Genomic DNA, 44,318 nt, shown 5'->3' with positions numbered 1-44,318 from the left:
GTCTGACTCCACACTTGATAAAAGAAAAGGGAAGCAATTTTATACTTCTACGACGAGGATCGCTAGCGAGAAGATCCCTTTTGCAGTGAATAAGATCTAAGTTATACACACAGATCGCACATTTAACTCGCCGATCAACACAGTTGACCCCCTACTTACTCACAGAATTATGCAAAAGTGGAATAAATGGGCAAAGATCCTATCTTCTAAATAACGCCGTGTACCACTGTGAATCTCGGTTGATCTCTTCTATATAGATCACGCTAAAAAAGTTATGCCCGAGTTATACCTTTATTACCTCGCGAACATCACAGCTAACACACAGAATAAAGTGGATAAGATCGATAAAGGATCCTTGCGATTAACAGATGACCACGTATAATTGCGCGCCCGGAGTGTTGTAAAACCATTCGTGGTTTTACGATTGACTATAACTCAGTCAATGTTTACAATCCGCCCTCTTTGTTGAGAGGCGTCGGACTTTGTCCCACGTCGGGTTAACAAACCTAAAAACTGATCAGTAATTTAAGGTAGAAACCATGAAACGCACTTTTCAACCTTCAGTTCTAAAGCGTAAGCGCACTCACGGTTTCCGTGCGCGCATGGCAACTAAGAACGGTCGTAAGGTAATCGCCGCTCGCCGTGCGAAAGGCCGTAGCAAGCTTTCAAAATAATCTTTATTGATTTGTGAATAAGCTAGCTTTTTCTCGGGAGTTACGTCTGTTAACTCCCGAACATTTCAACTCTGTCTTCCAGCAACCTCATCGCGCTGGCTCGCCACACTTAACTATACTTGCCCGCAAAAACACTCTTGACCGTCCACGTTTAGGTCAGGCTGTGCCAAAAAAACAAATCAAACTTGCCGTTGACCGTAATCGCTTTAAGCGTCTCGTTCGCGAAAGTTTTCGTCTGCGTCAGCACTCGCTGCCAGCGAAGGATTTTGTTGTGATCGCAAAGAAAAGTGCTAACGAGCTCAGTAACGAAGAATTGAGAATGCTGCTCGATAAGTTATGGCAACGTTTATCTCAACCACCGCGAAAAAAATAGTCGTAGGGCTGTTTCGCGGGTACCAACTCCTCATTAGCCCACTGCTAGGGCCTCGCTGTCGGTTCACGCCGACATGCTCACAATATGCCATAGAAGCGGTCAACCATCACGGTGTTGCAAAAGGGTGTTGGTTAGCGAGCAAACGTTTATTAAAATGCCATCCTCTTAATCATGGTGGGTACGATCCTGTGCCCCCGCGTCATCCTAACAATCGAGACAATTAGCAATGGATTCTCAACGTAATATCCTGTTGATTGCCCTTATGTTTGTTTCATTCATGTTGTATCTCAACTGGAACGAAACTAACAACCCTCAACCACAGGGTCAGGGCGTAACACAGCAAGCACAACACAGTGGTGATGTACCTGCCGGCTCAGATGCGTCTCAGCCTCTGACGCAGGATTCCGTCTCTAACAAGCTTATCACCCTCCATAGTGACGTGCTGACGCTGACCGTTGACACACAAGGCGGTGACATTGTCCGTGCCGAGTTGAACAAGTATGACGCGGAATTTGATTCGAAAGACAAGTTCCTACTACTGAAAAATCAGCCTAATCATGTTTTCGTTGCTCAAAGTGGCCTAATTGGTCCTGACGGTATCGACACCCTTAAAGGTCGCGCTGAATTCACCACAAACGGCACTGATTTCTCTATGGCCAACGGCCAAGATGAATTGCGTGTACCGATGACAGTGGTGAAAGATGGCATTACTTACACCAAAACATTCATCCTGAAACGCGGCAACTACGCAGTTGATGTTGATTACACTATCGACAACAAAAGCGATAAAGCAGCCACGGTTCAAATGTATGCTCAGCTGAAACAAAATCTGATGGATGACGGTGGTAGTTTGACCATGCCGACATACACAGGTGGCGCATATTCAGCCGATGACACCAAATACAAAAAATACAGCTTCGATGATATGCAGGATAAGAACCTTAACCTGACTATCTCTAAAGACGGCTGGGCCGCCATGATGCAACACTACTTTGTTGCCGCTTGGATACCTCATGCTGACGGTGATGCAAACTTGTATACCCGTACCAGCGATGGTCAAGGCTTTATCGGTGTTCGCTATCCAACCACCACCATTGCACCAGGTACAACAACCACCATGGATGCAACATTGTGGGTAGGTCCTAAACTTCAGGACCAAATGGAAGCCACCGCGCCGAATCTTAATCTTACCGTTGACTATGGTTGGTTATGGTTCATTGCGAGCCCGCTGCATTGGTTACTCGCAACCATCTACGGCTTTGTTGGTAACTGGGGTGTTGCGATCATCATCCTGACGTTTATCGTCCGCGGTGCCATGTACCCGCTGACCAAAGCGCAGTACACCTCAATGGCAAAAATGCGTATGCTGCAGCCAAAATTGGCTGAGATGCGTGAGCGCATTGGTGATGACCGCCAACGCATGAGCCAAGAGATGATGGAGCTGTATAAGAAGGAAAAAGTTAACCCGTTGGGTGGCTGTCTTCCTCTTATCCTGCAAATGCCAATCTTCATCGCGCTTTATTGGGCGTTAATGGAATCTGTAGAACTGCGTCATGCACCGTTCATGCTGTGGATTCAAGATTTGTCGGCGCCAGATCCATACTATGTGCTGCCACTTCTAATGGGTGCATCTATGTTCCTGATTCAGAAGATGAGCCCTAGTACAGTAACGGATCCAATGCAGCAGAAGATAATGACGTTCATGCCTGTCATGTTCACCGTTTTCTTCCTGTGGTTCCCTGCAGGTCTTGTTCTGTACTGGTTGGTGTCGAACGTCGTGACACTTATCCAGCAAACGTTGATCTATCGTGCGCTCGAGAAGAAAGGCCTTCACAGCCGTAAGTAGTGGTAACGAATGATGACAAGGCGGCCATTGGCCGCCTTTCTTCGTTTATGTCCATAGGCCTTTTTTTATCTCGATTGGATCTCCACATTTCATCAATGCACTATCAGCGAGATTGATGCTGAAACCTGCATATTGGAGAAGTTTGGGGTTACACTAGCAACATTTTTCATCAGCAGGTTTAGCTACCATGAGTTACACAGACACTATCGTCGCACAAGCTACCCCGCCAGGACGCGGCGGTGTGGGTATCGTTCGCGTTTCAGGACCAAAAGCGAAACAGGTCGCCATGGCCGTGACAGGTCGAGATCTTCCTGTTCGTCGCGCTGAATATCTGCCGTTCAAAGATGAAGAAGGCACCGCTCTTGATCAAGGCATTGCACTGTACTTCCAATCACCAAATTCATTTACAGGCGAAGATGTTCTAGAACTGCAAGGCCATGGAGGCCCTGTGATTATGGACATGCTGATCAAACGAATCGTAACCATTGACGGTGTGCGTACCGCACGCCCTGGTGAGTTCTCTGAACGCGCTTTTTTAAATGACAAGCTCGACCTTGCTCAAGCAGAAGCCATTGCTGATTTGATTGATGCCAGCTCTGAGCAAGCCGCAAAAAGCGCTCTACAAAGTCTACAGGGTGCATTTTCTAACAAAGTTAATCAGCTGGTGGAAGCGCTGATCCACTTGCGTATCTATGTAGAAGCGGCCATCGACTTCCCCGACGAAGAGATCGACTTTCTATCAGACGGCAAAGTCGCTAACGATCTCAATGGCATTATCAACACGCTAAGTGATGTGCGCAAAGAAGCCAACCAAGGCGCTATCATTCGTGAAGGGATGAAAGTCGTGATTGCAGGGCGACCAAATGCAGGTAAGTCCAGTCTTCTTAATGCCTTATCCGGGAAAGAAAGTGCGATTGTCACTGACATCGCTGGCACCACCCGTGACGTTTTGCGTGAGCATATCCACATCGATGGCATGCCATTGCATATTATCGATACAGCAGGCTTACGTGACGCGTCAGATGAAGTAGAGCGTATCGGTATTCAGCGCGCTTGGGATGAAATAGCACAAGCTGATCGCGTGCTATTTATGGTTGATGGCACCACCACAGATGCCACATCACCAGAAGAAATTTGGCCAGAATTTATTGACCGCTTACCGGCCAATATCGGCATGACAGTTATCCGCAACAAAGCGGACATGACTGGCGAAACACTGGGTATTTGTCACGCCAGTCAGCCTACCCTTATCCGCTTGAGTGCCAAAACAGGCACTGGTGTAGATTCGCTTCGCGATCACCTCAAAGCTTGCATGGGCTTCTCAGGAGCCACCGAAGGAGGCTTTATGGCACGCCGTCGTCATTTGGAAGCGCTCGATGCAGCCGCACGCCACCTTGATATAGGAAAAGAGCAGCTTGAAGGCTATATGGCAGGTGAAATTCTGGCTGAAGAGCTGCGCATTGCACAGCAACACCTTTGCGAAATCACGGGTGAATTCAGCTCAGATGATCTTCTTGGACGGATATTCAGTTCATTCTGTATTGGTAAATAAAGACACTTAAAGCTGCCAATCGGCAGCTTTTTCTCCCCTCACGATTCATCCCTCCTTTGCTACACTTATTGTCAACTACCCGTTATTCAAGCCATTAAATGATCAATAGCCTGAGCCCTATACTCAATTTTGGGATAGAACGTTGCGACAAATTGCAGGTTCACCATTTACGGATGGTGAACCTATTGGCAGGCTTATGTGCAGGCGGGACCTTACTTTTTTCAGCATTATTCTGGTTTGCTTTCGACAATGCATCAGCCGCATTACTCAACGGTCTCTATGCTTTCCTCTATTTTATTGCCTTTGTTTTAACGCGAGAAGGAATGCTATGGCTGGCTAAATACTGGGTGTTTTTCGTCTTCTTCATCCAGCAATTTACACTGCCTTTGTTTGTACTATCAGATAACTTTGAAACTGAACTTCTACTGCTGGTGGTGCCAACGGCGGTAGTATTGGTGTTTGATCCCAGTGAGCGTCTTCCTCGATATGGATTATCATTGATCGCTATCATTTTGTTGTTTTTAGCAAAAACAATTCCATCATCAGATCCAATCCTTTCACTAACCGATGCTGATGCTCGTGCAGCGTATCTCTGTGTCATTCTTGTTTTAGTCATGGCTTCCGTGGCGCTCACCGATTTTTATCTTGTTGATTTGCATACCATTGATGAATCATCACGGAAGCTTGTCCATGAAGACCTTTTGACTGAAACTGCAAATAGCCAAAGCCTCTACACACAAGCTGACGAGCTATTTTTCCGCGCACAACGTAAGAAAAAACCGTTATCAATCATTGCGATAAATCTCGACGGTTTCCGACAAATAAATGAAATGCATGGTAGAAGCACTGGCGACCAAGTGCTCATCCATGTCGCTAACCTATTGAAAGAAAACCTTTCCCCAATAACACCATTGGGCAGAATGCATGCTGATAACTTTGTTGTGCTGCTGAGTGAAACACCAGCAAACGATGCCATGCGTATCGCCGAACAGTTAAAAGCAGCCATCAGTCGTAGCGTCGTTTTGTTGGATAACACAGCCGTTAAACGCACAGCGAGTTTAGGCGTGACTACATCTAATGAAGGCTGTCTTGCGGGCTATCAGTTGATCGATACGGCGTTGGTTGCGATGACAAACGCCAAGAAACGTGGAAAAAATAAAATCCAATCTCTCTCCCCAAAAGGTATCAATCCCCTGTTTCGCGACGAATTTTGTCAACCCAGTTAACTTGACTTGCCCATAGCCTGACTTCAATACTAGCTACCCGTATTTACACTGGTTTAGAGAAGAGTCTATGAGTGAAATAACCCTGATCACCGGAAGCACACTGGGTGGTACCGAATACGTTGGCGACCATTTGGCCGCTCTACTGGAGCAAGAGGGATATACGGTTAAGGTCATTAATGAAGCAGAATTAGTAGATGTAACAAGCAGTAAATGTCTGTTACTGATCACCTCAACACATGGTGCGGGTGACTACCCTGATAATTTATTGCCACTAATGGAAGCCTTAAACACAGATAAACCGGATTTATCAGGCTTAGAATATGCCGTCATTGCGATAGGAGATTCGAGTTATGACACCTTTTGCGGTGCAGGAATCAATGCCGACAAACAGCTGAAAACACTTGGTGCAAAGCGTGTAATTGACCGACTTGATATCGATATATGCACGCATCCATTGCCAGAAGAACCAGCCGAATTGTGGTTATCACAGTACAAAAACCAACTCTGTGAATAAAATTGCCCACTAAGAGGGTAAATTTTATTCTATTTTGTGACCTGTAAATTGTGGATAACTATGGATCTAAACGGTGATCAACCTATAGTTATCCCAATAACAACTTTGGCACTTTTACCCCCCTGTTGATAAGTACCCATTTTGATCCCAGGAAGTACATAACTTGATCCAAGCTCACACACAGAAAACGATCCTCCTTAAATGAATGATCATATTGATCATTTACCAGTTATCCACAGAGATCGTCTCCCTTAATAATGATCAATACAAAGATCTATATAAAGATCTTTATATATATTTAAGAGCTTCCCGCTCGATCAAAGATCACACTTTTGGTTCTCACCCTTCTGGAAAAGCGGTAGAATGATCCTCTTTTTCGCAATACCCAAATCAACCATTTCCTTTTTGAGGTCACACCATGTTTTACCAGGATAACTTTGATGTCATCGTTGTTGGTGGTGGTCATGCAGGTACGGAAGCTGCACTCGCCGCTGCACGTATGGGTCAACAAACCCTTCTGCTAACGCACAACATCGATACATTGGGGCAAATGTCATGCAACCCGGCTATTGGCGGGATCGGAAAAGGACATCTGGTGAAAGAAGTCGATGCGCTCGGTGGCCTAATGGCCCGTGCAATCGACAAGGGTGGGATCCAATTCAGAACGCTGAACGCTTCAAAAGGTCCTGCAGTGCGCGCTACTCGTGCACAAGCTGACCGCGCGCTCTACAAAGCGGCCGTTCGAGAAACATTGGAAAACCAACCGAACTTAATGCTTTTCCAACAGGCCGTTATTGATCTCATTGTTGAACAAGATCAAGTCACCGGCGTTGTGACTGAAATGGGGCTTAAGTTTCGAGCAAAATCCGTTGTTTTGACGGTGGGTACTTTCCTTGGTGGAAAAATCCATATTGGGTTGGAAAACTACTCCGGTGGCCGAGCAGGCGATCCGCCATCTATCGCATTAGCTGATCGACTGCGTGAATTGCCTTTTCGCGTTGATCGCTTAAAAACCGGTACACCACCTCGCATTGACGCTCGTACTGTCGATTTCAGCGTGATGGATACTCAGCATGGTGACAATCCGCGCCCAGTGTTTTCTTTCATGGGTAAAGCGGCAGATCATCCTCGTCAAGTGCCATGTTTCATCACGTATACCAATGAAAATACACATGAACTGATCCGCAATAACTTAGATCGCAGCCCAATGTATTCCGGGGTGATTGAAGGTATTGGCCCACGTTATTGCCCGTCCATTGAAGACAAAGTGATGCGCTTTGCCGACAAAGACAAACACCAAATTTTCGTTGAGCCAGAAGGGTTAACAACCCATGAGTTATACCCAAATGGGATCTCCACCAGCCTGCCATTTGATGTGCAGATGGGGATCATCCATACGATCAAGGGTTTTGAAAATGCTCGAGTGATCCGTCCGGGCTACGCGATCGAGTATGATTTCTTCGATCCACGCGATCTGAAACAAACCTTTGAAACTAAATTTATAAAAGGTTTGTTCTTTGCTGGCCAGATTAACGGTACTACTGGTTATGAAGAAGCGGCGGCACAAGGCTTGCTTGCAGGCGCAAATGCTGCGTTATTTGCACAAGACAAAGAGGGCTGGTGTCCTCGTCGTGATCAAGCTTACATGGGCGTATTGATTGACGATTTGTCGACCATGGGCACGAAAGAACCGTATCGCATGTTCACATCCCGTGCGGAATATCGCTTATTGCTTCGTGAAGATAATGCTGATCTGCGTTTGACCGAAACGGGCCGTCAACTTGGTCTCGTAGACGACGAGCGATGGGCGCGTTTCAATCAAAAACTTGAAAACATGGAGCTGGAAGCACAGCGTCTTCGCAGTACTTGGATTCGCCCAACCTCTGAGGATGCTCAGGCTCTCAACATGATCCTCAAGGCTCCATTGTCTCGTGAGGCCAATGGTGAAGAGTTATTACGTCGTCCGGAAATGACATACGATCAACTGGTTTCAATCCCAGTATTTAGTCCTGCGAACGAGGATCAACAAGCACGTGAGCAAGTTGAAACTCAGATCAAATACGAAGGCTATATCAACCGTCAAAAAGACGAGATTGAAAAGTCAGTTCGCCATGAAAACACGTCTCTCCCTATTGCATTGGACTACAAACACATCAAAGGGTTGTCTAACGAAGTCGTCGCCAAATTGCAGGATGCACGTCCTGAAACTGTCGGCAAGGCATCACGTATTTCAGGGATCACGCCAGCAGCCATTTCGATTCTGCTGGTACACCTGAAAAAGCAAGGCATGCTTAAAAAGGGAGCCTGATTTTCTGTGAAACAAACACTAGCAAAATTAATTGAACAAGCAGGGATGGATATCCCTGCTTATCAACAAGACCAGCTCATTGGTTACGTTGAAATGCTCCACAAATGGAATAAAGCCTACAATTTGACGTCTGTGCGTGATCCTCAAGAGATGATCATTAAGCATATTATGGACAGTATTGTGGTTAGCCAACATCTGGAAGGATCAACCTTTATCGATGTGGGCACGGGTCCTGGCTTGCCGGGGGTTCCATTGGCGATAATTAATCCTGATAAATCGTTTACTTTGCTTGATAGCCTAGGAAAGCGTATTCGTTTTATTCGTCAGGTGATCCACGAGTTAAAAATTGACAATGTGACGCCGATTCAAAGCCGCGTTGAAGACTTCCAGCCAGAGCTGGGTTTTGATGGCGTATTGAGTCGTGCATTTGCCTCTATGAGTGACATGGTTAACTGGTGCCATCACTTGCCATCAGAGCATGGACACTTCCTTGCGCTGAAAGGACAAGTTGATCAGGTCGAGATTGATGAGCTTCCGGCTGATTGTTCTGTGACCGGTATCAAACCTTTGAGTGTTCCCGGATTGGAAGGACAACGTCATCTAGTAATCTTGGCTAGATAGGATCACTCGGCGAGGTCTACTTGTGGGAAAAGTCATAGCAATAGCAAACCAAAAAGGGGGCGTTGGTAAAACAACGACCTGTATTAATTTGGCTGCGTCGTTAGCCGCGACACAGCGTAAGGTGCTAGTTATAGACCTTGATCCACAAGGCAATGCAACCATGGCTAGTGGTGTGGACAAATACGACGTGCATGCCACCGCCTATGAGTTGCTGGTTGAAGAAACGCCGTTTAACGATGTCGTCGTAACAGAAACAACCGGTGGTTATCACTTGATTGCTGCCAATGGTGACGTGACGGCGGCTGAAATCAAACTCATGGAAGTGTTTGCTCGTGAAGTCAGGTTGCGAAATGCCCTTGCAGACGTTCGTGAAAACTATGATTTCATCTTCATTGATTGTCCCCCTTCTCTTAACCTTCTTACAATCAACGCCATGACGGCGGCAAACTCTGTGTTGGTTCCCATGCAGTGTGAATATTTCGCATTGGAAGGTCTGACTGCGCTGATGGACACCATTAGTAAGCTTGCCAGCGTAGTAAACGCCGACTTGCATGTAGAAGGATTGCTAAGAACCATGTACGATCCGCGGAATCGTCTGGCCACTGAAGTGTCTGATCAAATTAAGAAACACTTTGGTGACAAGGTTTATCGCACCGTGATTCCACGCAATGTTCGTCTTGCAGAATCACCAAGCCATGGTAAACCCGCCATGTACTACGACAAGTATTCCAGTGGCGCCAAATCGTATTTGGCTTTAGCTGGTGAAATACTGCGCCGTGAAGAGCAGGCCAGACTAGCTGCAGATATTGCTAATGCGTCTTAAGGATATTTAATGAACGCGACCAAACGTGGATTGGGCAAAGGGTTAGATGCGCTTCTTGCAACCAGTGCAAAAGCACAGGCACGCGTAGACCTGAATGCTGATACCCGTGAAGCTATTAGTAACAGCGAGTTACAGCATCTACCGCTGACTGCGTTGCGTCCGGGGGTTTATCAACCTCGTCAGGATATGGCGTCAGAAGCGCTAGAAGAGCTGGCTGAATCTATTAAAGCACAAGGTGTTATCCAACCACTGGTCGTGCGTCAAGTTGGCAACCAGCAGTATGAAATCATTGCTGGTGAGCGTCGTTTTCGCGCTTCTAAATTAGCGGGCCTCACCCATGTGCCTTGCTTGGTGCGTGAGTTAAACGATAGAGCCGCCAGTGCCATTGCTCTGATTGAGAATATTCAACGTGAAGATCTCAATGCGATGGAAGAAGCGGAAGCGCTTAACCGACTTATCCAAGATTTTTCCCTCACCCACCAACAGCTTGCCGAGGCACTCGGTAAATCCCGTACTACCATCAGTAATTTACTGCGATTGAATGGCCTGGAAGTTGGCGTGAAAAAATTGTTGTCGGGTAGACAACTTGAAATGGGCCATGCACGCGCATTGCTGGCTTTGGAAGGTGAATCGCAAATTGAAGCTGCACTTGCCTCCGTTAATAAAAAACTCACAGTAAGACAAACCGAAGCGCTGGTGAAAAAGTTACTATCGCCCGTGGTTGAAAAGATAACTGAGCCTGTGTCAGATCAAATTTTGGCTGTACAAGATAGGCTCATGAATAAGCTTGGTACCAAAGTTTCTTTGTCTCAGGGCAAAGGAGGCAGTGGTAAGCTTGTCATCAACTTTGACCAGAACGAAAAACTTATGCAAATTCTTGCAATTCTCGATGAGAAATTGTGACGCAACGCGTTGGGTTTTTGTTACAAATTTTTGCTTACTGTGATCAGGTTACCCTGTTGTAAAATTTAGCCTCTCTTTTTGATGTGATGAGATTGCATTCGAAAGGGTGACCCGTATAATTTTCGCAGTTTTCCCAGCACGACTAAGTGCTAAGAGGAAAGGAATCGAGGAACGAATACATGGTATCGACGCTCACGCGACCAGGTCGCAAGCTTGCGACAAGGTTGCTGCTGTTACAGTTGTGCGTCGTGTTAGCAACGGCAATCTTGATGGTGACCACCATCAATGTCGACTGGGGAATTTCCGCACTCATTGGCGGTGGCATCTTTGTGATAGCCAACGCAGCCTTTGCATTGTGTGCATTCCTGTTTAGTGGGGCGAGAGCCGCAAAACTTATCGTTGCATCTTTTTTCGGCGGTGAAGTGCTCAAAATCCTGTTAACGGTCGTTTTATTTTCCGTTGTTTACCTGTATGCCGAGGTGGAACTTGTTCCCCTCAAACTGGCCTATTTGCTGGTACTTGGAATTAATATCCTTGCACCAGTTTTATTCATTAACAACAACAAATAGGATGAGTTATGGCTGCGTCAGGTGAAGCGCTTACACCATCCAGTTATATCTCTCACCATCTAACCAATCTGTCTACGGACAAATTAGGTTTAGCGGGTGAAGGTAGTTTCTGGTCGGTGCACATTGATAGCCTGTTTTTCTCTGTCCTGATCGGCGTCGGCTTCCTATGGCTGTTCCGTTCTGTGGCAAAGAAAGCAACAACCGGAGTACCAGGCAAGCTTCAGTGTTTTGTGGAAATGTTGGTTGAGTTCGTTGATGAAAACGTTCGTGAAACCTTCCATGGAAAGAATCCACTGATTGCACCTCTGGCTCTGACCATTTTCGTCTGGATTTTCTTGATGAATACGATGGATTTAATTCCAATCGATTTTCTTCCTTATCCAGCGGAGCACTGGCTTGGTATTCCTTATCTAAAAGTGGTACCAACGGCAGATGTAAACATCACCTTAGCAATGGCGCTAGGCGTTTTCTTCTTGATGATTTATTACAGCATTAAGATCAAAGGCTTGGGCGGTTTTGCGAAAGAACTGGCATTTCACCCGTTCAATCACTGGAGTATGATTCCTTTCAACCTGCTTCTCGAAGTGGTATCGCTATTGGCGAAACCGATTTCATTGGGTATGCGTTTGTTCGGTAACATGTTCGCCGGTGAGGTGGTATTTATCCTTATTGCGGCACTTCTGCCGTGGTGGGCGCAATGGTTGGGTTCATTACCGTGGGCAATATTCCACATTTTGGTTATTACCATCCAAGCGTTCGTCTTTATGATGTTGACTATCGTGTACCTGTCTCAGGCGCATGAAGATTCAGATCATTAATAGTTTTAGTAAGCAACTTTGTTAGACCTTCCGGCATATAAGCCGACAACAAGAAACTGGAGATAGTGATGGAAACTTTATTGAGCTTTTCTGCAATTGCCGTTGGCATCATTGTAGGTCTTGCTTCCCTGGGTACCGCGATTGGTTTCGCACTGCTTGGCGGTAAATTCCTTGAAGGTGCAGCGCGTCAACCAGAAATGGCTCCAATGCTGCAAGTTAAGATGTTCATCATTGCAGGTCTGCTAGATGCTGTACCAATGATCGGTATCGTTATTGCGTTGCTGTTCACTTTCGCAAACCCATTTGTAGGTCAACTGGCTGGCTAATTTAGCTGAACGGATCCTGTATAGCTAACTAGTGAGGAGTCGCTGTTGTGAATATAAACGCAACTCTGTTTGGTCAGGCAATCGCGTTTTCGATGTTTGTTTGGTTCTGCATGAAATATGTATGGCCACCAATCATGCAAGCGATTGAAGAGCGTCAGAAGAAAATTGCTGACGGTTTAGCGGCCGCTGAACGTGCCGCAAAAGACCTGAACTTGGCCCAGGCTAATGCTTCCGATCAATTGAAAGAAGCAAAGCGCTCTGCAAGTGAGATCATCGAACAGGCAAACAAGCGTAAAGCACAAATAATCGACCAAGCCCGTGAGGAAGCGAATTCTGAGCGCGAAAATATCCTTCACCAAGGACAGGCTGAACTCGAAGCTGAACGCAACCGTGCCCGTGATGAACTTCGCAAGCAAGTTGCAACTCTGGCCGTGATCGGTGCTGAGAAAATTCTGGAGCGCTCTATTGATGAGTCTGCTCATAAAGATATTCTCGATAAAATCACTGCAGAACTTTAAGAAGGAGGGGCCGCAATGTCTGAACTGACAACTATCGCACGCCCCTACGCTAAAGCAGCCTTCGATCTGGCGGTAGAAAAAAGCGAATTTGACCAATGGTCTGAAATGCTGACATTTGCTGCCGAAGTTGCCCGCAATGAAACCATCGTTGATTACATCGGTGGTATGCATTCAGCTGAAAAGTTGACTGAGATTTTTATCTCTGTGTGTGGCGAACAGCTCAATGAACTTGGCCAAAACCTGATTAAGGTAATGGCTGAAAACGGACGCCTCACAGCGTTGCCGGAAGTATGTATCCAGTTCTTGGCACTGCGCCAAGACTACGAAAAGCAGATTGACGTTGATGTCTTCTCTGCTATCGCGCTTGATCAAGCGCAATTGGATGCTATTACCAGCAAACTTGAAGCCCGTCTTGAGCGCAAAGTGAAGCTGAACTGTAGTGTAGACGAGACCCTGGTTGCCGGGGTTGTGATTCGAGCTGGAGACTTGGTCATCGATAACTCAGTAAGCGGTCGTATCCGCAGACTGAGCGATGCATTGCAGTCTTGATTTGGGGAATTGGAGCATGCAACTTAATTCCACGGAAATAAGCGATCTGATCAAACAACGTATTGAAAAATTCAACGTTGTTAGTGAAGCGCGCAACGAAGGTACCATCGTGTCAGTCAGTGACGGTATCATTCGCATCCATGGCCTTGCTGATGCTATGCAAGGGGAAATGATTGAACTACCTGGCAACCGCTTTGCACTCGCGCTCAACCTTGAGCGTGATTCTGTAGGTGCGGTTGTCATGGGTCCTTATGCCGACCTTCAGGAAGGCATGAAAGTGACCGGCACTGGCCGCATTCTTGAAGTGCCAGTGGGTCCTGAGCTGTTGGGTCGTGTCGTGAATACACTTGGCGAACCAATCGACGGCAAAGGTCCAATCGACGCGAAATTGACTTCTCCTGTAGAAGTGATTGCACCGGGTGTAATCGCTCGTCAATCGGTCGATCAACCAGTACAAACTGGTTATAAAGCAGTCGATGCTATGATTCCAATCGGCCGTGGTCAGCGTGAGCTGGTTATCGGTGACCGTCAGACTGGTAAAACAGCACTGGCAATCGATGCGATCATCAACCAGAAAAACTCTGGCATCTTCTCTATCTATGTAGCTATCGGCCAGAAAGCGTCAACCATCGCTAACGTGGTTCGCAAACTGGAAGAGCACGATGCACTGAAAAACACCATCGTTGTTGTGGCATCAGCGTCTGAAGCTGCTGCACTGCAATACCTGGCACCTTATGCAGGTTGTGCGATGGGTGAATACTTCCGTGATCGCGGTGAAGATGCACTGATCGTATATGATGATCTGTCTAAGCAAGCTGTTGCTTACCGCCAGATTTCGTTGCTGCTGCGTCGTCCACCAGGTCGTGAAGCTTACCCAGGTGATGTTTTCTATCTCCACTCGCGTTTGCTAGAGCGTGCAGCACGTGTAAGTGCTGACTACGTTGAAAAATTCACCAACGGTGAAGTGACAGGTAAAACAGGCTCTTTGACTGCGCTACCTATCATTGAAACCCAAGCGGGTGACGTATCTGCATTCGTACCTACCAACGTTATATCGATCACTGATGGTCAGATCTTCCTGCAGTCTGAACTGTTCAACTCCGGTATTCGTCCGGCGGTTGATCCAGGTATTTCAGTATCGCGTGTAGGTGGTGCTGCTCAGACGAAGATCATTAAGAAACTGTCTGGTGGTATCCGTACGGCATTGGCACAGTACCGTGAATTGGCGGCATTCGCACAATTCTCGTCTGACCTTGATGAAGCAACGAAGAAACAGCTAGATCATGGTCAGAAAGTGACTGAGTTGATGAAGCAGAAGCAATACGCACCAATGTCTGTTTTTGAACAAGGCATGGTGATTTTTGCAGCTGAAAAAGGCTATTTGACAGACGTTGCTCTGGATAAACTGGCTGATTTCGAAGCTGCTCTGCTTGCATATGCTAAGGCACAGTATGCCGAGCTGGTAGCCCTGATCGAAGAGAAGGGTGACTACAACAGCGATATTGAAGCTCAATTGACCAAATTGGTTGAAGACTTCAAGGCAACTCAAACCTGGTAATGCGTAGAAGGCCGCCTTTGCGGCCTTCTAACAACGGAGAGTAACGATGGCCGGCGCAAAAGAAATTCGTAACAAGATCGGAAGTGTTAAAAGCACACAGAAGATCACCAAAGCGATGGAAATGGTTGCCGCTTCTAAAATGCGTCGTTCGCAAGACGCCATGGAAGCCTCCCGTCCATACGCGACTACTATGCGCAAAGTGATCGGTCATGTCGCCCTTGGTAAATTAGAGTATCGTCATCCATATCTGGAAGAGCGAGAAGCCAAGCGCGTCGGTTACATCATCGTATCTTCAGATCGTGGTCTGTGTGGTGGCTTGAACATTAACCTGTTCAAACGTGCTATCAATGGGATGCAGGAGTGGACGCAAAAAGGCGCAGAAGTTGATACTGCCCTGATTGGCTCTAAAGCCTCGGCATTCTTTAACAACTACGGTACACCAGTATCAGCACAAGCTTCAGGTTTGGGCGATAACCCGTCACTTGAAGACTTGATTGGTACTGTCGGTGTCATGCTGAAAAAATATGATGAAGGCCAGCTGGATCGCTTGTATCTAGTTTACAACACGTTTGTAAATACGATGACGCAGGCACCAGTGATCGATCAATTGCTGCCTTTGCCTAAGTCAGAAGACGAAGAAATGAAACGCAGCCACTCTTGGGATTATATTTATGAGCCCGAGCCAAAACCTCTGCTGGATACCTTGTTAGTTCGCTATGTCGAATCTCAAGTTTATCAAGGCGTGGTTGAAAACCTTGCGTGTGAACAAGCTGCGCGAATGGTTGCGATGAAGGCTGCAACAGATAATGCAGGTGACATCATTGATGATCTGCAACTGGTGTATAACAAAGCCCGTCAGACTGCAATTACACAAGAGCTATCGGAGATTGTCTCCGGTGCAGCGGCGGTGTAAGGCAAGGGTCAACGAAATATTTTTAGAGGAATAACGATGGCTACAGGTAAGATCGTTCAGATCATCGGTGCGGTAGTCGACGTAGAGTTTCCACAGGAGTCTGTACCTAAGGTATATGACGCCCTGGACGTGAAACGTGAAGGCGAGCGTCTGGTGCTGGAAGTTCAGCAGCAGCTGGGTGGTGGTATCGTCCGTACCATCGCGATGGGTTCGTCAGATGGTCTGCGTCGTGGACTGGAAGTAGAGAACACAGGCAAGCCAATTGAAGTACCAGTAGGTACAGCAACCTTAGGTCGTATCATGAACGTCCTGGGTGATTCAATCGATGAGCGTGGCGAGATTGGTGAAGAAGAGCGTTACTCTATTCACCGTGAAGCGCCAAGCTACGAAGACCAATCAAACGCGACTGAACTGCTGGAAACTGGCGTTAAAGTTATCGATTTGATGTGTCCGTTCGCTAAGGGCGGTAAAATCGGTCTGTTCGGTGGTGCGGGTGTAGGTAAGACCGTTAACATGATGGAACTTATCAATAACATCGCACTTCAGCATTCTGGTTTGTCAGTATTTGCAGGTGTTGGTGAGCGTACCCGTGAAGGTAACGACTTCTACTTTGAAATGCAGGAAGCAGGTGTTGTAAACATCGAAAATCCGGCTGAATCAAAAGTAGCCATGGTTTACGGTCAAATGAACGAGCCACCAGGTAACCGTCTACGCGTTGCTTTGACTGGCCTGACAATGGCTGAGAAGTTCCGTGACGAAGGTCGTGACGTACTGCTGTTCATTGATAACATCTATCGCTACACCTTGGCCGGTACTGAAGTATCAGCACTGCTAGGTCGTATGCCTTCTGCGGTAGGTTATCAACCTACACTGGCAGAAGAAATGGGTGTGCTTCAAGAGCGTATCACGTCTACCAAGAGTGGTTCTATCACATCTGTTCAGGCCGTTTACGTCCCTGCGGATGACTTGACTGACCCATCTCCTGCAACCACGTTTGCTCACTTGGATGCAACCGTTGTTCTTTCACGTAACATTGCATCTATGGGTATGTACCCTGCGATCGATCCTCTGGATTCAACATCTCGTATGTTGGACCCATTAGTGGTTGGTCAAGAGCACTATGATGTTGCGCGTGGCGTTCAGTCAATTCTTCAGCGTTACAAAGAACTAAAAGACATCATTGCTATCTTGGGTATGGATGAGCTATCTGAAGACGATAAGCTTGCTGTATCTCGTGCACGTAAGATTGAGCGCTTCCTTACTCAGCCTTACCACGTAGCAGAAGTCTTTACTGGTCAACCAGGTGTTTACGTTTCGCTAAAAGACACCATCAATGGCTTCAAAGGCATGATGAGTGGCGAGTATGACGATATCCCAGAACAGGCATTCCTGTACTGTGGTGCTATCGAAGAAGTCCTCGAAAAAGCGAAGAACCTGTAACGGTTGTTAGGAGGCGATATGGCAGCGATGACCTTCCATCTGGATGTAGTAAGCGCAGAAAAACAATTGTTTTCTGGTCGAGCCGAAGCTATTCAGGTAACTGGTAGCGAAGGTGAGCTGGGTATTTTCCCAAGCCACACCCCGCTGCTGACCGCCATTACGCCAGGCATGATCCGTATTACTAAACAGCACGGCCACGAAGAGGTTATTTATCTTTCTGGCGGCATGTTGGAAGTACAGCCAAGCACAGTCACTGTGTTGGCGGACACCGCAATTCGTGGTGCCGATCTGGATCAGGCGAAGGCAGAAGAAGCGAAGCGTCGTGCTGAGGATCGTATCCTCAATAAGCACGGAGACATGGACTTTGCTCAGGCGGCCAGTGATCTGGCCAAAGCGATTGCCCAGCTACGAGTTATCGAGCTGACCAAAAAGGCACGCTAAATAGCCAGGTAACACAGCAAGCTGAAAAGGCGACCGAATGGTCGCCTTTTTTCTATATTAATGGCGAGAATAAGCCTGATTTTTGCTACAAAGTGACGGGAAATTAAGATTTTATCGTTATCGAGCATGCCGTTTTACACCACGAGTCGTTACAATACGTGCCATTATTGTGATGTGACATTTTTATTCCAAGGATAAGTTTCCCATGAATTTCAGTGCTGTGATTCTTGCGGCGGGCAAGGGAACCCGCATGTATTCCAATTTGCCTAAAGTATTGCATACGCTTGCAGGTAAGCCGATGGTGAAGCACGTCATTGATACGTGTTGCTCATTAGGCGCTCAAGATCTGCACCTTGTTTACGGGCATGGTGGTGATGCGATGAAAGCATCATTGTCTCAAGAGCCAGTTAACTGGGTACTTCAGGCTGAGCAGCTTGGCACGGGTCATGCGGTTAATCAGGCGGCATCGGAATTTAGGGATGATGAGCAGATACTTATTCTTTATGGAGACGTGCCATTAATCTCAGAGCAAACCATCGAAAACTTGCTAGAGGCACAACCCGACGGCGGTATTGCTCTTCTCACGGTGGTGCTTGATAACCCTTCAGGCTATGGACGTATTGTGCGTCGCAATGGCCCAGTGGTCGCGATTGTTGAAGACAAAGATGCGTCGCAAGAACAAAAGCTGATCAAAGAGATTAATACTGGCGTAATGGTCGCCACTGGCCGTGATCTGCGTCGCTGGCTGTCCCAGTTGAAAAATGAAAATGCTCAGGGTGAATACTACCTGACTGACGTTATCGCTATTGCTCATAACGAAGGGCGTGCTGTTGAAGCCGTGCACCCTGAAAGTGTCATTGAGGTGGAGGGCGTTAACAACCGTATTCAATTGGCGCGTCTTGAGCGTGCGTTTCAAGCTGCTCAGGCAGAGAAACTGTTGGAAAGTGGTGTGATGCTTCGTGATCCTTCGCGTTTTGACTTACGTGGTCAATTACAGTGCGGCATTGACGTTGAAATTGACGTGAACGTTGTGATTGAAGGCTTTGTTACCTTGGGTGATAACGTGGTTATCGGTGCTGGCTGTGTACTGAAAGATTGTGAAATTGACGATAACACAGTAGTACGCCCAATGAGTGTCATCGAAGGCGCCTCTGTTGGGGAAGATTGTACTGTTGGTCCTTTTGCTCGTTTGCGTCCCGGGGCTGAGCTAGTGGGTGATTCCCATGTCGGTAATTTTGTTGAAGTGAAGAACGCACGCTTAGGCAAAGGCTCTAAAGCCAACCACCTGACTTATCTCGGTGATGCTGAAATTGGCGATCGTGTGAATATCGGTGCAGGTACGATCACCTGTAATTACGATGGTGCGAATAAGCACAAAACCATTATTGAAGATGATGTGTTTGTCGGTTCAGACAGTCAGTTGGTCGCGCCAGTTACCATCAAAAAAGGCGCAACGATTGGTGCGGGCACGACATTGACCAATAATGTGGAAGAAGGCCAGTTGGTAATTACGCGTACCAAAGCCCGTGCGATTGCTGATTGGCAGCGTCCGATCAAGCAAAAATAACTGACTATTTAGCCATAAGAACACCGCATTTGCGGTGTTTTTTTATTTGGTTGGTTAAAACATCAGCAAACGAAAAATAGGGGGTTGACGGCTTTCCTATTCCGCAATATTATACGCGCCTCAGTTGGGATATCGCCAAGCGGTAAGGCAGCGGCTTTTGATGCCGCCATTCCCTGGTTCGAATCCAGGTATCCCAGCCAATGCGCGCGTAGCTCAGCTGGATAGAGTACCTGGCTACGAACCAGGCGGTCGGAGGTTCGAATCCTCCCGCGCGCACCATCTTCTCCCTTAAGGGAAAGGTGAGAGAGAACTAGGTTTGCGGAAGTGGCGAAATTGGTAGACGCACCAGATTTAGGTTCTGGCGCCGCAAGGTGTGAGAGTTCAAGTCTCTCCTTCCGCACCATTTATTGAAGAATCATGCTTTCGAGCGTGATGACTGTTGGGATATCGCCAAGCGGTAAGGCAGCGGCTTTTGATGCCGCCATTCCCTGGTTCGAATCCAGGTATCCCAGCCATATTTCAGGTTGGCTACGTAGCTCAGTTGGTTAGAGCACATCACTCATAATGATGGGGTCACAGGTTCGAATCCCGTCGTAGCCACCAACTATTCTGAAACCGTTGAGCATTTCGATGCCAATGACTTTCAAACAGACTGACACACTACCAAGTGTCGAATAAAGTCTGACAAAATTGTGCGGTGGTGGCGGAATTGGTAGACGCGCTAGCTTCAGGTGCTAGTGTCCTAACGGATGTGAGGGTTCAAGTCCCTCCCTCCGCACCAAATATCACTTAGACCTATTGAGAGGTTTGAGTAAAGTAATACGCGGAAGTGGCGAAATTGGTAGACGCACCAGATTTAGGTTCTGGCGCCGCAAGGTGTGAGAGTTCAAGTCTCTCCTTCCGCACCATATAAAAAGAGCAGGCCTTTAATTAAGCCTGCTCTTTTTTTATATCTATACTTTCCCATTATCTCGCTTTAATTCCTCCCTATGACGCGTTAACTCTTTGTATAATTCTTTTTTGTGCGACTGATCATACCCTTGGTGATATGTCTCGCATTTCATTCTTGATCTTTATTTCAAAAGTCATATTATCTTTCGAAACGAAAGTTTGGTGGTTACATGTCGAAACGTAATACTCAACAACGTCGCCATGCGATTGTTGCCATGCTGAGCGAACAAGGAAAAGTGAGTGTAGACGAGCTTTCATCTTTGTTTGAAACATCAGAGGTCACGATACGCAAAGACCTTGCTGAGCTTGAGAAAAATGGAATTTTGCTTCGTCGATATGGTGGTGCAGTCCCTATTCCTCATGAAATGGTTTCGGAAAATGCTGTAAAAGTTTCAGATCAAAAGTTAGCGATAGCAAAAATGGCGGCAAGTCGAATTCGCGACCATAATCGTATAGTGGTGGACAGTGGTTCGACAACCGCAGCGCTGATCCCTTTGTTAAATCAAAAACGTGGGCTCGTAGTGATGACTAATTCACTGAACGTTGCCCAAGCCATCAAAGAGCTGGAAAACGAGCCGACACTGTTAATGACAGGTGGCACGTGGGACCCGCACTCTGAAGCGTTTCAAGGGCAAGTCGCAGAGCAGGCATTGCGCGCTTATGATTTTGACCAGTTGTTTATTGGTGCTGATGGGATAGACGTCAATCGCGGTACAACGACTTTCAATGAAATAGTTGGTTTGAGCCGCGTCATGTCAGAGGTGTCTCGAGAGGTGGTGGTGTTGATTGAGTCCGATAAAATAGGGCGAAAGATACCAAACCTAGAACTCCCTTGGGATGTCATTACGACTGTTATCACTGACATCAATATAGATACCACCACCAAACAAGCCATTGAAAAGACGGGCACAGAGGTGATCTGCGCCCCTAATTAGACGGGGAAAGTTATGTGTGGAATTGTGGGCGCGGTAGCGCAAAGGGATGTGGCGGAAATACTGGTTGAAGGTTTACGCCGTTTGGAATATCGCGGCTATGACTGGCCGGCTTGGCTGTCGTTGATGCAGAGCATCAACTTAATCGTCTGCGCCGTTTGGGTAAAGTTCAAATATTGGCTGATGCGCTTGATGCGCAGCCTGTTTTGGGTGGTACTGGTATTGCCCATACACGCTGGGCGACACATGGTGAGCCAAGTGAAGAAAACGCCCACCCGCACACGTCAGGTGAAAATATTGCTGTTGTTCACAATGGCATTATCGAAAACCATGAACCTCTTCGAGAGATCTTAACTCAACGTGGTTACGTGTTTACCTCACAAACAGATACCGAAGTGATCGCTCACCTTGTTCATTGGGAATTGGAGCAAGGCGGTTCGCTATTGGATGCGTTTCAACGCACGGTCGCGCAATTGCATGGTGCCTATGGCACTGTCGTGATGGATAGACGTGATCCAGAGCGCCTTATCGCTGCGCGCTCTGGTAGCCCATTGGTGATTGGGCTGGGTATCGGTGAAAACTTTTTGGCCTCTGATCAGTTGGCACTTTTGAATGTCACTCGTCGTTTTCTATTTTTAGAAGAAGGCGATATCGCTGAAATCACTCGTCGTGCTGTTGATATTTTTGATGTTGAAGGCAATGCGGTTGAACGTACCATTCACGAATCAACCGCAGAGCATGATGCTGCCGATAAAGGGAAGTATCGACACTACATGCAAAAAGAAACCTTTGAGCAGCCCTCGGCTATTATCAACACCTTAGAAGGGCGCATTGATGCAAATTCGGTGCTGGTGGAAAGCTTGGGTCATGGCGCGAAAGAGATCTTACAAAAAGCTGAGCATATCCAAATCATTGCATGTGGTACGTCTTACAATGCTGGAATGGTGGCGCGCTATTGGTTTGAATCCATTGCAGGTGTTAGCTGTGATGTTGAGATTGCCTCAGAGTTTCGCTATCGCAACTTCGTCACGCGTCCAAATAGCGTATTAATCACCCTTTCTCAATCCGGGGAGACAGCAGACACCTTGGCTGCGCTTCGATTGGCGAAAGAACGTGGGTTCATGGCCGCGATGACAGTGTGTAATGTGGCGGGTTCTTCATTGGTGCGAGAATCTGACATTGCCATCATGACTCGCGCGGGAACAGAAATTGGTGTCGCTTCGACAAAAGCCTTTACTACGCAGCTCACAGCGCTACTGATGATGGTAACCGCGCTCGGCAAGGAGAAAGGCACGGTTAGCGCAGAAAAAGAAGCAGAGATTGTTAAATCGCTACACCGACTTCCGGCTCAAATCGAACAGGCACTGACCTTTGACAAACAAATTGAAGCGCTTGCGGAAGATTTTGCTGATAAACACCACGCACTGTTTTTAGGCCGTGGCGAGTTTTATCCTATTGCGATGGAAGCCTCTTTGAAGTTAAAAGAGATTTCCTATATTCATGCGGAGGCCTATGCAGCCGGTGAACTCAAGCACGGACCTTTGGCACTGATTGATGCAGATATGCCCGTTATTGTGATAGCACCAAACAATGAACTGTTAGAAAAGCTCAAATCTAACATTGAAGAGGTGCGAGCCCGTGGCGGTCAATTGTATGTGTTTGCTGATGAATCTGCGGGATTTCAGGAAAGTGATGGCATGACAATCATTCCTATGCCGCATGTTGATGAGGTATGTGCGCCTATTTTCTATACGGTTCCTATGCAGTTGCTGTCGTATCACGTTGCATTGATCAAAGGTACGGACGTTGATCAGCCTCGTAACCTGGCAAAAGCGGTGACCGTTGAGTAAGCGCTGAAGAAATACTAAACAACAAAAACCTCAAAAGGAGCGCAAGCTCCTTATTTGTCTCCAATATAAGACAAGAAATACATTCGTTGCTATTTGCAACTTGGAAATCGGTCACGATATTTGCATTTTGCAAATCATTTCGCATCTATAACAAGACACCTCGCCTAGAAAGATAAGCACATATATGCACTCCAAACTCAACTAATTGATTTTTATTCTAATTATCAATGTCTGAATAGTTGGCGCGTATTGTGCATATTGTCGATAAAGCAGCAAAAAAACAACCAGAGCTGTAAGTCGTAGGGAGTGAATGATGATCGATTCGAAATCACAAGTAGCAAAACGCATTAAAGAAGCCCGTGAGTGGAAAGGGATTACCCAGGTGAAAATGGCGAAATTGCTTGATGTAGCACGCCAAACCTATTTAGACATTGAGACGGGTAAAACCGAACCGCGTGTTCGCATGTTGTCTGAGATAGCCGAAATCACTGAACGTCCTTTAGTATGGTTCGTTTATGGTGATGCGGATGTTGAATTGCACGACGTGCAGTATAAGCAGGACGTTAATCGCCTTCTGGAGCACTTCTCAAAACTGCCCCACGAAGCAAGAACCGCCATTCTCAATCAGAGCGTTAACATGGCTTCATTCTTGGTTAATTACTCCAAATCTGCGCAAAGAGGTTAAGCACTTACTTACTTGGTAGGCTTTGCCAAGCCTTGCCTGCCAAAATAGGTATTGCACGAAAGCCTTGTCATCTGGCTTAGGCAACGGCGGCCCAGTTTCACAATTCAACGATGCTTTACATGTGAACGCGACTGCGCTGTGCATAATGCAGGATCTAGCAGTAGAGAGTGTGACAGATACAGGTGTAAATCACCTGATGCTGTGACAAAGAGTTGTGGGGCAAGATTGCGATGTTGATTGTCAAATCTCACGTTGCACTGCGCATCAGAGAAGCGCGAGAGTATCGAGAGATCACGCAAGTGGAAATGGCGCAGCATCTTGATGTGGCGCGGCAGACTTATTTAGATATTGAGTCAGGCAAGACTGAACCTAAGGTCTCTTCACTTGCTACGATTGCTGACGTAACAGGCCGTCCGTTAAATTGGTTTCTATACGGCGAAAGTACGCGAAGTGATATCGCGTTTACGCATAGAGATGATCTGAATAATTTACTTTTGTTATTCAATCAGCTCCCTCTTTCGGCGCGTAACCTCGTGATGGATCAGGCTTTGTTACTGGCAGAGTACATGGTGATCATGAAGTCATCGGATAACGATGAATAAAGAAATAAGAAACTAAAAGCCCAGCGAATGCTGGGCTTTTTCTTGTTTGTGAACCGCATTGTTCCTTTGGCTTAATTAGCTATCCTTAGACAAGAAGAAACGGTAAGAGGGGCTTTCTGTCTCGTCCTTCCAGGCATAACCCAATTCTTTGAGATGCGCAGTAAATGAAAGCAAGTCTTTATCTTCTAGCTCGAATCCACATAATACGCGTCCATAGTCAGCACCATGGTTGCGATAATTAAAAATGCTGATATTCCAATGCGTACCCAGCGTATTCAAAAAACGTAGCAGGGCGCCCGGATATTCTGGGAACTCAAAGCTATACAAGCGTTCATTCATCACCTTGGTTGGGCGTCCGCCAATCATATAGCGAATATGCACTTTCGCCATTTCATCGTCAGACAAATCCTGCACGGGATAGCCACCTTTTTGTAGGTCGGAGATGATGCTATCGAGTTCTTCCTGACCATTCGTTAAGCGCACACCGACAAAGATATTTGCCAATGCATCGTCGCTATAGCGGTAATTAAATTCAGTCACTGCACGACCCCCCAAGATTTTACAAAAATCGAGGAAAGCGCCTGTGCGTTCAGGAATCGTCACCGCCAGCAAGCCTTCACGCTTCTCACCTAGCTCGGCACGTTCGGACACATAACGTAATGTGTGGAAATTCAAATTGGCGCCAGACAAGATAGACGCCATGTTTTTCCCTTTCAGCTGATGCTGCTCGGTATAGCGCTTAAGCCCTGCCAAAGACAATGCCCCTGAAGGCTCAGAGATGGCACGGGTATCTTCGAAAATGTCTTTCATTGCTGCGCAGATTTCATCGCTAGACACCGTGATGACATCATCGAGATGTTGCTGACAGACTCGGAACGTTTCATCACCAATGCGTTTCACTGCGACGCCATCGGCAAACGTGCCAACATTGTCGAGTGTCACTGGCTCACCCGCATCCATCGCGGCTTTCAGGCAGGCAGAGTCTTCTGCTTCTACGCCGATGACTTTGATATGTGGCATGAGCTGCTTAACGATCACCGCCACACCTGCTGCGATACCGCCCCCGCCGACAGGCAAGAAAATATAATCAAGATGCCCGTTTTGCTGAAGTAACTCCAAACCGATGGTACCTTGCCCTGCAATGATGGCAGGGTGGTCAAACGGCGCAACAAAGGTGTAGCCGTGCTCATTGGCAAGCTCTATGGCTTTTACTTTGGCTTCATCAAAGTTATTTCCGTGCAGCACAACGTTACCGCCAAAACTACGAACGCCAGCGACTTTGATGTCGGGGGTGGTGCGTGGCATGACGATGGTGGCGCTGATCCCTAGTTTGTGGCCTGACATGGCTACGCCTTGTGCATGATTACCGGCAGAGGCAGCAATCACCCCAGCTTTTTTCTGTGCATCAGACAGCTGCGCCATCATGTTGTAGGCACCGCGCAATTTAAACGAATGTACCGGTTGACGGTCTTCGCGCTTTAACTGGATGTGATTATCCAGACGCTTTGAAATGCGTGGCATGTTCTGAAGTGGGCTAACGATAGCGACTTCATAAATGGGCGCACGCAAAATATCGCGAAGATACTCAGCATTACTCAGTGGAACGGGTACATGGGATTGGCGGGCCTGCGTCATGATTAATCCTCCAGCTTGCTTTTGTCTCGTACAGCGCCTTTGTCGGCGCTGGTTGCCAAGCTGGCATACGCTTTTAGGGCAAGGGACACGACGCGCTCACGTGACACGGGCTTCCAGCCGCGAGCATCTGCGTCAGTGCGGCGAGTGGCAAGTTCCGCATCATCGACTTCGAGTACGATGGAACGGTTAGGGATGTCGATAGCAACGATATCGCCTTGCTGGACCAAACCAATAACACCACCACTTGCGGCTTCTGGGGATACGTGACCGATAGACAGACCACTGGTGCCACCAGAGAAGCGACCGTCAGTGACCAATGCACACGCTTTTCCTAGCCCCATCGATTTAAGGTAAGTGGTTGGATACAGCATTTCCTGCATACCTGGGCCGCCTTTCGGGCCTTCGAAGCGGATCACTACCACTTCGCCTGCTTTCACTGCGCCAGATAATATGCCGTTTACTGCATCTTCTTGCGCTTCAAACACATGTGCTGGGCCGCGGAAAACAAGGTTTTCTTCATCAACACCCGCGGTTTTAACAATACAGCCATCCTGTGCAAGATTGCCGCTCAGTACTGCTAAACCACCTTCTTGGCTGAATGCATTTTCACGGGTACGAATACAACCATTTTCGCGGTCATCGTCAAGCGTGTCCCAGCGACAGCTTTGTGAGAAGGCTTTGGTGGTGCGAATACCAGCAGGACCGGCACGGAAGAAGGCTTTTACGTCTTCATCTTCGGTAACCATGATGTCGTACTGTGCAATGGTGTCAGCCATGGTTTGACCAAGTACGGTTGGCACATCAGTGTGGAGCAAATTCGCCCGCGCCAATTCGCCAAGGATAGCGATTACACCACCTGCACGGTGAACATCTTCCATGTGGTATTTCGGCGTTGAAGGCGCCACTTTGCAAAGATGTGGAACAAGGCGAGACATGCGATCGATGTCGTCCAAGTCAAAATCAATTTCACCTTCTTGTGCTGCGGCTATCAGGTGAAGAACCGTATTGCTAGAACCGCCCATGGCGATATCAAGCGCCGTTGCATTTTCAAATGCTGCTCGGCTAGCAATCGTGCGTGGTAAGGCTGATTCGTCATCTTGTTCGTAGTAACGCTTGGTTAGTTCAACAATGCGTTGGCCAGCCTTAAGGAACAATTGCTCACGGTCAGCGTGTGTTGCCAACATTGAACCATTGCCTGGCTGACTAAGGCCTAATGCTTCAGTCAAACAGTTCATGGAGTTAGCAGTGAACATGCCTGAGCAAGAACCACAGGTTGGGCAGGCTGATCGTTCGATCTGCTCGCTTTGCTCATCAGACACTTTCGGATCAGCGCCTTGGATCATGGCATCAACCAGATCCAGCTTTAAGATCTGATCTGATAGCTTGGTTTTACCCGCTTCCATTGGGCCGCCTGAAACAAAGATCACAGGGATATTGATGCGCATCGCTGCCATCAGCATTCCTGGGGTGATTTTGTCACAGTTAGAGATACAGACCATGGCATCCGCGCAGTGTGCATTCACCATGTATTCGACTGAATCGGCAATCAACTCACGTGATGGCAAGCTGTACAGCATGCCGCCGTGGCCCATAGCGATACCATCATCAACGGCGATAGTATTGAATTCTTTAGCGATGCCGCCTGCTTCTTCAATCTCGCGTGCAACCAGTTGGCCCATGTCTTTTAAGTGAACGTGACCCGGTACGAATTGGGTGAATGAGTTCACCACAGCAATGATAGGTTTACCGAAATCTTCATCTTTTACGCCAGTTGCACGCCAAAGGGCGCGTGCTCCGGCCATGTTACGGCCGTGGGTAGTGGTGGCTGAACGATACTTAGGCATTTCCTTGTCCTCTTAAACTACTTATTTGGTTTGTGGGGTGACGGGATCGAGCCACCCCCACTTATCTTCTGTTTGGCCATTAAACAGACCAAAGAATGCGGATTGTACTTGTTCAGTGATTGGGCCGCGTGCACCTTCACCGACAGTGATCTGATCAACGCTGCGTACTGGTACAATTTCTGCGGCGGTGCCTGTCATGAATACTTCATCGGCAAGATAGAGAGCTTCACGGGCAATGTTCTCTTCGCGGACGTCATAGCCCATTTCTCGGGCCAAAATCATGATCGAATCACGAGTAATGCCCGGCAATATAGCGCTGGTGGCGGGCGGTGTTGAAATCACACCATTTCTGATCACAAACAGGTTTTCACCTGCACCTTCAGACAGGTAACCATCGACACTTAATGCAATGCCCTCTGCGTAACCATGACGGCGAGCTTCGCCGCCGACCAATAGGCTAGAGAGGTAGTTACCACCAGCTTTAGCCGCGGTTGGAATGGTGTTTGGCGCAGCACGGTTCCAACTTGAAATCATGGCATCGACACCGTTAGCCAGCGCTTCTTCACCAAGGTACGAACCCCAGCTAAACGCGGCAATGATGATATCCATTTCAGTTTCTGGCGGCGGACACACACCTAAACCCACGTTGCCGATAAAACCTAACGGGCGGATATACGCGGAGTTGAGTTTGTTGGCACGAAGCGTTTCGCGACACGCTTCCATCAGCTCATCAACACTATATGGGATAGGAAAGCGGTATATTTTTGCGCTGTCTTTAAGACGCTGCATGTGCTCGCGGTGGCGGAATACGATGGGACCATTCGGCGTATCGTAGCAACGAATGCCTTCAAATACGGAGGTGCCATAATGCATGGCGTGGGTCAGAACGTGAACCTTGGCATCTTGCCAAGGAATGAGCTCACCGTTTGACCAAATATAATCCGCTGTGTTTGCCATTATTTTAATCCTTTTAGATAACGCATTACTGTTGTTATTGTGGGAGCAGACGTACGTGCGAGACATCCCATAACTTGTCTAATTGGCTTTGAAGATTGGCGATAGGGCGATCGCTCGTGACTTGCAAGGTAATTTCAACCACATTGCAGTCGTCGGTATGATGCATGTCCAAACTGGTGAGGCGAAAACCTCGGTGACGCACAATGCGCAATAAGCGTTCAAGCAATTCGGGCTTGTCATCTGCGCCGATAAGCAGGGTGTGAGATTGACTCATGTTCTCTCCAACATATCCTGGTTGGCGGCGCCAGGCGGAACCAGCGGCCATACGTTCTCTTCCTCTGAGATAGCAACATGTAACAGATAGGCTGTGTCACTTGCTAGCATCGTCTGCAGTGCAGGGATGACTTCGTCTTTTCTGGTAATGGTTTTGCCTGGGATGTTAAAGGCGCTTGCGAGCCTGACAAAATCCGGGTTGTCAGACAGATTGGTCTCACTAAAGCGTTTGTCGAAAAACAGCTCTTGCCACTGACGAACCATCCCCAAACGCTGGTTATCCAGCAGGACCATTTTGACGGGTATATTACGCCGTTTTAGCGTGCCAAGCTCCTGAACGTTCATCATAAACGAACCATCTCCCGAAACTAACACAACCTCATCATCTGGACGTGCCATTTTGGCGCCCATCGCCGCAGGTAAACCAAACCCCATCGTGCCTAGCCCAGCTGAGGTGAGTAAGTTCTCCGGACGTCGTGGCTGAACGTGCTGCGCTACCCACATTTGGTGTTGGCCAACATCCGTGGCAACCACGGTTGAGTCCGGCATCATGTCAGACAGTTGATTTAGCAGCAGTGGTGCATAAATCGCCTCACCCGGATGATCATAACGCCAACCGAAGTCGGTCATCATCGTGCTAATTGTCGTTTGCCATTCTGATATGTCTGCGGGTTCGCCAAGCTGCGGTAACACCGTGTTGAGTTCACCGCGAAGGGCGACGTTAGCGCGGCGCAGTTTATTAAACTCTGCCGCATCGATATCAATATGCACCACGGTTGCATTTGGCGCGAAGGTATCGAGCTTGCCTGTCACTCGGTCATCAAAACGCGCACCGATAACGATCAGTAGATCTGATTGCTGAACCGCAAGGTTGGCAGCTTTGGTGCCATGCATACCGAGCATACCTAAGTAGTACGGGTAATCTCGATGAACCGATCCCAACCCCTTCAAGGTGCAAGTGGCTGGGATTTGGCTGTGATTAAGAAATTGGCGCAAGGTGTCCGTAGCATGCGCCAGTTGTACGCCACCGCCGACATACACGATAGGCTGTTTGCTGGCTGCTATCAGCGCATTGGCTTCTTGCAAAGATACGGCAGAGACATCGGGTGTGAATGGCTTCTTGATTTGTGCCGTCGACATATTGTCAATTTGGCCGAGTTGCACGTCTTTAGCGATATCCACCAGCACGGGACCTGGACGACCTTCTTTCGCAACAACAAAGGCTTCCGCCAACGTTTTCGCAAGATCATTGGGGTCGGTAACCAGAAAACTGTGTTTGGTGCAAGCAAGTGACAAACCGAGAACATCAACTTCTTGGAAGGCGTCGGTACCGATAAGAGGGCTAGCAACCTGACCTGTGATAGCAACAATCGGCACGGAGTCCATCATGGCATCGGCAAGGCCGGTGATCAGGTTCGTGGCGCCAGGGCCGGATGTCGCAAGACACACCCCCACACCTCCAGTTGAACGGGCATAACCGATCGCAGCCATGGCAGCACCTTGTTCATGACGACAAAGCACGTGATCAAGACCGCCGTCATAAAGGGCATCGTAGACGGGCATGATTGCTCCACCCGGATAGCCGAAGAGGGTGGTGACACCTTGCTGACGCAAAGCGCTTACGACTAACTGTGCACCTGTCATAGCAATCCCCTCTGACGCTGAGTTTGGGAGATGCAGGCTTGCTCTGCTTTTTGATATGGTTTCATGCCGCTATTTCCTTACGCGTTATTACAACCAGACTTCCAATGTTAAAAAAGCCCCCGAACCTTTCGATGCGGGGGCTGGTTGCGATGTTTGTGTGTTATTTTCTCGCCGTCGCAGCCCCTCGCGGTAGTACCACCACGATAATTGAAATAATAATGACTAGGGCGCGATTGAGTTGATTCATTTTGTGTTTTTTACCGTCATTTGTGTCGGTGATGTATGACTATGTCAACGTTTGTTTGCATACATGTTGTCTGTTCCTAGTGGTATCACAGACGTCCGTCGCATGACAAGTAAAAACTGGCCAGTTTTTTCATTTTTCGCATCGTAATGCAGTAATACTATTTCTTTATGCACATAACCAATTGATAGTTAAATAGATAAATATTGAGCATTATGAATCTTGCCATTATTCAAAGCCGAGCCTGTGTGGGTGTCGGCGCACCACAAGTCACTGTTGAAGTGCATATTAGTAACGGTTTACCAGCCTTTAACCTCGTTGGTTTGGCTGAAACCACGGTGAAAGAAGCCCGCGACCGTGTTCGTAGCGCCATTGTTAATTCAGGTTTTGAATTCCCCGCAAGGCGTATCACGGTGAACCTTGCGCCAGCAGATTTACCCAAAGACGGTGGGCGATTCGACTTACCCATCGCGCTAGGGGTTTTGGCAGCTTCTGGGCAGATACCTATGACAACGCTCTCTAAGCACGAATTTGTGGGTGAATTGGCGCTTTCAGGGCAACTGCGTGCGGTAAAAGGCACTTTACCTGCCGCGGTTGTTTGTCGGGAAATGGGAAGAAGCTTAGTTGTACCGGATGATAACGGTGGGCAGGTTGCTTTGGTGGGGCGTGATATCCATTTATCTGCGCCCGATCTAAACACCGTGTGTCGTCATCTTAGCGGGCAAGGCAGCTTGATGCTCAAAGAGCCTGATGATATGGACGTTGTGCCCCAGGATAATCATCGCTGTTTGCAGGACATTATTGGTCAGCAACAAGGAAAGCGCGCACTGGAGATCTCAGCGGCAGGTTCCCACAACCTTCTTTTTCTCGGACCGCCAGGGACAGGAAAAACCATGCTGGCATCGCGAATGGCCGATTTATTGCCCCCCATGAGCGATACAGAAGCATTGGAAACAGCCGCCATCACCTCACTGACTGAGCGTCCATTGCACGAAGGCAATTGGCGTCAACGTCCGTTTCGCGCTCCTCACCACTCTAGCTCTATGGCGGCGCTGGTTGGCGGCGGTACGGTACCTAAGCCGGGTGAGATATCCTTAGCGCACAACGGTATTCTATTTCTTGATGAGATGCCCGAGTTTGAGCGCAAAGTCTTAGATTCATTAAGAGAGCCGTTGGAATCTGGCGAAGTGATGATTTCACGCGCGAACAGTAAAACCCGCTTTCCTTCTCGCTTTCAGTTGATAGGGGCGTTAAACCCAAGCCCTACAGGGCATTACGAAGGCCAACTAGCGCGGTCGAATCCACAAGCCACATTGCGTTACCTTAATCGCTTGTCGGGTCCTTTTCTGGATCGCTTTGATCTATCCATCGAAATCCCAGCCCTTCCTCGTGGCACTCTGACGGAAGGCGGCGATCGCGGCGAGCCTACCAGCGTGGTGAAAGCGCGAATCGAAAAAGCGCGAGGGGTGATGCTCTCTCGGGCAGGAAAAGCAAACTGTTTGCTATCAAGCCGCGAGATTGAAACCTATTGCCCGCTATCAAAAGCGGATGCGGATTTTCTTGAAACCGCACTGCATCGACTAGGTTTGTCTATTCGTGCTTACCATCGCATTATCAAAGTGGCGCGCACCATTGCTGATCTGTCTGGTGAGCCGCATATTCAGCGTGGGCATCTCGCCGAGGCGCTGGGCTACCGCTCTATGGATCGTTTACTCAAGCAGTTGACCTCTTTGGCGAGTTAGCCCACCAGCAGTTGATGGGCCTCTGGGTAACTGAATGGTGTTTTTTATGGCTGCGGCGTATGATTACGCCTCAATAAAAAATTCAGTCTACCGTATTGGAATCATCACTTTGCTTTTGCTCCTCAACATGCTTTTTTTCAGCGTCAATACCGCAGTGAGTTCTTTGCTTCTTTGCGTATTAGCGTTAATCAAAATGGCTTTGCCCGTTCCTGTGCTGCAACGTGTGCTCACTCGTTTTAGCAATAACATTATGTGGGTATGGGCAACCCTAAATCATAAAATGTTGAACCTGACATCCGGGGTGGAGTGGGACATTCAAGGTGGTGAATCACTGAGTAAAGATGATTGGTATTTGCTGATTTGTAACCACTTAAGTTGGACTGACATCGTCGTTGTTTTTTCGGTATTTCGTAACCGTATCCCCATGGCGAAGTTCTTTCTTAAGCAGCAATTGTTGTATGTCCCTTTTCTTGGCATGGCCTGCTGGGCGGTAGATATGCCGTTCATGAAACGATATTCACGTCAGTATTTGCTCAAAAACCCACAAAAACGTGGCAGCGATTTGGCCTCAACACGTAAATCCTGTGAGCGCTTTCGCCAAACGCCGACCACCGTGGTGAACTTCGTTGAAGGTACCCGTTTCACCGAACGGAAGCAGCGCCTCAGCCAATCTCCTTTCAAACACCTTCTGTCGCCAAAGACTGGCGGGATTGCCTATACCCTTAGTGCAATGGGCGATCAATTTGATGCCATTATCAATGTAACGGTGGTTTATCCAGAAAACCGTGAATTGCCGTTCAAAGATTTACTGTCCGGTAAGATGAAGAGAGTCGTCGTGCGTATAGATAGTTTGCCTGTTGATGCCAAGATTAGGGGTGACTACTTTAACGACAAAGCCTTCAAGCACGAATTCCAACAATGGCTGCATCAGCGCTGGCTGGAAAAAGATGACGTGTTAGATGGGATTTACAATGATGAACATCATGCGCAAATTGATACGCGTGAACACCAAGAATCAAATGCGGCTTAAGCTGAGTTGTTCAACACGACATCCAAAACGAAAAAAGGGCCAATCGGCCCTTTTTTGATGTTGTCTGTTTTACTGCGTGAGTAGGAAGTTGACCAACTCAAAGTAATCATCGGTCGATTTCACGGTTTTTGGCGTCACGTGATATTTACCGTTCACGATGACCGCGGGCACGCCACGCAAGCCTGATGCTTGGAACCCTTTATCAAAACGGTTTGCCATCGCGTTCGCTGCAAAGCTGTTGAAGGTACCATCATATTGCTCGGCATCGACGCCTTCATCGATGAACATTTGGCGCAATTCTTCGTCATTACGTGGTGGCTTTTGCAAAAGGTGTATACGGTTAAAAATCACCGGCATTATTTTGTCTTCCACACCGAGCATGATCGCTGTTGCTTGCGCTTTGCTTAGCGATTTGCCCATATTGCCACCCATAAATGAAACATGGTTTTTGTTGAAGGCAACATTCTCAGGGATCTGCTTTTTCAGTTCTTCCATCAAACCTTGGCTTTTGAAGCAATGCGGGCAGTAGAAAGAAAAGAATTCGGTCACGGTTGGTGACTCAGTTTTTGGTAAATTCAGTACCTGATAATCTTCACCCGCATTAAAGCGTGCTGCGTGTGCCGAAAAGGCCAACATTGTGACTGCCGCAAAGGCTAATAGTTTCTTCAACATAACGTTCTTTCTCCCTGAGTATAATTATTAGTCGTCCTACCAATGAGGCGTCAGTGACAGCACTGGCTCCTCAAGCGCTGCCAATTGTTCTTTAAAGGCGAGGACCTGATTTTCCCAGTATTTTGCCTCACCAAACCAAGGAAATGCACGAGGAAAAGCAGGATCTTGCCAACGTTTTGCCAGCCAAGCCATGTAATGCACCATTCTAAGACCGCGTAAAGGTTCAATAAGTTGCAATTGTTGGTGCGGAAAATCATGAAATTCTGAATAGGCCTCAGCAATGGTATCAAGCTGTGCAATGCGATCATTGCGGTCGCCGTTAAGTAGCATCCAGATATCTTGAATGGCAGGGCCATTTCGCGCATCGTCGAGATCAACGAACATTGGACCATCTCGCCACAAAATATTACTCGGGTGACAGTCGCCGTGAAGACGAATGGATGGCCAGTTATTTTTCCACTGAGACTCCAATACGCCGATCAGTCTGTCTAGATCAGAAAAAAAGCTGTTTTCTAGGTGCATGGGAATGAAGCTGCTGTTTTCCAGTTCGCGGCGCGGTTGGAAAACATACTCTTCAAGGCCCAGAGTCGGGCGGTGCACGAATGGGTTGCTGGTGCCAACTTGGTGAATGCGGCCAAGGAAGCGACCGACCATTTCTAGTTGATCCCAGTTATCGACTTCAAAAGAACGTCCACCAACACTGGGGAACACCGCAAATCGATAGCCTTCATAGTTAAACAAGGTCGTGCCACCAAGGTTCATTGGCACAGCAACGGGAATGTCCGCATTTTGTAGATCGAGTGCAAATTGGTGTTCTTCGAGGATCTGTTCATCGCTCCAACGTTGTGGGCGATAAATCTTGGTCACTAAGCGGCGACGGTGTTCATCTTGAAATTGATAGACGCGGTTTTCATAGCTGTTGAGTGCCAGCAAACCGGATTCGGGGCGAATACCGACCGATTCTAGCGCATTAAGCAGCATATCTGGGGTCAGTTGTTGGTAGTTAAATTGCGCGTCGCTCATAGGATCACTTGGGTTAGGTGATGATATGTGATGGTATCAGAGAATCTGTGGCGGATGACGATTGCGGTAAAAAATGTGTGGCAGCAAAAAAGGGCGCTATTTAGCGCCCTTTGATGGATGGAAATATCAGAGTTTGCTGATAAATCGACTTTCTGTTTCTACTGACTTTTGGTCATCACCGGATTGTCGCTCAAGCACAAAAGTAATGTTAGCCACGGGCGTGCTGAGTTCGTAAGGGTCAATCGCAAGACTGACGGGTAACGTAAACACTTCCCCCGCTTTCAGCGTTACTTTTTGTTTGCCATACCATTCGATGCCATTAATACCTGTCACTGACAATGTGTAGGTTTCAGGTTGCTGAGTCTTATTGAGGATTTTCAATGTGTAGGTATTCTCAATCAAGCCATCACTGTTGGTTCTAAACAGTTCTGTGCGGTCTCGAATGACATCGAGACGCATCGGCTGGACTTCCGAGAGTAAATAGAAGAACAGGCCACACATGGCAATCATGACCACGCCATAACCAATAAGTTTAGGACGTGCAATATCGACGTCATGACCCTCTAACTTATGCTCTGTGGTGTAGCTGATAAGGCCTTTTGCGTAATTCATCTTTTCCATGGTTTCATCACAAGCATCGATACATGCGCCACAGTTAATGCATTCATATTGCAAACCATCGCGGATATCGATACCTGTCGGGCAGACTTGCACACAAAGGTTACAATCGATGCAATCACCCAGCCCTAGCTCTTTGGGATCTTTTTTACGAGGGCGTGGGCCGCGTTGCTCTCCACGGCTGGAGTCATAGCCAACGATGAAAGTGTCTTTGTCGAACATGGCGGATTGAAAGCGAGCGTACGGGCACATGTGAATACACATGATAGAGCGCATCCAGCCTGCATTGCCGTAGGTACACACACTGAAAAACAGCACCCAGAAGGTTACCCAGAAAGTACTGCTGAAGGTGAAAAACTCAATAAACAACGTTTTGACGGGCACGAAGTAACCCACAAACGTGAGGCCTGTGAGTAGCGCCACTGCAAACCAGCAGATGTGTTTGATCGCTTTTCTTGCTATCAGCGCTTTGGTGGGAGGCAATGAATCTTGCTTGCGGCGTTTGTTGGCCGAGCCTTCCAGTTTTTCTTCAAACCAAATGTAGATAAAAGTCCACACGGTTTGAGGGCATAGATAGCCACACCATACTCGGCCTAAAAAGGTGGTAATAAAGAAGAGGCCAAAGGCGGCTATCATCAGTACAGACGCGAGCAGTGTCAGGTCTTGCGGCCAAAGCGTCGTGCCAAAGAAATTAAATTGCTGGTGGCCAATATCAATCAGAATGGCTTGCCGGTCTCCGTAGGGGATCCATGGTGTGAGTACAAACAACAACAGGAAGAACCACCCCATCTTCTGGCGTAGTTTTTGGTAGATCCCTTTTGCCTCTCGCACATAAATGCGATTGCTTGGATTGAAGCGATCTCCGCTTCCTTTGTGGGTCTTGGGGTTAAATTCTTTTGCGGTGACGTCTTTAACGTCGATTTTATCCTTGCTCATGACACCTGCATTCCTTGGGTCAAACGGGTTTCCCCGACGTATCTGCACGGGTACGTTGCCTGTGCATCATTCGATTAAGGCTTATCTCAATGATAGACCGCAAATTATACCGTAGCTGATGCAGGGATTTCTGTGCGTATGGTGGGAAATTAATCGGCAAGAATGCGGGGGTGGCGTGTAACCGCTGATTGTTTTGAAATAAAAAAGCGAAACCCAAAGGCTTCGCTTTTCTGTCCGGTATTCTGACTGGCTTTTAGCTGATGATGCCACGCGCTCGTAAGATGGCGGTTTTGAAGTCATTCTCGCAATCTTTAGCAAGGCCTGGGATCATTTCATCTTTGTTGCTGTTACGCATTTTCAGATGATAGATCAGCACGTCATCGGTCAGATCTTCCAGTTTTCCCACATACCCAGCTTCTTGTGCCAATCTGCCGATCATCTCAATCAGATTCAACTCAGGCTCTTTTTGCCATTCAGGGTGAAGCAATTCGATCAGTTCGTTTACGCGATGACATTTCATTGAAGACTCCAAAAAAGTGAGCAATTAGCCTTAGTTTTTATGTGTCTTACAGTACCAGATTCATGTTGTGCAGACCACGTTGGCATGAATATGTGGTGTCCGATTAGGCCGCTTCACCCGTTGGAACTTCGCTATTGACGGGGATTGGACGGACTAACGTCAGATCTGGAGTAGTGTTGACCTCTGGCTTGGCTTTGAAGCGAGGCGCGAAAGAGGTTGAACGCATACGTGCAGGAGTACGGGTAACACGAATAGTAGCAGGGCGCATTTATTGGGGGTTCTCATTCATTGCGCATCCATGACGAGTATCAAATACAAAGTGACGTCAGGGATTCCGTTGGCTGCTAGCCTTACTGCGTATTCACTCTGGAGTGTAATTTTCGCGCGGAGTATAACGAAAAATAACTGATGAAAAAAGCAGCGATTGAAAAATAATTAAGGCGGCATCACGCCACCTTAATTATTTTTATGTCACGCTTTGGTGAGCCCTTTACGCGATGGGCATGACGCGGTTTCTTCCTAAGCTTTTTGCTTCATATAACAGCGCATCGGCGCGACCAATTAAGCTATTAATTTTTTCACCTTTCTCGAATTGCGCGACACCGATGGACATGGAAATATTATCGAGTTTCTTGCCGGTTTTTTTATCTTTGATAACGAGCCTGTCGATGCTGGCTCTGATGGTTTCAGCGACGCGACACGCACCATTGAGTTGACGATTGGGCACTAAAATAGCGAACTCTTCTCCACCATAGCGAAAAGCTTGGATGCCTTCGCGACAGTAATCGGATAAGCGTTTGGCTGTGAGTTTCAATACCTGATCGCCCATCAGGTGCCCGTAGGTGTCGTTGAAACTTTTAAAATGGTCGAGATCGCATATCAGCAATGAGAACCCTTTTGGTGGCGGTTTACTTGCAAGTGCATCCAGTTCAGCGTCAAAGGCTCGTCGATTGAGCAACCCGGTCAGCGCATCGTTCAGCGCCTCTTCATTGGCTTGTGCCAGCGTTTCTTTCAGTCGTTCAATCTCTTTTTGCGCATCGGCAAGTTGGTTCTTGAAAAAGCTGGTGGATTGACGAATTTGATTTGACCCTTTAACGGCGCTACGCACAACAGCAATCGTTTCATCCATTGACAATGTTTCTTCGCCGACGCGCGAGAGTTGGGAGAAGGTCTTATCTAACGTGTTTTGAAATGTATCAGTGTCTTTGAGGGTGTCTTGCATGGTGTTGCCCATTTCCAACGCTAAAGCCTGTAAGCTTTGCTGGAAATCATCCACTTCCTTGACTTTTTTATCCGCAAAGTGAGATTGATATAACTGTTCACACTGTGTTTCGCTGAGCGTACCTGTAGCTTGTATTGATTCATTGATGTGCCACGAGAGGTCGGTGTCTGAGTCCGCCACATAGGTATACCACAGGGCATAATTGGTAGGTGTCGCTGGCACTTGGTGTTTCATTAGTAAGGGAACGACTTTCTTTAAATATCCTGTAGATAGCACAAAATTATCTTTAGACATGGCTGGCTTATTCTCCGTTCAATCATGCAAGCGAAACGATGCCGCTGACTACCAGTTTTATAAGCTTAGTAGAATTTAGAGAGATGCTGTGACAGCAACACCATTGACGTATGTCTACACTGAGCAAAAATGGTTTTTTGTGTGAGGGATCTAGCGATGAATAAGACAAGGAGAGGTCATCATGGGGTGGTTTAAGAAAGCGTTGGCAAAAGTGGGCGTCGGCAGCGCCGAGATCGCATTGGTTTTGCCTAAAACATCGTTCGTTCAGGATGAATCAACATCGGCCACAGTTTTAGTCACTGGGGGTAATACTCGCCAGCAGATTGATACTTTATCGTTTGAGCTTCGTTGTGATTATATGGGGTGGGAGCAGCTTCGCTCGAACGGAGAGCAAGGTCAAAAGCGCCAGAAACGGCGGATGACACATCCATTGGTTAAATGGCGACTGCCGGATACCTTTGCGCTTGAAGCGGGTGAGCAGAGACAATTCGATACCCAGTTTCAAATCCCATTGGACACGCCGTTATCGATGGGGGATGGAAAGATATGGGTGGTGGGCAATCTTGATATTCCCATGGCGAAAGATGCGTCCTGTGAGGTTTTTCTGACCGTCACACCCGATGCGCTGTTGAATGCGGTGTTTGAAGGATTTGAACAAGCAGGTTTACGCATTGAAAAGGTCAGCAACCAAGATGTTGAACTGGCCTTTTTGCCTTTTGAGCAACGAATGACTTTGGTGCCAGTGTCTGGCCGATTGATGGAAAGCTTGCGACGCGTTGAGTTGGTGGCGTCTCGAGATACTGAGGGATTGCAGTTGGCGCTAGTGTTATCGCGACAAGGTGAAGGAGTCGGTGATGCCTTAGGGCGTTTAGTGGGGGCGAATAAAGTGAAACGCGCGTTGACGATTCCTCATGATGCTTCACCCGTGCAAATCACTAAGCACATTGAGGCGTTTTTGGACAAAATCGAATAATATTTTAAGCTTACACGTGTACGCTTAAATGTGTCATACTCATTATCAGCCTCACTTAAGTCGTTTTATTTAGAAGGATGATTGTCCAATGACGACCTGTGTATCTGACACTCCCTCGTACTCGGTTAAAGAAGAAATTGCCAGCAGCATTAGCCATGGGCTAGGTGTCTTGTTCGGTGCTGTTGCACTCATATTACTGTTGGTCAAAGCGGTTGACGCGCACGCCGATATGCTAAGTATTGTGAGTTATAGCGTCTATGGTGCCAGTATCATTATTTTGTACTTGGCCTCGACCTTGTATCACGCCATTCCTTTTGAAAAATTCAAACGCGCGCTTAAGACTTTCGACCACTGCGCTATCTATTTACTGATAGCCGGGACCTATACCCCGTTTCTGCTGATAAGTTTGCGCACGCCCTTAGCGATGGGTTTGATGGCGCTGATTTGGGGTATTGCATTGGTGGGCATCGTAATGAAAATTGCGTTTGTTTACCGCTTTGAATCCTTATCACTCTTTACTTACTTAGCCATGGGGTGGCTGTCGCTCGTGGAGGTTTATCAGTTGGCGGATGTGGTTCCGACAGCAGGATTGGTTTTGTTAGCATTGGGCGGCGTGGTGTATTCCCTCGGTGTGATTTTCTACGTCAAACCTTCCATTCCCTATAATCATGCTATCTGGCATTTATTTGTGTTGGGTGGGACAGTGCTTCATTTTCTCGCCATCTATTGGTATGTCACGCCCGTTTAAGCTTTTAGAAAGCCATTAACAATCAGAAAAGGCGAGAGAGTAGAATCTCTCGCTTTCTCATTTTTTATGGCATGGTTAATCGCGCCAAAAGGCCGGAAACAACAATACAAGTACTGTCAGAATTTCCAACCGCCCCATGAGCATGCCAATGCATAGCGCCCATTTTGCAGTGTCAGACAGACTGGCAAAATTGCCGGTTGGGCCAATGATGTTACCCATGCCAGGACCAACATTGGCAACGGCAGTCATGGCGCCGCTAAGGCTAGTAATTCCATCCAAACCTGTCGCTGCCAGTACCATTGCAACCACTAAGATGGTGAACAGGTAGGTGATGGCGAATGCCACCACTGAACGCACGATATCTTCATTGACGGGCCTGCCGTTGTAGCGCTGAATAAATACACCGGATGGGTGAACCAGTTGTTGAATGTGTTTTTTTAACAGTGCTAATGCCACCTGAAAACGGAAAATTTTCGCTCCGCCTGCCGTTGAACCAGAGCAACCGCCCACGATTAACATAAACGCAAAAATGACCGAAGCAAACGGGCCCCATGCCGTGAAGTCATCTAACCCAAATCCTGTTGTGGTTACGACCGAGACGATGTTGAACGTGGAGACGCGAATTGCATCGGCAATGGCGTAGCTTTTGTATGTCACTAGCCAGATACTCACCATCGTGGAGGTGGCGAGCACGAGATAGGTAAAGCCACGGATCTGAGCGTCATTGATGACCAAGGATGCATCACGTCGACGCAGAGATTGCATCATGAGCAAGAAAGGTAATCCGCCCGCAAACATGAACACAGTCCCTACCCATTGCGCGGAATGAGAGAAACGGTTCATTGACGCATCAGACGTAGAATAGCCGCCTGTAGATATCGTTGTCATGGCGTGGTTAACCGCCTGAAAGGGAGTCATACCTGTTAGCCAGTAAGCGAGAAAGCAAAGTACCGATAAGAACAGGTACACTTTCATAATACTGGTCGCGACGTTTTTGGTGCGAGGGCTGGATTTTGCCGACCAGTCTGACGATTCAGTTTGAAACAATCGCATGCCACCCACATTCAAAAACGGCAAGATCGCCACGCCCATCACGATAAAGCCGACGCCGCCAAGCCATTGTAATATTGAGCGCCAGAGCAAAATGGCGGGCGCCATTTTGTCGAGATGGCTTAATACCGTTGAGCCTGTCGTCGTAATGCCTGACATGGTCTCGAAATACGCATCGGTAAAGCTGATGTGGTTGATAAACACAAACGGTAGTGCTGCAAAGGCACTGGCGATCAGCCACACCAATGTGGTGATGACAAACATGTCTCGGGCATTGAGTCGAAAATTATCTGTTTTGCCAAGCGTTAAGCAAAGGAAGGCGGCAACATGAGTGATGATGACCGCGAGGCCAAAATCGAGAAACCCTGGTGTGCCCGTAAAAAACGCGGTCAGGGTTGGGACGTACATGAAAAGGGCGATCTTTGATAAGACCAACCCGATAACAAACAGTACGGGTCTGAAATTAACCATGCATAGTTCGGCGTATTAGAGGAAGAATGGACTTGGCTGGAACAGCCTTTCCACATCCGGGATATACTTCTTATCCACCAAGAACATCACCACATGGTCGTCTTGCTGAATAACCGTTTTATCATGAGCGATCAGAACTTCGTCTTCTCGAACAATGGCGCCAATAGTGGTACCTGGTGGCAATTTAATGTCACCAATGGCACGACCAACGACTTTTGATGTGTTGGAATCACCGTGTGCAATGGCTTCAATCGCTTCGGCTGCACCGCGACGAAGTGACGACACGTTGACGATGTCTGCTTTACGAACGTGAGTCAGCAAGGCCGATATGGTTGCTTGCTGCGGCGAAATCGCAATATCAATGGCCCCACCTTGCACGAGATCCACATAGGCGCTGCGCTGAATCAGTACCATGACTTTCTTGGCACCTAAACGTTTTGCCAGCATAGCTGACATGATATTGGCTTCATCTTCGTTGGTCACTGCGATAAACACATCAATCTGATCGATATGCTCTTCACTCAACAACTCTTGATCCGACGCATCACCACAAAAAACGATGGTGTTTTCGAGTATCTCGGACAACTGTTCAGCGCGTCGAGGGCTGCGCTCAATGAGCTTCACGCTGTAAGCACGTTCTAAGCTGCGCGCAAGTCCTGCGCCAATGTTGCCGCCCCCAACAATCATGATGCGCTTATAAGGCTTTTCAAGACGCTGGAGCTCACTCATCACGGAGCGAATGTGGTTACTGGCTGCGACAAAAAACACTTCATCATCCGCTTCAATGATGGTGGTGCCTTGCGGACGAATAGGACGGTCGCGGCGAAATATAGCGGCAACACGGGTATCAACGTGAGGCATGTGCTCACGCAGAGCGGACAGTGCATTCCCCACCAACGGACCACCGTAATAAGCTTTGACTGCGACGAGGCCGACTTTGTTATCGGCAAAGTTCACCACTTGCAACGCACCCGGATATTCAATTAAGCGATGAATATACCTTGTTACCAACTCTTCTGGCGCAATCAGGTGATCGACCGGACAGGCATCGGTTTGGAATAGCTGCTCTTTAGCAGCGAGGTACTCAGGGCTTCGGATCCGCGCAACGCGATTGGGGGTGTTGTAGAGGGTAAAAGCGACTTGGCAAGCAATCATGTTGGTTTCGTCGGAGTTGGTTACCGCAACCAGCATGTCGGCATCCTGCGCGCCGGCTTCTAACAGTGTAGATGGATGGCTGGCATAACCTTGAACGACGCGTAAATCGTATTTGTCTTGTAGCTCTCTGAGGCGCTCAGGGTTTTTATCGACAATGGTAATGTCATTATTTTCGCCAACCAGATTTTCGGCCAATGTACCGCCGACTTGTCCAGCCCCCAAGATGATAATTTTCATAACGTCTGCCTGAACCTCAGTTCATGTTTTATTGGTTTTTACGGGTGGGCGTTGCCGCACCCGCATTGGCACCACTACGCTTTTGTTAGTTCCGCGTAATAGAATCCATCCATGTTTTCTTGTCCCGGCAAAATTTGGCGACCGGGTTTGTCAACAGTGCCTGTTTTTAGCGTTGCATCATCGGTGCGAGCAAGAAACGCTGTCACTTGTTCGCTGTTTTCTTGTGGTGTGATAGAGCAGGTTGCGTAGACCATGGTGCCACCTGACTTTAACTGCGCCCACATGGCGTCCATGATTTCGGATTGCAACGTGACAAGCTGTGCAATATCGTCGGCGCGTCGTAGCCATTTGATGTCTGGGTGGCGACGTATCACACCCGTCGCGGAACATGGCGCGTCAAGCAGGATACGATCAAACTGTTCACCCTGCCACCAATCAGCAGGATAACGTGCATCCCCGCATATCACCTGT

The 44,318-nt window shown here is 47.8% G+C and carries 42 protein-coding genes, 7 tRNA genes and 1 pseudogene (1 of these 50 only partly in view); 36 read left to right on the top strand and 14 right to left on the bottom strand.

The genetic code is table 11. The annotated features are described in order from the left end of the window. The first annotated feature begins 539 nt into the window (after positions 1–539). The 32 genes and pseudogenes from rpmH (at position 540) to AC3CIC_RS16210 (ending at position 24,559) form a co-directional block, all read left to right on the top strand. Positions 540–674, top strand: coding sequence for a 50S ribosomal protein L34 (gene rpmH, locus AC3CIC_RS16365; protein WP_002540783.1), 135 nt, complete (start codon positions 540–542; stop codon positions 672–674). Positions 675–687: 13 nt separating this feature from the next. Continuing rightward, positions 688–1,047: a ribonuclease P protein component gene (gene rnpA / locus AC3CIC_RS16360; protein ID WP_026024076.1), complete on the top strand. Its 360-nt coding sequence runs from the start codon at positions 688–690 to the stop codon at positions 1,045–1,047. Beyond that, positions 1,011–1,271: a membrane protein insertion efficiency factor YidD gene (gene yidD / locus AC3CIC_RS16355; RefSeq protein WP_083248064.1), complete on the top strand. Its 261-nt coding sequence runs from the start codon at positions 1,011–1,013 to the stop codon at positions 1,269–1,271. The genes rnpA and yidD overlap by 37 nt, the downstream gene beginning before the upstream one ends. 2 nt (positions 1,272–1,273) lie before the next feature. Further along, positions 1,274–2,893, top strand: a complete 1,620-nt coding sequence (gene yidC / locus AC3CIC_RS16350; protein WP_016961803.1) for a membrane protein insertase YidC — start codon at positions 1,274–1,276, stop codon at positions 2,891–2,893. A gap of 187 nt (positions 2,894–3,080) precedes the next feature. Next, entirely contained in the window at positions 3,081–4,445 is a 1,365-nt protein-coding gene (gene mnmE, locus AC3CIC_RS16345) for a tRNA uridine-5-carboxymethylaminomethyl(34) synthesis GTPase MnmE (protein WP_488515062.1), read from the top strand. 176 nt (positions 4,446–4,621) lie between these two features. Further along, positions 4,622–5,671, top strand: a complete 1,050-nt coding sequence (locus AC3CIC_RS16340; RefSeq protein WP_488515929.1) for a GGDEF domain-containing protein — start codon at positions 4,622–4,624, stop codon at positions 5,669–5,671. 67 nt (positions 5,672–5,738) lie between these two features. Beyond that, entirely contained in the window at positions 5,739–6,185 is a 447-nt protein-coding gene (gene mioC, locus AC3CIC_RS16335) for an FMN-binding protein MioC (protein WP_016961806.1), read from the top strand. A gap of 418 nt (positions 6,186–6,603) precedes the next feature. Beyond that, a complete protein-coding gene (gene mnmG, locus AC3CIC_RS16330) occupies positions 6,604–8,493 on the top strand; it encodes a tRNA uridine-5-carboxymethylaminomethyl(34) synthesis enzyme MnmG (protein ID WP_488515061.1) in 1,890 nt (629 codons plus the stop codon). A gap of 6 nt (positions 8,494–8,499) precedes the next feature. Further along, positions 8,500–9,114 carry a 16S rRNA (guanine(527)-N(7))-methyltransferase RsmG gene (gene rsmG, locus AC3CIC_RS16325; protein WP_017006056.1) on the top strand — a complete coding sequence of 205 codons (615 nt, stop codon included), beginning with the start codon at positions 8,500–8,502 and terminating at the stop codon, positions 9,112–9,114. A gap of 22 nt (positions 9,115–9,136) precedes the next feature. Next, entirely contained in the window at positions 9,137–9,937 is an 801-nt protein-coding gene (locus AC3CIC_RS16320) for a ParA family protein (protein WP_488515060.1), read from the top strand. A 9-nt stretch (positions 9,938–9,946) separates the two neighbouring features. After that, positions 9,947–10,840, top strand: a complete 894-nt coding sequence (locus AC3CIC_RS16315; RefSeq protein WP_488515059.1) for a ParB/RepB/Spo0J family partition protein — start codon at positions 9,947–9,949, stop codon at positions 10,838–10,840. 179 nt (positions 10,841–11,019) lie between these two features. After that, on the top strand, positions 11,020–11,409 hold the full coding sequence (locus AC3CIC_RS16310; protein WP_016961811.1) for a F0F1 ATP synthase subunit I: 390 nt from the start codon (positions 11,020–11,022) through the stop codon (positions 11,407–11,409). Positions 11,410–11,417: 8 nt separating this feature from the next. After that, positions 11,418–12,227 carry a F0F1 ATP synthase subunit A gene (gene atpB / locus AC3CIC_RS16305; protein ID WP_016961812.1) on the top strand — a complete coding sequence of 270 codons (810 nt, stop codon included), beginning with the start codon at positions 11,418–11,420 and terminating at the stop codon, positions 12,225–12,227. Positions 12,228–12,295: 68 nt separating this feature from the next. Then, complete coding sequence (atpE, locus tag AC3CIC_RS16300) at positions 12,296–12,553, top strand: F0F1 ATP synthase subunit C (protein ID WP_005372317.1); 258 nt, start codon at positions 12,296–12,298, stop codon at positions 12,551–12,553. A gap of 47 nt (positions 12,554–12,600) precedes the next feature. Then, complete coding sequence (gene atpF / locus AC3CIC_RS16295) at positions 12,601–13,071, top strand: F0F1 ATP synthase subunit B (protein ID WP_016961813.1); 471 nt, start codon at positions 12,601–12,603, stop codon at positions 13,069–13,071. Between the two features lie 15 nt (positions 13,072–13,086). Beyond that, positions 13,087–13,620, top strand: a complete 534-nt coding sequence (atpH, locus tag AC3CIC_RS16290) for a F0F1 ATP synthase subunit delta (RefSeq protein WP_016961814.1) — start codon at positions 13,087–13,089, stop codon at positions 13,618–13,620. Between the two features lie 16 nt (positions 13,621–13,636). After that, complete coding sequence (gene atpA / locus AC3CIC_RS16285) at positions 13,637–15,178, top strand: F0F1 ATP synthase subunit alpha (RefSeq protein WP_394213334.1); 1,542 nt, start codon at positions 13,637–13,639, stop codon at positions 15,176–15,178. Between the two features lie 46 nt (positions 15,179–15,224). Then, complete coding sequence (gene atpG, locus AC3CIC_RS16280) at positions 15,225–16,091, top strand: F0F1 ATP synthase subunit gamma (RefSeq protein WP_016961816.1); 867 nt, start codon at positions 15,225–15,227, stop codon at positions 16,089–16,091. A 36-nt stretch (positions 16,092–16,127) separates the two neighbouring features. Continuing rightward, positions 16,128–17,531: a F0F1 ATP synthase subunit beta gene (gene atpD, locus AC3CIC_RS16275; protein ID WP_016961817.1), complete on the top strand. Its 1,404-nt coding sequence runs from the start codon at positions 16,128–16,130 to the stop codon at positions 17,529–17,531. Positions 17,532–17,549: 18 nt separating this feature from the next. Next, positions 17,550–17,972: a F0F1 ATP synthase subunit epsilon gene (locus AC3CIC_RS16270; protein ID WP_016961818.1), complete on the top strand. Its 423-nt coding sequence runs from the start codon at positions 17,550–17,552 to the stop codon at positions 17,970–17,972. Between the two features lie 205 nt (positions 17,973–18,177). Next, complete coding sequence (glmU, locus tag AC3CIC_RS16265) at positions 18,178–19,539, top strand: bifunctional UDP-N-acetylglucosamine diphosphorylase/glucosamine-1-phosphate N-acetyltransferase GlmU (RefSeq protein WP_394213331.1); 1,362 nt, start codon at positions 18,178–18,180, stop codon at positions 19,537–19,539. 125 nt (positions 19,540–19,664) lie between these two features. Beyond that, a tRNA-Gln gene (locus tag AC3CIC_RS16260) sits at positions 19,665–19,739 on the top strand. 2 nt (positions 19,740–19,741) lie between these two features. After that, positions 19,742–19,818 (top strand) — tRNA-Arg (locus AC3CIC_RS16255). 39 nt (positions 19,819–19,857) lie between these two features. Next, a tRNA-Leu gene (locus tag AC3CIC_RS16250) sits at positions 19,858–19,942 on the top strand. 37 nt (positions 19,943–19,979) lie between these two features. Further along, a tRNA-Gln gene (locus AC3CIC_RS16245) sits at positions 19,980–20,054 on the top strand. 11 nt (positions 20,055–20,065) lie between these two features. Then, positions 20,066–20,142, top strand: a tRNA-Met gene (locus AC3CIC_RS16240). A gap of 91 nt (positions 20,143–20,233) precedes the next feature. After that, positions 20,234–20,320 (top strand) — tRNA-Leu (locus AC3CIC_RS16235). 42 nt (positions 20,321–20,362) lie between these two features. Then, positions 20,363–20,447 (top strand) — tRNA-Leu (locus AC3CIC_RS16230). A 213-nt stretch (positions 20,448–20,660) separates the two neighbouring features. Continuing rightward, positions 20,661–21,425, top strand: a complete 765-nt coding sequence (locus tag AC3CIC_RS16225; protein ID WP_488515058.1) for a DeoR/GlpR family DNA-binding transcription regulator — start codon at positions 20,661–20,663, stop codon at positions 21,423–21,425. A gap of 12 nt (positions 21,426–21,437) precedes the next feature. Continuing rightward, positions 21,438–23,272: pseudogene (gene glmS, locus AC3CIC_RS16220) on the top strand (glutamine--fructose-6-phosphate transaminase (isomerizing)). Between the two features lie 313 nt (positions 23,273–23,585). Then, positions 23,586–23,957 carry a helix-turn-helix transcriptional regulator gene (locus AC3CIC_RS16215; protein WP_016960921.1) on the top strand — a complete coding sequence of 124 codons (372 nt, stop codon included), beginning with the start codon at positions 23,586–23,588 and terminating at the stop codon, positions 23,955–23,957. Positions 23,958–24,187: 230 nt separating this feature from the next. After that, positions 24,188–24,559 (top strand): helix-turn-helix domain-containing protein, encoded by a 372-nt coding sequence (locus AC3CIC_RS16210; RefSeq protein WP_016960922.1) that lies wholly within the window; start codon positions 24,188–24,190, stop codon positions 24,557–24,559. Positions 24,560–24,634: 75 nt separating this feature from the next. Here AC3CIC_RS16210 and ilvA read toward each other — a convergent pair whose 3' ends face one another. From ilvA to ilvG, 5 genes are read right to left on the bottom strand one after another with little or no spacing between them, the layout of a single operon-like run. Next, the gene (gene ilvA / locus AC3CIC_RS16205) at positions 24,635–26,194 is read right to left on the bottom strand and encodes a threonine ammonia-lyase, biosynthetic (RefSeq protein WP_488515057.1); all 1,560 of its coding nucleotides are present in this window, start codon (positions 26,192–26,194) and stop codon (positions 24,635–24,637) included. A 2-nt stretch (positions 26,195–26,196) separates the two neighbouring features. After that, entirely contained in the window at positions 26,197–28,038 is a 1,842-nt protein-coding gene (gene ilvD / locus AC3CIC_RS16200; RefSeq protein ID WP_488515056.1) for a dihydroxy-acid dehydratase, read from the bottom strand. 21 nt (positions 28,039–28,059) lie between these two features. Then, positions 28,060–28,995, bottom strand: coding sequence for a branched-chain amino acid transaminase (locus AC3CIC_RS16195; RefSeq protein WP_016960925.1), 936 nt, complete (start codon positions 28,993–28,995; stop codon positions 28,060–28,062). A 34-nt stretch (positions 28,996–29,029) separates the two neighbouring features. Next, positions 29,030–29,269: an acetolactate synthase 2 small subunit gene (gene ilvM, locus AC3CIC_RS16190; RefSeq protein WP_017005296.1), complete on the bottom strand. Its 240-nt coding sequence runs from the start codon at positions 29,267–29,269 to the stop codon at positions 29,030–29,032. After that, positions 29,266–30,912, bottom strand: coding sequence for an acetolactate synthase 2 catalytic subunit (gene ilvG, locus AC3CIC_RS16185; protein ID WP_488515055.1), 1,647 nt, complete (start codon positions 30,910–30,912; stop codon positions 29,266–29,268). The genes ilvM and ilvG overlap by 4 nt, the downstream gene beginning before the upstream one ends. Before the next feature lie 459 nt (positions 30,913–31,371). On the opposite strand from ilvG, the gene AC3CIC_RS16180 reads away from it, so the two are divergent. Both AC3CIC_RS16180 and yihG read left to right on the top strand, forming a co-directional pair. After that, positions 31,372–32,898 carry a YifB family Mg chelatase-like AAA ATPase gene (locus tag AC3CIC_RS16180; RefSeq protein WP_394213543.1) on the top strand — a complete coding sequence of 509 codons (1,527 nt, stop codon included), beginning with the start codon at positions 31,372–31,374 and terminating at the stop codon, positions 32,896–32,898. 46 nt (positions 32,899–32,944) lie between these two features. Further along, positions 32,945–33,928, top strand: a complete 984-nt coding sequence (gene yihG, locus AC3CIC_RS16175) for a 1-acylglycerol-3-phosphate O-acyltransferase, YihG family (RefSeq protein WP_488515054.1) — start codon at positions 32,945–32,947, stop codon at positions 33,926–33,928. A 69-nt stretch (positions 33,929–33,997) separates the two neighbouring features. Here the strand turns inward: yihG and AC3CIC_RS16170 are convergent, their stop codons facing one another. The 6 genes from AC3CIC_RS16170 to AC3CIC_RS16145 all read right to left on the bottom strand — a co-directional run bounded on the left by AC3CIC_RS16170 (position 33,998) and on the right by AC3CIC_RS16145 (position 39,213). Further along, positions 33,998–34,600 (bottom strand): thiol:disulfide interchange protein DsbA/DsbL, encoded by a 603-nt coding sequence (locus AC3CIC_RS16170; protein WP_488515053.1) that lies wholly within the window; start codon positions 34,598–34,600, stop codon positions 33,998–34,000. Between the two features lie 36 nt (positions 34,601–34,636). Further along, positions 34,637–35,623, bottom strand: a complete 987-nt coding sequence (locus tag AC3CIC_RS16165) for a serine/threonine protein kinase (protein WP_488515052.1) — start codon at positions 35,621–35,623, stop codon at positions 34,637–34,639. A 126-nt stretch (positions 35,624–35,749) separates the two neighbouring features. Then, complete coding sequence (gene ccoG / locus AC3CIC_RS16160; protein WP_488515051.1) at positions 35,750–37,177, bottom strand: cytochrome c oxidase accessory protein CcoG; 1,428 nt, start codon at positions 37,175–37,177, stop codon at positions 35,750–35,752. Between the two features lie 253 nt (positions 37,178–37,430). Beyond that, a complete protein-coding gene (locus AC3CIC_RS16155) occupies positions 37,431–37,697 on the bottom strand; it encodes a YihD family protein (protein WP_016960933.1) in 267 nt (88 codons plus the stop codon). A gap of 103 nt (positions 37,698–37,800) precedes the next feature. Continuing rightward, the gene (locus AC3CIC_RS16150; protein ID WP_394213550.1) at positions 37,801–37,965 is read right to left on the bottom strand and encodes a hypothetical protein; all 165 of its coding nucleotides are present in this window, start codon (positions 37,963–37,965) and stop codon (positions 37,801–37,803) included. 222 nt (positions 37,966–38,187) lie between these two features. After that, the gene (locus tag AC3CIC_RS16145; RefSeq protein WP_488515050.1) at positions 38,188–39,213 is read right to left on the bottom strand and encodes a GGDEF domain-containing protein; all 1,026 of its coding nucleotides are present in this window, start codon (positions 39,211–39,213) and stop codon (positions 38,188–38,190) included. 181 nt (positions 39,214–39,394) lie between these two features. Here AC3CIC_RS16145 and AC3CIC_RS16140 point away from each other — a divergent pair, with 181 nt between their 5' ends. Together AC3CIC_RS16140 and trhA are read left to right on the top strand one after the other, a co-directional pair. Continuing rightward, positions 39,395–40,186 (top strand): sporulation protein, encoded by a 792-nt coding sequence (locus AC3CIC_RS16140; RefSeq protein ID WP_488515049.1) that lies wholly within the window; start codon positions 39,395–39,397, stop codon positions 40,184–40,186. An 88-nt stretch (positions 40,187–40,274) separates the two neighbouring features. After that, positions 40,275–40,934, top strand: a complete 660-nt coding sequence (trhA, locus tag AC3CIC_RS16135; protein ID WP_488515048.1) for a PAQR family membrane homeostasis protein TrhA — start codon at positions 40,275–40,277, stop codon at positions 40,932–40,934. 75 nt (positions 40,935–41,009) lie between these two features. Here the strand turns inward: trhA and AC3CIC_RS16130 are convergent, their stop codons facing one another. The 3 genes from AC3CIC_RS16130 to rsmB all read right to left on the bottom strand — a co-directional run. Continuing rightward, a complete protein-coding gene (locus tag AC3CIC_RS16130; RefSeq protein WP_029486555.1) occupies positions 41,010–42,455 on the bottom strand; it encodes a TrkH family potassium uptake protein in 1,446 nt (481 codons plus the stop codon). A 15-nt stretch (positions 42,456–42,470) separates the two neighbouring features. Next, positions 42,471–43,847, bottom strand: a complete 1,377-nt coding sequence (gene trkA / locus AC3CIC_RS16125; RefSeq protein ID WP_016960939.1) for a Trk system potassium transporter TrkA — start codon at positions 43,845–43,847, stop codon at positions 42,471–42,473. A gap of 74 nt (positions 43,848–43,921) precedes the next feature. Further along, on the bottom strand, positions 43,922–44,318 hold the 3' portion of the coding sequence (gene rsmB / locus AC3CIC_RS16120; protein ID WP_488515047.1) for a 16S rRNA (cytosine(967)-C(5))-methyltransferase RsmB. 881 nt of this gene lie beyond the right edge of the window; only the last 397 of its 1,278 coding nucleotides appear in the window; its start codon lies off the right edge, out of view; the stop codon is at positions 43,922–43,924.

The sequence above is a fragment of the Enterovibrio sp. QJM3NY_24 genome, from assembly GCF_057786035.1.
Note: the sequence above shows the minus strand (reverse complement) of the source record. Positions and strands in the feature narration are given on the sequence as shown.

What these genes read in the sequence shown, in the direction of transcription:
- AC3CIC_RS16150 (WP_394213550.1), bottom strand. Translation starts at nt 37,965, where the DNA reads ATGCGCCCTGCTACTATTCGTGTTACCCGTACTCCTGCACGTATGCGT.
- atpA (WP_394213334.1), top strand. Translation starts at nt 13,637, where the DNA reads ATGCAACTTAATTCCACGGAAATAAGCGATCTGATCAAACAACGTATT.
- AC3CIC_RS16130 (WP_029486555.1), bottom strand. Translation starts at nt 42,455, where the DNA reads ATGGTTAATTTCAGACCCGTACTGTTTGTTATCGGGTTGGTCTTATCA.
- AC3CIC_RS16170 (WP_488515053.1), bottom strand. Translation starts at nt 34,600, where the DNA reads ATGTTGAAGAAACTATTAGCCTTTGCGGCAGTCACAATGTTGGCCTTT.
- AC3CIC_RS16315 (WP_488515059.1), top strand. Translation starts at nt 9,947, where the DNA reads ATGAACGCGACCAAACGTGGATTGGGCAAAGGGTTAGATGCGCTTCTT.
- ilvM (WP_017005296.1), bottom strand. Translation starts at nt 29,269, where the DNA reads ATGAGTCAATCTCACACCCTGCTTATCGGCGCAGATGACAAGCCCGAA.
- ilvA (WP_488515057.1), bottom strand. Translation starts at nt 26,194, where the DNA reads ATGACGCAGGCCCGCCAATCCCATGTACCCGTTCCACTGAGTAATGCT.
- yihG (WP_488515054.1), top strand. Translation starts at nt 32,945, where the DNA reads ATGGCTGCGGCGTATGATTACGCCTCAATAAAAAATTCAGTCTACCGT.
- yidC (WP_016961803.1), top strand. Translation starts at nt 1,274, where the DNA reads ATGGATTCTCAACGTAATATCCTGTTGATTGCCCTTATGTTTGTTTCA.
- AC3CIC_RS16225 (WP_488515058.1), top strand. Translation starts at nt 20,661, where the DNA reads ATGTCGAAACGTAATACTCAACAACGTCGCCATGCGATTGTTGCCATG.
- yidD (WP_083248064.1), top strand. Translation starts at nt 1,011, where the DNA reads ATGGCAACGTTTATCTCAACCACCGCGAAAAAAATAGTCGTAGGGCTG.
- AC3CIC_RS16145 (WP_488515050.1), bottom strand. Translation starts at nt 39,213, where the DNA reads ATGTCTAAAGATAATTTTGTGCTATCTACAGGATATTTAAAGAAAGTC.
- AC3CIC_RS16155 (WP_016960933.1), bottom strand. Translation starts at nt 37,697, where the DNA reads ATGAAATGTCATCGCGTAAACGAACTGATCGAATTGCTTCACCCTGAA.
- AC3CIC_RS16310 (WP_016961811.1), top strand. Translation starts at nt 11,020, where the DNA reads ATGGTATCGACGCTCACGCGACCAGGTCGCAAGCTTGCGACAAGGTTG.
- atpG (WP_016961816.1), top strand. Translation starts at nt 15,225, where the DNA reads ATGGCCGGCGCAAAAGAAATTCGTAACAAGATCGGAAGTGTTAAAAGC.
- atpH (WP_016961814.1), top strand. Translation starts at nt 13,087, where the DNA reads ATGTCTGAACTGACAACTATCGCACGCCCCTACGCTAAAGCAGCCTTC.
- AC3CIC_RS16180 (WP_394213543.1), top strand. Translation starts at nt 31,372, where the DNA reads ATGAATCTTGCCATTATTCAAAGCCGAGCCTGTGTGGGTGTCGGCGCA.
- AC3CIC_RS16165 (WP_488515052.1), bottom strand. Translation starts at nt 35,623, where the DNA reads ATGAGCGACGCGCAATTTAACTACCAACAACTGACCCCAGATATGCTG.
- ilvG (WP_488515055.1), bottom strand. Translation starts at nt 30,912, where the DNA reads ATGACAGGTGCACAGTTAGTCGTAAGCGCTTTGCGTCAGCAAGGTGTC.
- trhA (WP_488515048.1), top strand. Translation starts at nt 40,275, where the DNA reads ATGACGACCTGTGTATCTGACACTCCCTCGTACTCGGTTAAAGAAGAA.
- atpB (WP_016961812.1), top strand. Translation starts at nt 11,418, where the DNA reads ATGGCTGCGTCAGGTGAAGCGCTTACACCATCCAGTTATATCTCTCAC.
- mnmE (WP_488515062.1), top strand. Translation starts at nt 3,081, where the DNA reads ATGAGTTACACAGACACTATCGTCGCACAAGCTACCCCGCCAGGACGC.
- AC3CIC_RS16140 (WP_488515049.1), top strand. Translation starts at nt 39,395, where the DNA reads ATGGGGTGGTTTAAGAAAGCGTTGGCAAAAGTGGGCGTCGGCAGCGCC.
- glmU (WP_394213331.1), top strand. Translation starts at nt 18,178, where the DNA reads ATGAATTTCAGTGCTGTGATTCTTGCGGCGGGCAAGGGAACCCGCATG.
- AC3CIC_RS16270 (WP_016961818.1), top strand. Translation starts at nt 17,550, where the DNA reads ATGGCAGCGATGACCTTCCATCTGGATGTAGTAAGCGCAGAAAAACAA.
- ccoG (WP_488515051.1), bottom strand. Translation starts at nt 37,177, where the DNA reads ATGAGCAAGGATAAAATCGACGTTAAAGACGTCACCGCAAAAGAATTT.
- trkA (WP_016960939.1), bottom strand. Translation starts at nt 43,847, where the DNA reads ATGAAAATTATCATCTTGGGGGCTGGACAAGTCGGCGGTACATTGGCC.
- atpE (WP_005372317.1), top strand. Translation starts at nt 12,296, where the DNA reads ATGGAAACTTTATTGAGCTTTTCTGCAATTGCCGTTGGCATCATTGTA.
- mnmG (WP_488515061.1), top strand. Translation starts at nt 6,604, where the DNA reads ATGTTTTACCAGGATAACTTTGATGTCATCGTTGTTGGTGGTGGTCAT.
- AC3CIC_RS16210 (WP_016960922.1), top strand. Translation starts at nt 24,188, where the DNA reads ATGTTGATTGTCAAATCTCACGTTGCACTGCGCATCAGAGAAGCGCGA.
- atpD (WP_016961817.1), top strand. Translation starts at nt 16,128, where the DNA reads ATGGCTACAGGTAAGATCGTTCAGATCATCGGTGCGGTAGTCGACGTA.
- ilvD (WP_488515056.1), bottom strand. Translation starts at nt 28,038, where the DNA reads ATGCCTAAGTATCGTTCAGCCACCACTACCCACGGCCGTAACATGGCC.
- rpmH (WP_002540783.1), top strand. Translation starts at nt 540, where the DNA reads ATGAAACGCACTTTTCAACCTTCAGTTCTAAAGCGTAAGCGCACTCAC.
- AC3CIC_RS16215 (WP_016960921.1), top strand. Translation starts at nt 23,586, where the DNA reads ATGATCGATTCGAAATCACAAGTAGCAAAACGCATTAAAGAAGCCCGT.
- AC3CIC_RS16195 (WP_016960925.1), bottom strand. Translation starts at nt 28,995, where the DNA reads ATGGCAAACACAGCGGATTATATTTGGTCAAACGGTGAGCTCATTCCT.
- mioC (WP_016961806.1), top strand. Translation starts at nt 5,739, where the DNA reads ATGAGTGAAATAACCCTGATCACCGGAAGCACACTGGGTGGTACCGAA.